This window comes from Paucibacter sp. DJ2R-2 (genome assembly GCF_025717675.1).
In the GTDB taxonomy this organism is placed as follows: domain Bacteria; phylum Pseudomonadota; class Gammaproteobacteria; order Burkholderiales; family Burkholderiaceae_C; genus Paucibacter_A.
The window spans coordinates 797,575-855,245 of sequence record NZ_JAJIRT010000001.1; the positions used below are offsets into that span (position 1 = coordinate 797,575).

Sequence of the window (57,671 nt, forward strand, 5' to 3'; positions counted from 1 at the left end):
ACGCGTGTACGCCAACGACAAGCCAAGTGAGGTTTTGGAATTTTCGGAACTGGCGCTCGTCAAACTGGGCCTGGGCCAGTACGACGCATCGGTTGCGCTTTATCAGGATGGCCTCAAACTCATACCCAAGAATTGCCAGCTCTGGCAGGAGCTGGGCAAAGCCCACGCCGCGCGCGGACGGCCCGAAGACATCGCGACCGCTTTGACTACCTTCGACAAAGGCATTGCCGCCGTGCCCAAATGCGGCCTTACATATAACGCCGCCGCGCGCTTGCTGATCCAGCAAGGCCGCCCGGCAGAGGCGCGGCAAAAGCTGGAGGCGTTGATCAAGATTTCGCCGAAGTCGGATGGGGCAGTGATTGCGAAAGAGATTCTGGCGGGGATTAGCACTAAGTCCTGATGAATGGGAAGCTATTCAACCGTATGGGAGAGCGTCATGCCGGTTTGAACGACCGGTATGAATCAGCCTAATCGCAAACTGCTCCTGCCGCTCAGGGCCTATTGCTCTAGCAGGACGAACTTCAGCTTTGGGCACTTTGCTGCCATCTAGTCTGTACTGAAGGGCCTTGCCTTGTGGCCGGGACCAGGTCCTGCCGCGGCCACGGGACGCTGCCTTCAGTCGCAACCGCACCCGACGGACCTTACTTGTTGCCGAGGGTTCACGGTGGTCGATTCGGTGGTTTCCGACGGACTTTGCTCCGCATCGGACACCCAACAAAATCAAGCTCTTGGAAGCGCCGACTCCGACCGACCTCATGACTTGAAGTCACAGCCATGGCCTTTGGCTGGCCGGCAGGCGACGCCGATACTGCCGCCCATGCGCCTCTCCCTGCTTTCTTCCATGCCCAGCCTGCCCTCCAAGCCCTTCGTACCTGCCGCCCTGAGCCTGCTGCTGCTGTTCGGCAGCGGCAGCAATCAGGCCGCCGCCGCAGAGCCGATGCAGCCTGCCGCCGCCGCGATCGAGCCCTTCATCGCCCGCTACGGCCAGGTCCATCGCGAGCTGGGCCTGGGCGGAGAGATGGAGCTGTTCTTCCTCAAAAGCATCAGCAAGATCGACAAGGAGACGGATCTGCCCGCGCAGCGCCAGCAACTGCTGGCCTTGAACCAGGCGCAGCACGCCCTGGACCGGCCCGCCGCCACCGCCTGCCAGCGCCTGCAGTTGGAGCAGATCGACTTTGAGTTGGACCTGCATTTGCACAAGCTCCAGGTGCTGGAGCGTTTCCGGGCGCTGGGCAGCGGCGCACAGCTGTCGGAGCAAGGACTGGCGCAGAGTGCGCTGGGCAAGGACTGGTACCGCTGGTTGCGCAAGGCCTGGTTGACGCAAGAGCGCAGCGCCTCGGACCTGATGGCCATGGGTCACGCCGAGCTGGCGCGGGCACAGGGCCGCTACCGCGCGCTGCAGGCGCGCATGGGCTATGCCGGGCGAGATGCGGATTTCGCTGCCTACCTGGCCGGCCCGGACTTCCGCTACCCCGAGGGCGCCACGCCGCAGGCCGATTACGAGGCACGCCAGGCCATCGTCGAGCGCCATATGGCCCGGCTCTTCCCCGCCACCGGCATCACCGGCCCGGCGATCAAGGCCTCCACCTTGGGCGCGGCGCTGCCGGTCGATGGCTACTACGAGCCCGACGAAGCGACCTTCTATTTCAACAAGGCACGCGAAGGCTATGGCCGCCGCAATGTCGACTGGCTGCTGCTGCACGAGAGCACGCCGGGCCACCACTACCAAAGCCGTTATGCCCAAGCGGGGCGCGGTTGCCCGCTGGGCCTGCCCCATGGCTTTTACTCCGCGTACGCCGAAGGCTGGGGCGCTTACGTCGAAGAGTACGGCGCCGAGCTGGGCCTGTTCCAGCAGGACGGCGACGCGCTGGGCGCGGTGGAGTGGGATCTGGTGCGCTCCATCCGCGTGGTGCTCGATGTCGGCCTGAACGAGCTGGGCTGGAGCGAGGCCGAGGCGCAGGCCTATTGGCGCGAACAGCTGCCCATGCTGCCCGCCCTGGCTGAGCGCGAGATCCGGCGCGTGCGCCAGTGGCCAGCCCAGGCCATCACCTACAAGCAGGGCGCGGTGCTGCTGCGCGAGCTGCGCAGCGAAATGCAAGCGCGCGAGGGCGCACGCTTTGACATCCGCGAGTTCCACGACCGCGTGCTCAAGCATGGGCCGCTGCCCCTGTCGCTGCTGCGCGAGCGGGTGCTGGCCACACCCGAGCCCCGAGCCCAGAACCAAGCCGCGGCGCAAAATAGCGCCCCATGAATGACAAGCGACTGCAACAGGATCTGCAACGCCTCTACGGCAGCCACGTCACGGCCCTGAACGCGCCGCCCCGCGCGGCCGTGCTGGAGTTGGCGCGACCGGCCGATTGGAGCGCGCTGGGCGCCGTCTGGCGCGGCGTGCAAAGCGATCTGGGCTTGCCGGCTCCGGCGATTGCGGTCAACGGCCACGACGGCTTCCAGCTCTGGTTTGCACTGGCCGAAGTCGGCATGGCCACGCAGGCCGCCGAGCTCTTGCCTGCGCTGTGCCGCGCCTATCTGCCCGAGCTGCGCCCGACGCGGCTGAGCATGTGGTCGGCCGCCATGGCCACGGCTGCCCCCGCGCTACCGCCTCAGCGGCAAGAACAACAAGTCGCTGGCGAACAGTGGTCGGCCTTTGTGGCCCCCGATCTGGCACCGGTCTTCAGCGACGAGCCCTGGCTGGACACCGAGCCCGGTCCCGAGGCGCAGGCCGAAGTGCTGGGCCGCCTCGCTTGCATCAGCCCTGCCCAACTGGCGGCGGCTTTGGAGCAGTTGGGCGCCAGGACCGGCAGCACGTCGCCCCCACAAGCGCCAAGCGCCCAGCCGGCCAGGCCTATGGCTCCCGTGGGGCTCGTGACAAACGGCGCCGATGAAACCGACCCGCGCCGTTTTCTCCTGCGCGTGATGAATGACGAAGCCGTGGCGATGGCGCTGCGCATCGAAGCGGCCAAAGCGCTGCTGTCAGCGCCCGCGAAGCCCTAGGCTGCTGGTTCGTCTGCGCGCAGCACGGAGCGGTCGTTCGCGAAGATGTTTCAGCACGCAGAGCTCGCTGAGGACCGCAGAGGACGCTGAGAAAGAACCTTGCGCCTCTCTTTGCGAGCTCTGCGGTCCTCCGCGTACTCTGCGTTCGAACTGAAACCTCCGCGAGCGACGGCCCTGTGCCGTCTGCCGCCCACTCATCCCAAAAGAAAAGGGCGCCGTCAAATGACGGGCGCCCTTGTCTCATCGCAGGGTCCGGCCGAAGCCGGATCCTTTTTGTCTTACTTACTTCTTGACGTTCACAGCGTCTTTGAGTGCCTTGCCCGGGGTGAACTTGGGCACGGTGGCAGCGGCGATTTCCAGCGCTTCACCAGTGGCGGGGTTCTTGCCGGTGCGGGCAGCGCGCTCGCTGACCTTGAAGTTGCCAAAGCCGAGGATGGCCACGGCATCGCCGGCCACCAGGGCTTCGGTGATCGAGCCGAGCGCAGCGTCCAGGGCCGAAGCGGCTTGGGCGCGGGTCAGGCTTGCCTTGGTGGCGATGCTTTCGATCAATTCACTTTTGTTCATCAGATATCCAGTGGGTACGGAAAAGAAAATCCCATTGCGGGGAGCGCGATTATCGTTGTGTCCGAGGCTGCGGCCGCCACAAGCCCCGAAAACAGGCGCTTGAGGCCTCGCAAACGCTCTCTTTGCTTGCAATTGCTGACACTTTTCCCGCCTCAAGCGAGCTGCGCGCGGTGGCTGCGCGAGACCCGCAGGCGCACGCCCGAGCGCATCAACAGCTCGGCTTCGCCGCGCGGCAAGGCCGTCAGGCCCAGCACATGAGCCGGGTTGATGGCATGGCTGCGATGCACGCGCAGGAAGCGACCTTGCACGTTGGCATGGGCCAGAAAGTCAGCCAGGGTGCAACGGTCGAGATGGGCAGCCGGCGGGGCGTGCAACTCGATGTAGTTGTCGGCCGCGGCCACCCATTCGACTTCGGCCAGCGGCAGCTTGAACAAGCCCGCGCCGCCCCGCTGCGGCACCAGCCAATGGCCGGGCACCGGTTGAATCTGCTGCAAGGCACTGAGCCAGGCCTGACGCGGAACTTCAGCGGACACCGGCGCCAAGGCCCGGCGTCGCTGCAGCAGGCGCTGCACGCTCTCGGCCAAGCGCTCAGGCGTGAAGGGCTTGAGTAGATAGTCCACCGCATGCAGGTCAAAGGCACGCACGGCATGCTGATCAAAGGCAGTGCAGAAGACGCAGAGCGTGCCCTCGGGCAGATCAAGCGCCAGCTCCAGGCCGCTGCGGCCGGGCATCTGGATGTCGAGAAACACGGCATCGGGGCGCTGGGCCTGCACCACGCTAAGGGCCGCCTCGGCATCGCCCGCCTCCTCGGCCAACAAGCTGATGCCGGGCTGGGCGGTCAGCAGGCGGCGCAGCTTGGCGCGCGCCGGCGGTTCGTCGTCGACGATCAAGACACGCAGCGGCGCCGGCCCGCCTGGCGCTTCAACGCTCACGCCCGCTGCTCCGGCAACTCGATGTCCAACACCGTGCCGCCGGCGCCATCGGCGGCCAAGTTCACGCGCGCGGCCTCGCCGTAGAGCACACGCAGGCGTTCGCGGGTGTTGGCCAGACCGACCGAGCCCTCGCGTTCGAAGGCCGCTGGCGCCCGGCCGCTGTTGTGCACGCGCAAGCACAAGCGGCCCGCGCGCAGCTCGGCGCTGAGCCGCAGCCGCACCGGGCCGGTGCTGTGCGCCACATCATGGGTGATGGCGTTTTCGACCGGAGCGATCAGCAAAAGGCTGGGCAAGAGGCAGGCCCGCGCCGCCTCGCTGGCCTCGATCTCCACCTGCAGGCGTTCGCCAAAGCGCGCCTGCATGATGGCCAGATAAGGCTGGATCAAGTCCAACTCCTGGGCCAGGCTGTGGCGGCCGTTTTCCTGGGCGGTCAGGGCCTGGCGCAGCAGGGCCGCCAGATCGCAGACGATGCGGTCGGCACGCGCCACGTCCTCATACATCACCGAGGAAATCAGGTTCAGGGTGTTGAACAGAAAGTGTGGCTGGATCTGCTCGGCCAGGCGCGTCAGCCGGGCCTCGGCCAGCTCGGTCTGCAGGCGCAGCAGGTCTTGCTCGCGCTGGCGGCTGGCCTCGTGCAGCTGCAGGCCATGGCAGAGGCCGACGATGAAGCCATAGCTGACGACATCCTTGCCGGCCTCGTAGATCACGATATCGCCCGGGCTGCCGGGCTCATAGGCCACGCCCGTCAGCGCGTACACGGCAAAGCGCAGGCCGAACATGCCGCCCACATGCAGGGCGGTGTAGCCGAGTGCGCCGCCCAGATGCAGCGCCAGCGCCGGCGGCCACCCGGGCAATCGCAGGCTGCGCGCATGCAGACGATAGATCAGCGGCGCCAGCAAGGCCGTGCACAGGGTCGAGCTCAGCTCCCAGAGAAATGGCTCCCAGGGGTGCTGCCCGCCATGGGCCCGGTACTGCTGCAGCTCGGACAGGCTGTGCAGCAGGCCCACGGCCAACATCACGGCGGCAAAGCCCAGGCTGAAACGGCGCTGGGCGGCGGCGGGCGAGAAGGAAAAAGAAGGAGAGGGAGAGGAGCTCAAGGGCATGGCGACACCTTAGCGCAGCCGGCCTCCGCCCAGCACCTTCCCTGCGCCATTTCGCCCCAGCGCAGACTCAGCTCAGCCCAAAGCCGGCGCGACGCCCTCACCTTGCACGCCGAGCACGCCCTCGGCGACCAGGGCCTCGATGGCCGCGTCCTCATAGCCCAAGCCGCGCAAAAGCTCGCGGCTGTGCTGGCCCAGCCGCGGCGGGTCGCGGCGCAGGCCCAGGCGCTCACCGTCCAGGCTCAGGGGCAGCAAGGGCACGCGGGTGGCGCGGCCATCGGGCAGGGTCATGGGCGCCAGGCCGCCGGTGGCGAGCAGATGCGGGTCGTCCATCAGCTGCTCGGGCCGGGTGATGGGCGCAAAGGGCAGGCCGGCCGCCTCGAACACGGCCGCGATCTCGGCCGCGGCGCGCGGCTGCAGACGGCGGCGCAGCTCGGGGATCAACCAGGCACGCTCCAGCACGCGCAGATTGTTCGTCAGCAGGCGCGGGTCGGCCTGCAGATCGGCAAAGTCAAAAGCCTGGCAAAAAGTGGCCCACTGCGTGTCGCCAACCACAGCCAGAAAGATCTGCTCGCCATCGGCCACGGCGAACACGTCGTAAATGCCCCAGGGCGAGATGCGTTCGGGCATGGGCGCGGCCGGCTTGCCGGTGACGGCAAACTGCATCATGTGCTGGGCGACCAGGAAGATGTTGTTCTCGAACAGGCTGGCCTGCACCTGCTGGCCACGCCCGGTCTGCTGACGCTGCTGCAGGGCCGCCAGCACGCCGATGGCGCCGAACATGCCGCCCATGATGTCGTTGACGCTGCTGCCGGCGCGCAGCGGGTCGCCCGGGCGGCCGGTCATATAGGCCAGGCCACCCATCATCTGCACCACCTCGTCGAGCGCCGTGCGGTGCTCGTAAGGGCCGGGCAGAAAGCCTTTGTGCGAGACATAGATCAGGCGCGGGTTGAGGCGGCTCAGGGCCTCATAGCCCAGGCCCAGGCGTTCCATGGTGCCGCTGCGGAAGTTCTCGCTGAAGGCATCGGCGCCGGCCACCAGCTTGAGTACGATTTCCAGGCCGCGCGGGTCCTTGACGTCGAGGCTGAGGCTGAGCTTGTTGCGGTTGAACAGGGGGTAGAAGCCGGCGCCCGAGCCGAGCAGCTGGCGCGTGCTGTCGCCATCCAGGGGTTCGATCTTGATCACCTCGGCGCCCAGATCGGCCAGCACCATGCCGCAGGTCGGGCCCATGACCATATGGGTGAACTCGATCACGCGCAGGCCGGCCAGCGGCAGGCCCGGGGCATCGGACACAGAGGACGTATTGATCATCATCGGCAGGCCCGGCAGAGGCGGCTGAGCAAGGGAGGCAAGAAGGAAGCAGTGGCGCGCATTGTCGCAAGCGGCCCCCTCTTCATCGCCCAGTCTGGCTTCGCGTCGCGGCAGCTGTCGATTCGTCGAATCAGGGCCAGACGCCACGGCCGCGGCCGGCACCATGGCGGCACCTCGGTTTCTTCATCTCCCACCGCCATCTAGGAGCCCCGCCATGACCCCGCAACAAGACCTCAGCGCCGGACGCCGCAGCCTGGAAGTTCAGCGCGAAGAATTCAGCCGCCGCCGCGGCCTGGCCATGCCCCTGGCCGGCACCCTGGCCTGGGCGGTGATCGGCCTGGTCGGCTGGCTGGGCACGCCCTTCCAGGCGGTGATGACGCTTTACTTCGCCACCGGCTCAATCTTCTACCTGGGCATGGGCTTGTCGCGCCTGACCGGCGAGAACTTCTTCGCCAAGGGCCGGCCCAAGAACGAGTTCGACCGCCTCTTCATGTCCGGCATGCTGATGAGCTTGCTGGTCTTCACCATCGCCCTGCCCTGGGCGGCGCAGAACCATGAATCGCTGCCGCTGACACTCGGCGTACTGGCCGGCCTGATGTGGCTGCCCTACAGCTGGATCATCCAGCACTGGATCGGCGCCTTCCATGCCATCGCCCGCAGCCTCCTCTGCGTCGCCGCCTGGTACGCCTTCCCGGCCCAACGCTTTGTGCTGATCCCGGCGCTGATCGTGGCGGTCTATGTGATCACCATCGTGGTGCAGGAACGCCGCTGGCGGCAAGGCCAGAACGCGGCGGCCCCGTCGGACATGGGCCAGGCCTTGGCGGCCTGAGCGGCCGGAGCGGCGCCTCCCCCCGCGCAGGAATCCGGCGCCGGCGCTGTGCGAGACTGCCTCGTTCTCGGCTCGGCTTCTCCGGGCCTTCCTCGGGCCTTCTCCGGGCCTTCCTCGAGTTTCCTCATGACCAAGAAAATTTGCATCGTCGGCGCCGGCGCCATCGGCGGCTGGTTCGCCGGCCATGTCGGCCATCAGCTGGGCGCCGACGTCGAACTCAGCGCTCTGGCCCGCGGCACCACCCTGGCCGCCCTGCGCCAATATGGCCTGCGCATGGACCTGATCGGCGGCGAGCGCATCACCGTGCCCATTCACGCCAGCGACAAGCCCGAGGAACTGGGCCAGCCCGACCTGATCGTGCTGGCCGTCAAAGGCCCGGCTCTGGCCAGCGTGGCGCCGGCGGTGAAAGCCTTGCTGGGCCCACAGACGCGTGTGCTGGTGGCCATGAACGGCGTGCCCTGGTGGTTCTTCCAGGGCTTGACCGGCGAGGCTGAGGGATTGCAGCTGGAATCGGTGGACCCGGGCGGTGTGGTGGCCGGCCTGATTCCGGCGGAGCGGGTGATCGGCTGCGTGGTGCACGCCAGCTGCACGACGCCCGAGCCGGGCCTGGTCCGGCATGTGATGGGCATGGGGCTCATCCTCGGCGACCCGGCCGGCGGTCAGCCGGCGCACATCAACGAGCTGGCCGCGCTGCTGGGCCGCGCGGGCTTCAACGCCACCGTGTCCGAGTGCATCCAGCGCGACATCTGGTTCAAGCTCTGGGGCAATATGACCATGAACCCGATCTCGGCCCTGACCGGCGCCACCTGCGACCGCATCCTCGACGACGAACTGGTGCGCGGCTTCGTCACGAACGTGATGCTGGAGGCCGCGGCCATCGGCGCGCGCATCGGTTGTGCCGTCGAACAGACGCCCGAGCAGCGCCACGCCGTCACACGCAAGCTCGGCGCCTTCAAGACCTCGATGCTGCAGGACGCAGAAGCCGGCCGGCCGCTGGAGCTGGACGCCCTGGTCGGCGCCGTCAGCGAGATCGGCCGCCACCTGACGCTGCCCACGCCCTTCACCGACGGCATGCTGGGCCTGACGCGCTTGATGGCGCAGACGCGCGGCTTGCTTTGAGCGTGCCTGTCAGCGCGCCGCCGGGCGACCGTAGCGCGCGCTGAAACTGGCCGTGGCCAGCGTATTGGCGCGGATCATGTAGCCCGCCAAGGCGGCCGTGGCATCGGCCGGCAGATCCAGCTTCGCGACCTTGAGCGCATGCACGGTGAAGATGTAGCGGTGCGGGCGATCGCCCGGTGGCGGGCACATGCCGCCCCATCCGGCCACGCCGTAATCGATGCGCACCTGGCGCGCACCCGCCGGCAAGAGCGCGTCGCCCACAGCGCCGGCACCGGCCGGCAGGGATTGCGTATCGGTGGGCAGATTGACCACCGACCAATGCCACCAGCCCGAGCCGGTGGGCGCGTCGGGGTCGTAGACGGTGATGGCATAACTCTGAGTGCCGGCGGGCGCGCCCTGCCAGCTCAGGGCCGGAGACTGGTTCTCGCCCGAGCAGCCAAAGCCCTGGAACTCGAAGCGCGGGGCGATGTGGCTGTTGGCCGGGATATCGGGGCTGCGCAGCTGGAAGCTGCCGGCCTGGCTCAGGCCGGTGATGGCCAAGAGCGCAGCGGCGATCAGGAGGCGAAAGCGGGGCTGGGAATGCATGAGTGAAGGCCTTTCTTCTGAGAGAAGGAATGGTGAAAAGGGCAAGGCCTCATGGTCGCGCGCGCCCGAGCGGCGCGTCAGCCCGCCGGCGTCAATCACTGTGCGCGGCACTTCAATCGCGGCTCGCTCGCCGCCAGCCCGCTCACGTCGGCCGCAGATGCGAGGGCGCGAATCCGTAGCGCTTACGGAATGCGGCGCTGAAACGGCTGTGGGACTGATAGCCGCAGCGCGCCGCGATCTCCGAGACGGGCAGCTCATTGCCCTGCAGCAAGGCCATGGCCAGCTCCATGCGCAGCTCGCGCAGGCAGGCACTGACCGAGCTGCCTTCCTCGGCCAGGCGCCGCTGCAAGGTGCTGGCGCTGACGTGGAAGGCGCTGGCCAACTCGGCCAAGGTCCAATCGGCCTGAGGGCGCTGGCCGACCAGGCGCTGCACGCGCTCACTCCAGCTCAGCTCACTTGCGAGCGCAAAGACCAGACCTCGCTCGGCCAGCAAGAGCAAAACCTCCAGGGCCCGGTGTTCGCGCAGCGCCTCCGAGGCCTGCTCGTCCTGCAGCGCCGCCACCGCCTGCCGAAAGCTGGCAGCCAGGGCCTCGTCTGCCCGCGTGCCGGCACAGCCCGCCAGCGCGGCCTGACCGCCAAACTGCGGGAAGCGCTGGTGGAAACGCTCGACCAGCTGCGGTGTGAACAAGAGCATGTGCGCCTGGTAGGCCGCACCGGGCGGGGCTTGGTTGACCATGTCCCACTGGGTGCCGCGTGCGATGCAGAACAGCTCGCCGGCACGGAACGGCGTCTCGCTCTGCGGCCCGACCAGACGCTTGTGGCCCGCGAGCAGCCAGCCCACCATATCGTCGCGCACGGTCACGGTTCGCACGCGGTGCGACACCGGGGTGTGGATCAATTGCAGGCTGGCGTTTGGCATGAGTTGCATGGTCTTGGGATCTGAGCGGATAACAAGAAGGTAGCCGCGCCGATGAGGGCGCCGGGGCAGCGAAACGAAAGCCTCCACCGCGCGCTGCTGTCGATTGTCGACGGAGCTTGTCGCAGAGCGCCCCGGCGGCACTGCGAACGCTCAAGTTAGCCGGCGCCGCAGCCGATCACAGGGGTCTGACAGTGCGCCGAGCGCTGGGCATTCCCGTCCTCAGGCGCTAGAGTGTTCGCAGGGAGCGAGCAAAACACACACCCAAAAATCCGCAGTTAGAACTGCGAAGGAGACACACCCCATGCTTGCTCTCGTGCAATCAATGCGCCTGAAGGCCCGCGTCCTGACGGGCTTTGCCCTGGTGATGAGCTTGTTGCTGGCCGGCTCGGCCCTAGGCATCTGGCGCATCCAGCAACTCAATGACCGGATTGAGCGCCTCGTCAATGTCGATATGGAAGCCCTGGATCTGGCGCGCAGCTGGGCCGGTTTGACCGAATCGAACATCCAACGCCGCATCATCACCATCTGGTCTGACGATGCGGACTTCGTCAAGGCCTTCACCGCCAAATCCAAGGAAGTCAGCGCCCGGGTCGACAAGATCCAGGACGCCCTGGGTGATTTGCCCAAGTCCGCGGAGAGCGAGCGCATCAAGGACAAGATCGACCAGGCCCGCAAGCGCTACCAGGAGCTGCGCGACGACATCGGCAAGCAAAAGGCCGCCGGCAGCGATGTGCGCGCCCGCGTGGTGGCGGAGCTGATCCCGGCGATGGAGGCGTACTTGGAGCCCATCCACGGCTACGCCGAGCAAAGCCGCAAGGAGCTGCAGCAGGCGCGCGATGTGGCCGAGGAACAGGCGCGCTCAGCCTTCCGCCTGATCAGCGGCTTGCTGATTGGCGCAGCCGCCTGCGGCATCTGGATCGCCCTGTCCATCACCCGCAGCATCACCACGCCGCTGGACCAGGCCCGAGAGATGGCCGCCCGCATCGCCGAAGGCGATCTGAGCCAGGCGGTCGTGGTGCAAGGCCGCGATGAGCTGGCCGAGTTGGCCGAGTCGCTGGACCAGATGCGCGCCCAGCTCGGCGCCACGATTGCCGATGTGCGCCATGTGGCCGAGCAGGTGGAAATGGCCTCCAGCGAGATCGCCAGCGGCAATATGGACCTGTCCAACCGCACCGAACAGGCCGCCAGCAGCCTGGAGCAGACCGGCGCGGCCATGATGCAGCTGCGCGAAGGCGTGCAGGCCAATGCCTTGGCCGCCCGTCAAGCCGACGAGCTGGCCAAATCGGCTGCGGCCGTGGCCGACCGTGGCGGCGCCATGGTGCAGCAGGTGGTGGACACGATGACGGACATCCAGCAGTCCTCGGCCCGCATTGCCGACATCACCAGTGTCATCGACAGCATCGCCTTCCAGACCAACATCCTGGCTCTGAATGCGGCCGTCGAAGCGGCCCGTGCCGGCGAGCAGGGGCGCGGCTTCGCCGTGGTGGCCAGCGAGGTGCGGGCCCTGGCTCAGCGCTGTGCTCAGGCGGCGCGTGAGATCAAGAGCCTGATCGGCGCCTCGGCCGAGAAGGTCGAGGCCGGTGGCAAGCTGGTCAGCGCCACCGGCGCCACCATTGCCGACGCGGTGCAGAGCGTGCAGCGCGTCACCCACATCGTGGCCGAGATCTCCAGCGCCACCAGCGCACAAGCCAACACCCTGGGCGAGATCGGCCAGGCGGTCGGCCAGCTGGACCAGATGACGCAGCAAAACGCTTCCCTGGTCGAGGAATCGGCGGCTGCCGCCGAAGGCCTGAAGCAGCAGGCGCAGAGCCTGGTCAGCCATATGGCCAAGTTCCGCCTCGCGACCACACGGCGACGGGACTGATCCCCATGGTCGCAGGACGTCGGGCCACTGCGCAGCGACCCAGGCCGACCAGGCCCCGCGGCATGAGCCTGGGCCTGGCTTGGCTGGCCGCCCTCCTGATGCTGGGCGGCCAAGCCGACTCGGCACATGCGGGCTCGGGCACAGCCCACACCCTCACCCTTCGCACGGCCGCCGAGCAAGGCGGCGCCCCGAAGTGGCTGCAGCATGGCCCGCGCACGCAGAGCGGCTTTTGCGCCGATGTGATCGCGGCGCTGAATCGCCTGGACCTGGGCCTGCGCATCGAGCTGCTTGCGGAGGCCTTGCCGCAGAAGCGGCTCATGCAACAGGTCAAATCGGGCGAGCTGGATCTGCTGTGCGCCCTCACCCGCACCGAGGAACGCAAACAGGACTTCGTCTTTGTGCAGCCCGAGCTCTACAACATGCCCTATGTGCTGCTGGCGCGTGCCGAGGACCCGGTCGAGGTTGGCAGCTGGGATGCGCTGAGAGCCTTGGGCGAGCAAGGCCTGGTGCTGCTCAACCACGACAGTTCGCGCCTGCCCCTGCTGCAGGCCATGGGCGGCCTGCATCTGCATGCGCGTGGCCTGAACACCGAGGCCAATCTACGCATGCTGCTGGCCGGCCGCGGCCGCTTTTTCTATTTCCCGCTCAGCAATGCCTGGTACACGATGCAAAGCATGGGCGTGCAGGACCGCATTCGCGTGCTGCTGCCGCCCCTGCAGGTCGAGCCCTACCACCTGCTGGCCCGCCGCAATCTTCCCCCAGCAGTACAAGAACAGCTGAGCCAGGGCTTGCAACAGCTGCGCCAGCAAGGCCAGCTGGGGCGCTTGACGATGAAATGGTTTGGCGCCGAGCTCCCGGCCGAACTGCGTCAGGCTTTGCCTCAGCCCTGAGGCCCAGAGCGCTTTTTGATTCAGAGCTCGCCGGTCTGCAGCCGCCAGAGCGCCGCATAGGCACCGCCCTGCGCCAGCAGCTGCTCATGCGTGCCGCTCTCGACAATGCGGCCGTGTTCCAGCAAATGGATGCAATGAGCTTGCCTCACGGTGGACAGACGGTGAGCGATGACCAGGGTGGTGCGGCCCTGGCTGACCACGTTCAGCGAGCGCTGGATGGCCGCCTCGGTCTCGTTGTCGACCGCGCTGGTCGCTTCGTCCAGGATCAGCAGCGGCGGGTTCTTGAGGATGGCACGGGCCAGGGCCAGGCGCTGGCGTTGGCCGCCGCTGAGCTTCTGGCCACGTTCGCCCACGCGGGTGGCAAAGCCCAGGGGCAGGCGCTCGATGAATTCCAGGCTTTCGGACAGGCGCGCGGCCTCATGGATCTGCGCGTCGCTGGCCTCCGCCATGCCGTAGGCGATGTTCTCGGCAATCGTGCCGTCGGTCAGGAAACTGTCTTGCGCGACGTAGCCGATGCAGCGGCGCAGGTCTTGCAAGTTCAGCTCTGAAATCGGCCGGCCATCAAACAGGATGCGGCCTTGCTGCGGTTCGTAGAAGCGCAAGAGCAGCTTGACCAGGGTGGACTTGCCCGAGCCGGTGCTGCCGACAAAGGCCACGGTCTGGCCGGCCGGCACCTCCAGGTTCAAGCCCTGCAGCGTGGGCTGCTCGGCGTAGGCGAAACCCACGCCTTCGAAGCGCAGGGCGGCGCGCGCCTGCGCCACCGGGAAATGCTCGCCCTCGTAGGCGATGCGGATGGGCGTGTCCAGCAGGCCCAGGGCGCGCTGGGTGGCGGCCATGGAGCGCTGGTACATATCGGCCACCTCGGCCAGGCGGGTCATGGGCCAGAGCAGGCGCTGGGTCAGAAAGACCAACACCGAGTAGGCGCCGACGGCCAGGTCGCCGTGAATCGTCAGCCAGCCGCCGTAGACCAGGGTGGCGGTAAAGCCGGCCAGGATGCCCATGCGGATCACCGGGGTGATGGCCGAGCTCAGGCGGATGGCGCGGGCGTTCGACTCCAGATAGCCCCGGCTGGCCTGGGCGATGTGATCGGCCTCCAGGTTCTCGGTGGCAAAGGCCTTGATGGTGGCCAGACCCAGCAGATTGTTGTTGAGCCGGGCCGAGACATCACCGGCCGCCTCGCGCACCTCGGCATAGCGCGGCGCCAGGCGCTTCTGAAACCAGAAGGTGCCGAACAGAATGGCCGGCACCGGCAGCAGGGCCACCACGGCCAGACCCGGTTGCAGGGCAAAGAAGACCGCGCTGACCATCAGCGAGGAACAGACCACCTGGATGATCTGGTTGGCGCCACCGTTGAGGAAGCGCTCGAGCTGGTTGATGTCGTCGTTGAGGATGGACATCAGCGAACCGGTACGCTGATTCTCGAAGTAAGCCAGCTCCAGCTTCTGCACATGGCCGTAGGTATCCAGGCGCAGCTCATGCTGGATGTTCTGGGCCAGGCCGCGCCACTTCAGCTCGAGCAGGAACTCGAACCAGGACTCGCCCATCCAAACCACCATATTCAGCGCACCGAGGAAGAGCAGCTGCTGCCAGGTGTCGGTGATGCCAACGCCGACCAGGATGTTCTTGGCCAGAAAGCTCTGCTCCCCACGCACCACCACATCGACCGCGGCGCCGATCAGCACCTCGGGCAGGATGTCGAAGAATTTGTTGAGGATGGAGTAGAGCGTGGCCGCGCGGATCTCGCGGCGGTGGCCCTGGGCGTAGGCCAGCAGGCGTTTCAGTGGATGCATGGGCCGCACTCTAACAAGCCTCGCGCGGGCATGAGCCGTTCGGTCCATGGGCACTCACGCCCGCGTCATTGCCCGCTTGCATGCTGCCGGCTTTCCCCATCAATGTCCGGAGTTCCCCCATGAAGATCTCGACTCTGAGCCTGGCTGCCTTGCTGAGCCTCGGCACCACCCTGCCCGCACAGGCCTGGAATACCTTGAGCGGCGAAGCCCCCATCGTCATCGGCCACCGCGGCGCTTCGGGCTACCGCCCCGAGCACACGCTGGAGTCCTACAGCCTAGCCATCGCCCAGGGCGCCAACTTCATCGAGCCCGATCTGGTCATGACCAAGGACGGCGAGCTGCTGGCCCGCCACGAGCCCCTGCTCGGCCGTGTCGACCTGAACGCCGATGGCTCGATCAAGCTGGTCAACGGCAATCCCGTGCTGAATCGCACCGACACCAGCACCAATGTCTGGGAACTGTCCAAGTACTCGGACCGTCTCAAGGTCAAGACCGTGGACGGCGTCAAGATGGCCGGCTGGTTCGCCGAGGACTTCACGGCCGCCGAGATCCGCAGCGACATCCGCGCCCAGGAGCGCCTGCGCGACCTGCGCCTGGGCAACAACAGCTACAACAACCAGTTCGTGATCCCGACGCTGCAAGAGGTCATCAACCTGGCCAAGGCGAAGTCCATCGAGACCGGCCGCACCATCGGCATCTATCCCGAGACCAAGCACCCGAGCTACTTCAAGAACTTCACCGATGCCAACGGCCTGAAGCGCATGGAAGACAAGCTGGTCGAGACCCTGCACGCCAATTACGGCAATGACCGCAATGCGCCGGTGTTCATCCAGTCCTTCGAAGTGCACAACCTCGAGTACGTGAACGGCAAGACCGACATTCGCATCGTCCAGCTGCTCAATGGCAGCGGCAATCCCTTTGACGACAGCCGCAGCTATGCCGAGCTGGCCTCAGCCGCCGGCCTCGATTTCATCAAGGGCTATGCTGACGGCGTCGGCTCCAACACCAATCTGATGATCCCTCTGGTCGGCGGCAAGCTCGGAACGCCGACTCAGTTGATCTCGAACGCTCATCAGCGTGGCCTCGTGGTGCATGGCTGGACTTTCCGTGCCGAGAACGTCTTCCTGCCCAATGAATTCGACAGCAGCGCCGACCCGGCCGCTTTCGGCGATATGGCCGGGCAGGTCCAGGCCTTTGTGAATCTGGGCCTGGACGGCGTCTTCTCCGACCAGCCCGATCTGGCCGTCGCCGCCATCGCCGCCATCCCCGAGCCGCAAACCTATGCACTGATGCTGACCGGCCTGGCTGGCCTGGGCGCCTGGGTGCGCCGTCGCAAGCAGCAGTCCGCTTGAACAGGCTGTCTTCCAAGCCGTGAACACAAGGGGCCGTGAGGCCCCTTTTTCATGGGCGTGTTCCGCGCCATGTCCAGGCGGCTTTCGGCACAGAGCTGTCGCTCAGATTGGGCTGTTGCCAAGGGTCGCCGGGCGAGTGCTTCCGCTCATGTCCCCCGGCCCGCGCTGCGCGCGGACCTCCTCCTTGACTTCGCTTCAGCACTCACCCGACACCCCTTGGCAGATCCACCGTTGGCGTTTTCGTCGAAGGGGCAAGGTCGTGCTGGATCGGGCCGGCTGGGTGCTCTGCGAAGTGAAGTAAAGGAGGAGGCGCCCGACGCAGTCGGGCGACGGGGGACATGAACGGAGCAGAGTACCCAGTCGGTTCGATCACCACCAAACCCAAAGGCTGCTATGTGCCGAAGTCAGCCTCTCACCCCAAAGGTCGCACGCCAATCCAGGCCGCATGGGCCCAGAACGCGAAGCCGGCCCAGGCTGCGGTACCGATCAGCACGGTCAGTGCCGTGCCTGCAGCTGAGCTGGCCAGGGCCGCCGGCGGATGGGCCCGGTCGCGCTGGCGTGCGGCGCGGAAGCACAGCACGGCCCAGATCAGGAAGCCGCCGAACAAGAGCAGTTCGGCCACGGTGTTGTTGGCCAGCAAATGGGCCAGGGCCCAGAGCTTGACGCTCAGGATCATGGGGTGGCGCAGCCGTGCCTTGAGCGCATTGCGCGGCACATAGGCAGCCGCCAGCAGGATGAAGGCCAACAAGGTCAGCAAGGCGGCCAGGTGATTCATGCCCTTGGGCACGGCCCACAGCAGCTGCGGCGCCAGACGCGCCTGGCCAAAGCCCCAGACGATCAGGCCGAAACCGAGCAGGGACAGCACGGTGTAGATCAGCTTCCAGCGCGCCTCGCCCAGGCGAGCACGCTGCGCGCTGCGCCAGTCCTCGGCCAGGATGCGCACCGAATGCACACCCAGAAAAATCAACAGGCCCAGAATCAATTCAAGCATCAAAGAAACTCCTCGTCGTTAGGGAAGCTCTGCATAAATCGGGGCGAGACCATGCAGTGCGGATCGGGATGGGTTGCAAGGCGCAGTTTGAAGCCAATAGCCGTAGCTATTGGCGAGAAGTGCAAGGCCGCAGACCGCCCGAGGCCGCGCTAGCAGGGGCCGGACTGATTTATGCAGATCTTCCTTAGGCTTGACGCTGGCATGCGATGGGCCGCGTCCTTGGCCCGCTTTGTACGCGATAGACCCAAACCGCCACGGCTTATCGGGCTTTGCGGTTAAAGTATTCTTTAAATATATTTATTGACTGACTTGCAACGGAGTTCAACGATGACACGAGGCGTGGGCGGCAGCACCGCATCCGAAGCCCTGGCCCAACTGGCCCGGCAATTCCAAGGCCTGGAGCCGGTGACACCGATCGGCCTGGACGAGTACCGCCAACGCGTGGGCGCCGCGCAGGCCCTGCTTCGCCAGCAAGGCCTGGCCGCTCTGTACGCCCATGCCGGCACGAATATGCGTTACTTCAGCGGCACGGTCTGGCATCCGAGCGAACGCCTGGTCGGCCTGATCATCCCGGCCGAAGGCGAACCGCAGTACATCGCCCCGGCGTTTGAGGAAGGCACGTTGCGCGAGTACATGGTGCTGCCCGGCCCCTTGCATGTCTGGCAGGAGCACGAGAGCCCCTACGCCCTGTGCCGCCGCGTGCTGGCCGGCTTGGGCCTGGGCGCCAGCGCCAGCCGCCTGGCCATCAGCGAGGACACGCCGCTGTTTGTGGTCGACGGTCTGCAGCGCGAGGGCCTGGCCTGGGTCAATGCCAAAGCGGTGACGGCAGCACTGCGCATGCGCAAATCGAGCGCCGAGCTGGCCTTGATGCAGCGCGCGCACGACCTGACCCTGGCCGTGCATCAGGCCGCCGCCAGCATGTTGCACGAAGGCATCAGCACGACCGAGGTCGAGGCTTTCATCGCCGCGGGCCATCGTGCCGTCGGTGCGCGCGGCTCTTACTTCTGTATCGTGCTCTTCGGCGCCGCCACAGCCTTTCCCCATGGGGTCAAGGAGGCGCAGCGCCTGCGCGAGGGCGATATGGTCTTGATCGATACCGGTTGCCTGGTCGAGGGCTATATGTCCGACATCACGCGCAGCTATGTCTTCGGCACGCCGAATGCGCGCCAACGCGAGATCTGGAATCTGGAGCAAGCGGCGCAGGCCGCGGCCTTTGCGGCCGCGCAGATCGGCACGCCCTGCTGCGAGGTGGACCGCGCCGCACGCCGCGTGATCGCAGCCGCCGGCCTGGGGCCGCGCTATGAACTGCCCGGCCTGCCCCACCGCACCGGCCACGGCTGCGGCCTGGACATCCACGAGTGGCCCTATCTGGTCGACAACGACGACACCCCCTTGGCGGCCGGCATGTGCTTCAGCAATGAACCCATGATCTGCGTGCCCGGCGAATTCGGCGTGCGCCACGAAGACCATGTCTACATGACCGAGGCCGGCCCGCGCTGGTTCAGCCAGCCCGCTCACTCGATCGACGACCCCTTCGGCATCGGCTGAGCTCGGAGCGCAGGATCAATTCAAATCCGACCACAGAGCACCCAAGGCTCCTATCGGCGCCCGGCGCAAATGATGAAACACGTGCGCAGAGGCCGCAAAGAGACGCGGAGCACGCAGAAAGAGCTGAGGCTTCAGCAGTGACCTCTGCGCGCTCTGCGCCCCTCGGCTGTTGGCTCTGCGTCCGTACTGTGGCTTCTGTTTCTTGAGAGACACAGAGGCAATACGGAGCAGCAACAAAGGCGATCACAGAACGCAGCGGCGCTTGCGGCAATTTGTCAGCTCAAACGCTCACTCCGGCCATTTCAATTCGAGCAACTCACGCAGCAAGGTATTCAAATTGCTGCGTATCGCGGCCTCGCTGGCCATGCGCATGCGCTCATTGGGGTCCAGCATGGCGGAGCTGAATTCGGTGGTGTGCAGGGTGCGCAGCTTGCGCTCATAGACCGTGCGGCCGCCGCGCGATTCGACCACGGTGTAGCTCAGCGTCACCGCCACCTTGGCATCGAGCACGGCCACCATCGGTTGATCGAGCTGCACCAGGTTGACGCGCAGTTCATAGCGCGCCTCGGGCGGGCGCGGCGCATACAGACCGGTGTCGCGCAGCGATTCCTCCAGCGCTTCCTGCAAGGAGTTGTTGCTGATCTTGGCGCCCCAGAAACGCCCGGTCGGCTGGCCGCCGGTCACCGGCATCAGCTGCATCTGCGCGCGCAGGCCGTTCGGCACCCAGCTGCGCAGCTGCAGACTCTCCGCCTGGCCCAGGCGCATGGCCGGCGCGTCGGCCGGCGTGCCGCAGGCCGCCAGCAAGGCAGCCAGGCCGCAAGCCAGAACGCAGCGTCGCGTCAGATGCAGGGACGGAATCGAAAGCATGGCGGTGGAGACGACAAAAGGTCAGAGCCGGCGGTGCTGCAGCGCCGGCAGCTGCGCGCGCACGGCCGCCAGGCGGCTCGTGTCGACATCGGCCAGCACCAGGCCCTCGCCTTCCGGCAGGCAGCCCAGCACCTCGCCCCAGGGGTCGACGATCATCGAGTGGCCCCAGGTCCTGCGGCCATTCTCATGCCGGCCACCCTGGGCCGGTGCCACGATATAGGCCTGGTTTTCGACCGCACGGGCACGCAAGAGCAGCTCCCAATGGGCTTGACCGGTGGTGTAGGTGAAGGCCGCCGGCACGCAAAACAGATCACAAGCTGCCCGCCCAGGCTGAAAGCTCATGGCGCGATAGAGCTCCGGGAAGCGCAGGTCGTAGCAGACGCTCAACCCCACGTGCAAATCGCCCGCTTGCACGGTCACCGGCTCGCTGCCTGCCTCCAGCACCCGTCCTTCGTCATAGGCCTCGCGGCCGTTGTCGTAGCGGAACAAATGAATCTTGTCGTAACGCGCGGCGCGTCGGCCATCGGGCGCGTAGACACAGCAGGCGTTGCGCACCCGGGCCGGGTCGGCGGTGCGCAGCGGCAAGGTGCCGCCGACCAGCCACAGGCCCAGCTCGGCCGCGGCCTCGCTGAGCGCCCGCTGGATCGGTGCCTGCACATCGCCGTCACTCTCGGCCAAGGCCAGCTTGTCGCCGTCCTGCCGGCCCATCAGGCAAAAATACTCGGGCAAGGCCGCCAGCTGCGCGCCTTGTGCCGCCGCCTCGGCCAGCCAGTGGCGGGCCCGGGCCAGGTTGGCGCCCACATCGGGCCCCGACACCATCTGAATCGCAGCAATCTTCATGGCTTCACCTTCGTTCTACGTGTGTTCGGCGGCAGGCTGCTGGCGGCACAGAGCCGTCGTTCGCTGAGGCTTCAATTCGAACGCAGAGTGCGCGAAGGACCGCAGAGGTCGCAGAGAGAGGAACAAGATTTTGGTCTCTGCGTCCTCTGCGGTCCTCAGCGAGCTCTGCGTGCTGAAACTTCTTCGCAAACAAGCGCTCTGAGCCGATCACAGAAGCTCACGGCTGGCGCGCTCCGCCGCTGGCCGGGACGGCGGCTTCATCGGGCTTGTGCTCGACCTTCTCCACCTTGGGCTCCACCCAGGTGCCGGTGATGTGGAACTCGCGCGTGCTGGCTGCGGCCAAGGGCCGGCTCAGCAGCAGCTGGGCGAGGAAGGTGCCCAGGCCGATGGCCGGGTTGATCGCTGCATAAGCCAAGGAGGCGCCGCCGGCGTTCAGGTCGGGCACCACCAGCACACGCAGGTTCTGGGTTTCCGCGGCCAGGTCGGCCCGGCCTTCAAGCAGCACCGAAGCCTGCACGCCCTGGGTGCGCAGATTGCTGCTGCTGGCCACGCCCTGCTCGATCTTGACGTCGCCCTGGATGCCATCGAAGGTGAATCCTTCGGCAAAGACATCACGGAAGTCAAACAGGAAACGCCGCGGCAAGGACTGCAAGCTGAGCACGCCGAGCAGGCGGCCAACCCCCGGCTCCACCGTCAGGAACTGGCCCGACTGCAAGGCCACATGGAGCTGGCCACTCATGCTGGCGTAATCGGGCGACAGGGGCGAGCCGGCCCAGCCGATCTGGCCGGTCAACTCACCGCGGCCGCCACGCAAGACCCGACCCTGGCCCATGCGCTCGAGCAAGCTGCCGGCGTCCAGCAGCTCCAGCTTCCAGTCCAGCTCGGTGCGGCGCTGCGGTCGCCCGGCTTCGTTGTTGACCCAGCGGCCGCTGCCATTGAGCACGGCGTCGGCCGACTTGAGCTGCAGCTTGTTGAGATGCCAGTCGCGCTGCGGCCCACTGGCCCGCGCCTGCACCTCAAGCCGGCCCAGCTGCTTGCCGCGCAGCTCAAAGTCGTCCACCACGATGTCGAGATCAGGCACGCTGGCGTTGGCCGGACCGGGCTCCACCACGGAGCTCTTGCCCGCCAGCAACTGGCTGACCGAGTCGGCCTCTTGGCGCGGCAAGGAAAGGCGGCTCAGGCGCGCATGGACCAGGCCACCGGCGCCTCCGCGCAACTCAATCTGACCGCTCATCTGCTCGGCATCGAGATTGAAACGCCAGTGCTGGGCATCGGCACCGGGCACGCGGCTGGCACCCAGCAGCAAGCGATTCAAGGTGCGACCGGACAGCTGCAGCGCGGTGGCGCGCATGGCGATCTGATTGGGCAGATAGGGCGAATCCAATGCCACCGCATCGCCGGCCGCCGCAGTGGCGGCGCCGGCTTGGCGATCCAGAGCCTGGCGCCAGGCATCGAGGTTGAGGCTGTCAAAGTTGGCGCTCAGCTGCACACCGCTGGCCGGCAAGGGCGGCAGGTTGTCCTGCACAGCCAGGGCGCCGCGCAGCACGCGGGCCGGCTCCACCGTCAGGTCGCGCTGGTAATGGGCCAAGACGGTATTGCCCAGCTCCAGACGCAGCTCATCGCGGGCAGACTGGGTGGCTGCGCCGGCCAGGGGCGCCAGCACGGTCTGCACGCGCAGGGCCAGCATGCTGTCGGCGTCCTTGCGCAGCGGCGCCGGTAGGTTGAGCGCCAGTCCTTGCAGATTGCTGCTCAGATTGAACTCGGGCTGACCATGGCTGATGCCCAGCTGCAGGCGATAGGCCGCCTGGCCGCTGGCCGCCTGCAAAACCGGCGCCAGCGCATTGAACTCGGGCAGGCGACGCAGCGCCTCGGCCGTGGCCACCCCTTGCGCGCTGAAGCGCAGGCTGCCGTCACTCTGAGTGCCGCCCTCGATGGCCGCGTCACCGCCAGCCACGCGGGCCTGGGCGCCGACCACCTTGACACCGACCTGGTCGAATTCGACCCGCCCGCGGGCGTTGCCCAGCAGCGGAATGGACGGCCGGATGCGCAGCTCATTGCCCCCGAGCTGCACGACACCGCGCACCTTGCTGTGGGCCAGGTCGTGCAGAGGCAGGCTCAGGCTCAGCTTGAGCGCGGCCGGGCCGGTGGCCGTGGTCTGGGCCAACATGCCGCCGGTCCAGCCATGGACCGGTGAACTGCGCACATAACGCAGCAGCTCCTGTGCCGGGCCGCTGCCGCTGCCCTCGATCTCGAGCACCTGCTTGTGCAACAGATCCTTGATGCCACCGCTGATGCCGCTGAGCTCGTAGCCCAGCACACGGGCCTGGCCGCGACGGATGGCCATGCCGCCGCGCTCGAACACCAGCTCGGCGCTGACATGCTCGAGCGCCGGCCAGCTCAGCGCCTGGCCGGGTTCGGCCGGGGGCACATAGGCGAGGTCAATGTCGCGCGCCTGGGTGCTGATGCGGAACTGGCCGCTGCGCTCGTTCTCGAAGGGGAACTCATGCAGCGGGCCGCGAACCTTGAAGTTGATGGCCCTGGCCTCGCCGCCGCGGATGGCGTCGCGTACATAGTGCAGCGCATGGTCGCCGACGGCCAGGGGCAGGTAGGCGACCACACGGCGAGCGTCCACACGATCGATCTTGCCGCTCAGGTCCAGCCAGCCCGGGGACTGCGCCTCGCTGCCGGCGCGCCAGGTGGCGGCGAACTCGCCGCGCAGGTCGGCATTGGCCAGGGCCAGGTCCTTGACCTGCAGTTCGAAGCGGCGGCCCGGCTTGGCGGCCGGGTCGATCAGCCAGCTGAGCTGCGCGCTCAGCTGTTTGAAGGGTGGCAGCGGGGCTTGGAAGATGCCGGGGAAGTCCAGGCGCCCGCCTTCCGCCAGCTTGAGCGTCGCCCTGCCGCCCCGCTCATGGGCTTCCAGCTTCAGGCTGAGGCCGTCGAAACCGGGCCGGCCCGGGTGAACCACAGAAGGGGCAGTGGGCAGGGCCTGCCCGGGCTGCGAGGCCGCAGCCGCGGGCGCGGGGCTGTCCGGCGCGGGCCGGGCGGCCATGCGCAGGCCGTCCAGCTGCGCCTTGATCTGGTAGCTGCGCGGCGCCTCCAGCGGACCGTCCCAGCGCGCCGACAGATCGCTGAGCACGCCCTGAGGTGCCAGGTCGGCCAGGCGGGCGCGTGCCGCCTCACCGACCGGCAGGCGCTGCAGCAGCTGGGCCAGCAAAGCCATGTCCAGGCGCTGCACCTGCAACTCGCCGCCCACGGGCGCTGCCAGCGCGGCACTGGCGGCCGCGGTGCTGCTGGCTGCGGCCAGCTGCGGCTTGGCCAGACGCAGGCGCAAACCCCAATCGGAACGCGGCCAGACCGTGCCGTCGCCGCTGACAAAGCCGAGCTGGCGCGCCTGCAGCGAGAGCAGCTGCGCTTCATCGAGCAGCTGCAAACGGCCCTCGATGCGGGTCAGATCGAGCAGTTCGGCCGCGGGTTCCAGGCGCAGCTTGACCGAGCGCAGGGCCAGGTCCACGGTCACGCCCTGGGACTCGCCCTTTTTGTAATCGAGCCAGGCGCGCAAGGCACCGTCGCCCTCGCTGAGCTCAAAGGGCAGGTCGACATGGCGGCGCAGTTGGTGCAGGTCCGCGCGCGGCAGGTCGGCATAAAGCTGGCCGGTCCAGCTGCGCAGCTCGGACGGGCGCTTGAGCAGCTGCTGGCGGAACTGGCCCTGCAAGCTGAAGCGCCGGCCCCAATCGGCAGGCGGCGTCGCGTCGAGGCGGAAGTTGTGCTCGCGCAAGCCATTGCGCAGCACCAGGTTCAGGTCGGCCAGCTCCAGCGGCGGCGCGGCGCGGCGCTCGTCCACCCAGCGGATGCGGCCCTTGAGGATGACGAACTCGTGCTGGCTGAGCAGCCAGTCGGCCCAGGCCTCGGCCATATCGGCGGTCTGCACCTGGGGGGCGGCGTCCATGCTGAGGCCGGCGACAAAGATGCGGCCCTGGCGGTCGCGGCGAATCTCCAGCTGCGGCGCGTCGATCAGCAATTGCTCGAAACGCAGCTGCAGGGCCAGCACCGAACGCGCCGACAAAGCCGCCGCCACCTTGGGCAGACGCAAGGCCTCGCGGCCTTGCGGGTCGAGCAGGCGCACATCGCGCAACTCCAGGGCCGGCACCCAGCCGCCCGAGGTGACGGTGATGCTGCCAATGCGCAGCGGCACTCCCAGGGCGGCCGAGGCGCGCTGCTCCAGCTGCGGGCGCCAGTCGTCAATATGAGGCAGCACCAGCCAATGGAGGGCCAGCCAGGCCAGCAGCACCAGACCCCAGGCCAGCAGGAGCAGGCCCGCCGACCAACGCGCGGCCCGCAGCAGCCAGCGCGCCGGGCGACGCCACCCGAAGTGGCCAGTAGGACGGACTCGGCTGAGCTCGGGCATGAACGGTTATCGGGTCCGGCTCACCGGCGCAGGGCTTGGAAAAGACGAAGAAAACGACGACACAGGGCCGGCGAGACAGGGCTGGCAAGGCCGGAAAGGCCGGCAAACGGGCAAGTTTTGACGCTTGCATTGCCAGGGCTTTTCTCGGACTTTTCTCGGGCATTGAAGTTTCTGCATACTTCAGCCCTTCTCGCCCGCAAAGCAGCCCTGCCGAGCCCCGCCGAATCTAGCACAGCCATCTGTCCCATCCGCCCATGACCGAGCCTCAATCCGACCGCGTGGCCACTGCCGCTGCTCCGGCCAGCCCTGGCGCTCTTGCCGAGCACAGCCGCTTTGTCCAGCGCGTGCGGCGACGCTATGAGCGGGAACTGCCCCTGCTGCCGGCCGGACTTCCCTCGCGCGCGGCCATGCAGGCCCTGGTCGAGGCGCTGCAGGCCCAGGGCCGCAGCCTGCCCAGCGCCCTGCGCGTGGCGCGACACCTGGTGCTGGAACGCCTGGCCGTGCTGGACATCGAAGCCGGCGCGGCCATGCACGAGATCACCGAGGCCATGACCCACCTGGCCGAGGTCAGCCTCTGCCTGGCCCTCACGGCCGCGCGTGCCGAACAAGACCTGGTGGCCGGCGCTCCGCGCAACGAGGCGGGTGAGGTGATCGACTTTTGGGTGCTGGGCATGGGCAAGCTGGGCGCCCGCGAGCTCAATGTCTCCTCGGACATCGACCTGATTTACGTCTACGAAGACGAAGGCCAGACCGACGGCCCGCGCCCGGTCTCGGCCCACGAGTACTTTGCCGGCGTGGCCAAGAAGCTCTACGCCCTGATCGGCGAGGTGACAGACGACGGCCAGGTCTTCCGCGTCGACCTGGCCCTGCGACCCAATGGCAACTCGGGCCCGGCCGCCGTCAGCATGGCCATGCTGGAGGAGTATTTCCTGGTGCAAGGGCGCGAGTGGGAACGCTTCGCCTGGCTCAAGAGCCGCGTCGTGGCGCCGCTGGAATCGGTGCAAAACGGCCGCGCCCTGGCCCTGCGTTCGCTGGTGACGCCTTTTGTTTACCGCCGCTACCTGGATTACGGCGTGTTCGAAGGCCTGCGGCAACTGCACCGCAAAATCCGCGACGAGGCCCAGCGCCGCGCCGTCGGCCGGCCCGAGCGGGCCAACGATGTGAAGCTTTCGCGCGGCGGCATTCGCGAGATCGAGTTCATCGTCCAGCTCTTGCAGGTGGTGCGTGGCGGGCATTTCCCCGAGATCCGCACCCGCTCCACGGTCAAGGCCCTGAGCCGCCTGGCCAGCCTGGGCCTGATGAAGCCGGACACGGCCGAGAAGCTCAGCGAGTGCTACGAGTTCCTGCGCCGCGTCGAGCACCGCATCCAGTTCCTGGACGACCAGCAGACCCACTGCCTGCCCTCGGCCGACGCGGACCTGCTCTGGATCGCCAACAGCTTGGGCATGGTCTGCCGGCCTGAGGGTTGCGAGCTGCTCGAACGCCTGTGCGAAGTTCGCGAGACCGTCGCCAATGAGTTCGATGCCTTGCTGCACGACAGCCAGGCCCCCGGCCCGGCTGGCGGCCCCAAGGGCTGCCGCAGCTGCAATGGCCCGGCCTTGCCGGTCGATGCCGAGGAGTTCCTGGCCAAGCTGCAGCCCGAACTGGCCGTGGCCGTGCGCCGCTGGGCCAGCCAGGCGCGGGTGCAAAACCTGCGCGAGGACTCGCGCCTGCGCCTGGCCAAGCTGGTCGGCCGCGCCGCCATGGCGGTGCGCGACGAAGGCTGCAGCCTCGACGCCGCCCTGCGCTTTGTCGACTGGATGGAGCCGCTGCTGCGGCGCGAAAGCTATTTGGCCCTGCTGGTCGAGCGCCCTTCGGTGCAGACCCGGCTGCTGCGCCTGCTGGGCCTGGCGCGCTGGCCCATGCGCTATCTGATGCAACACCCGGGCGTGATCGACGAGCTGGCCGACAACCGCCTACTCAGCGAACGCTTCGACGGCCCCAGCTTCCTCAGCGATCTACAGGCCCGCCACGAAGCCTGGGAGCGCAGCGGCGAGGCCCATGAAGAAGCCCTGCTGGACACCTTGCGCCGCGCCCACCATGCCGAGGTCTTCCGCACCCTGGTGCGTGACATTGAAGGCCAGATCACGGTTGAGCAGGCCGCCGACGAGCTCTCGGCCCTGGCCGACGCGGTGCTGCAATGCACGATTGACTGGACCTGGGCCCGCCTCAAGCAGGCACACCGGCCGCAGCCGCGTTTCGCCGTCATCGCCTACGGCAAGCTGGGCGGCAAGGAGCTGGGCTATGGCGGCGACCTGGACGTGGTCTTCCTCTTCGACGACGAAGACGAGGCCGACAAAGACCTGGTGCCCGAGGTCTACGGCGCCTTTGTGCGCAAGCTCATCACCTGGCTGACCGTGCGCACGGCGGCCGGCGAGCTCTTCGACATCGACACCGCCCTGCGGCCCAATGGCAACTCCGGCATGTTGGTCACCTCCCTGGCCTCGTTCGAGAAGTACCAGACCGGCCGCGGCAGCAACACCGCCTGGACCTGGGAACACCAGGCCATCACCCGCGCCCGCTTCTGCGCCGGCGATGCCAGCCTGGCGGCCCGCTTCGAGGCGGTGCGCAGCCATGTGCTGACCGCGCCGCGCGACCATGCCGCACTGCGTGAGGAAGTGAAGGCCATGCGCGAGAAGGTGCGCGCGGCCAAGCCGGTGCGCGCCGGTTGGTTCGATCTCAAGCACAGCGCCGGCGGCATGATGGATGCGGAGTTCGCGCTGCAGTATCTGGTGCTGGCCCATTCGGGTGCTCACCCCGAGCTGATCCCCAACCTCGGCGTCATCGCCCTGCTGCAGCGGGCCGAGGCCGCCGGCCTGCTGCCGGCCGGTGTGGGCCGCGCTGCCGCCGACGCCTACCGCGAGCTGCGCCGCGCCCAGCACCGCGCCCGCCTCGACGAGCAAGCCACCACGTTTGACGAGGCCCACCTGGACGAGCTGGGCTTACGCGCCCAGCGCGATGCCATGCTGGCGCTTTGGCGCGCCGTGTTCGAGGCCGCTTGAACTCGGCGTTCGCAGCGGCCCGCCTCTGGTGGGGCCTGTGCGCCTTGCTGGCGGCCGGCGCCCTGCTGGCCGGCGCTGTTCCCAGCGCCAGGCTCGACTGGCAGCCCGGCTTGGCCGCGAGCGAACCTTGGCGCGCCTGGAGCGCGGCCTGGGTGCACTGGAGTCATCTGCATTTGGCCGCCAATCTGGCTGGCTGCGCCGTGCTCGGCGCCCTGGGCCTGAGCGCCCGCCTCGGCACGCCCTGGGCCCTGGCCTGGTTCGCCGCTTGGCCAATGACGCAATGGGGGCTGCTGCTGCAGCAAGAAGAGCTGCTGCACTTTGGCGGTCTCTCTGGCGTGCTGCATGCCGGCGTGGCCGTGGCTGTGCTCGCCCTGCTGCAGCGCCCCGGCCGCGAGCGCCGCATCGGCCTGGCCATCGCCGCCGGCCTGATCACCAAGCTCTGGCTCGAACAAGCCTGGACTGGCCCGGCCCTGCGCCAGATGCCGGGCTGGGACATCGCCGTGGCACCGTTTTCACATTTCAGTGGGGCCGTGGCGGGCGTTGCCTGCGGGCTGGTGGCAGGGTGGTGGAGGAGCAAGTGGATGGCGGATCGTGAATCGTGAATCGCGGGCGGCGGCGCCCACTCACCACTCACCACTCACCACTCACCACTCACCACTCACCACTCACCACTCACCACTCACCACTCACCATTCACCATTCACCATTCACCATTCACGATTCACACTTCTCGCCCCATGCCCAGCCGCCACACCCACCTCGACCGCCGCGCCATCATCCTGCTGCTGATCTGCTGCGTCATGTGGGGCCTGAACCAGGTGGCGGTGAAGGCGGCGATGAGTGAGATGGGGCCGCTCTGGCAGGCCGGGCTGCGCTCCTTGGTGGCGACGGTGCTGGTGGCGCTGTGGGCGAAGTGGCGCGGCATTGCCCTGTTCCAGCGTGACGGCAGCTTGCGCGGCGGCTTGCTGGCCGGCGCCTTGTTCGGGCTGGAGTTCGCCTGCATCTTCATCGGCCTGCAGTACACCAGCGCCTCGCGCATGGTGGTGTTCATCTATCTGAGCCCCTTTGTCGTAGCCCTGGGCATGCCCTTCATCTCGGCCAGCGAGCGCCTGGCGCCGCGCCAGATCGCCGGCCTGGTGCTGGCCTTCGCGGCGGTGGCCTGGGCCTTCTCGGAAGGGTTCCACAGCCATGAGGAGAGCCGCCCCCTGCAATGGCTGGGCGACAGCCTGGGCGTGCTGGCGGCCCTGCTCTGGGGCGGCACCACCCTGGCCATCCGCGGCAGCCGCCTGTCCAGCGCCAGCGCCGAGAAGACCCTGCTCTACCAGTTGGGCATCTCCGGCCTGGGTCTGAGCCTGGCCGCGCTCTGGGTCGGCGAGCCGCTGCCGGCCGAATGGACGCTGCGCCTGAGCGGCCTGTTCTTCTTCCAGGCGGTGATCGTCAGCTTTGCCAGCTACCTGCTCTGGTTCTGGATGATCCGCCACTACCCGGCCACCCGCTTGGCCAGCTTCACCCTGGCCACGCCGCTGTTCGGCCTGCTGGCCGGCGCCTGGCTGCTGGGCGAAACCATCAGCCCGCGCCTGGGCCTGGCCTTGCTGGCCCTGGCGGCGGGCGTGGCCTTGGTCAATCGAAGAGCGCCGCCAGCTGAGGCCAGCCAGAACTGATTCTGGCCTTCTGGCGCACGCCAATTGAGGCATCGTCCGCGGCCGAATGTCGGCGCCGTCGGGCAAGGTCGATCTGTCTCAAGCCCTTCAACGGCGAATGGAGGACCCGGTGGGCGCGTCGCACCCGAGCAACAGGAAGGCGATCGAGCGCAAGGCCCCGAAAGCCAGAGCGCCCATAGTTCTCGGTCCGGCGCTCAAGTTCAGTGCACGGCCTGCCGATAGACCTTTTTTGCAATCCATTGCAATACCATTTCACGCCAGTGCTTTTGAGCCCTGCGTTTCCTGAGCGCCCGCAAGCTTCGCCACCACCACCCCTCATCCAGCCACGCTCATGCGCCCACAAACTTCATCGCAGACTGACTCGGTCCCCAGCACCCCCGCCTGGGCCCGCCCCGGCGTGAATTGGTTCCGCAAGATGATGTTCCCGGCCAAGGCCGCGGTGATCTTGCTGCTGCTGGTACTGCCCTTGTTGCTGACCCTGGCCGCGCTGATCTCTGACCGGCAGTCCGCCAGGGAGAGCACCGCGGCCGAGCGCACGGGCCTGGCTGCGATCCAGGCCATTCTGCCGGCCATGGAGGCGACCCAGCTGCTGCGCCGTGGCTTGGTCGACCGCGCCAATGGGGTGGAACGCAGCGATCTGCCGGCTCTGCAAGACAAATTCAAGCAGGCCATCGAGCTGCTGCACAAGGAAACCAAACCGCGGCTGGACGGCTTCGCTGACCATGGCGATGAACATTGGAAGCCCTTGATGGCCGTCGTGGACAGCGTCACGCGCCAGAGCAGCCAAGGCTTGAGCGCCGCCGAGGTGCGCAAGCCCTATGTCGAGATCAGCGGCCATCTGGGCGACCTGGTCAAGCATGTGGTGGACGCCAGCGGCCTGGCACTGGACCCCGAAGGCGACAGCTACTACATGATGATGGCGGCCACCATCCACCTGCCCCAGCTGATGGAAAACCTGGGGCTGACCCGCGGCGCCCTGGCTTCGTATGTACAGGACCCGAAGTCGCAGCGCCTGGCCACGGCCGCCGCCAGCCTGGCCGTCGACAAGGCGGAGCTCGCCAATCTGAGCGAGGGCCTCGCCCACGCCATGGAGTTCAACCCCGCCCTGGCCAAGCTCAAGCTGGAAGAAAAGATGGCCGGAGCGCAGGCCTTCGTCACGCGCTACGAGGCCATGCTGCAGCAGGACGAGGTCAGCGATCGCAAGCCCGGCGACATCGTCCAGGAAGCCACCGCGGTTCTGGTTGAACTGAGTGCCATGCAGAAGACCATTGCCAAACAATTGGACCAGCTGCTGGAAGCACGCCAGCAACGCTTGTTCCATGCCATCGTCTATGGTGCCAGCAGTGCCCTGGCCCTGCTGCTGGCCGGGCTCTACTTCTTCTACTGCTTCTACCGCGTCATGAACTCGGGCATCCGCACCCTGATTCTGCGCATGCGCGCCATGGCCGGCGGCGATCTGACCGACACCCTCACCCCCAAGGGCAGCGACGAAACCGCCATGCTGATGGGCGCGCTGGCAGAGATGCAGCAATCACTGCGGGCCACGGTCCGCGAGGTGCGCGAAGCGGCCGATGTGATCAAGCTCTCGGCCGATGAGGTGGCCACTGGCAGCATGGACCTGTCGCAGCGCACCGAGCAGGCCGCCGCCAATCTGGAGGAAACCGCCTCGGCCATGGAGGAGATCAGCTCCACCGTCAGCAACACCACCGACGGCGCCGCACAAGCCGCCGGCGTCGCCGCGCAGAACGTCAAGCTGGCCGACCAAGGCGGGCAGGTGATCGAGCAGGTGGTCACCACCATGTCCGAGATCCAGGACTCCAGCCGCCGCATCGGCGAAATCATCGGCGTGATCGACAGCATCGCTTTCCAGACCAATATCCTGGCCCTCAATGCCGCGGTCGAAGCCGCCCGGGCCGGTGAGCAAGGCCGCGGCTTTGCTGTGGTGGCCAGCGAGGTGCGGGCCCTGGCCCAGCGCAGCGCCGAGGCCGCGCGCGAGATCAAACAACTGATCGTGGCCAGCGGTGAACGGGTCGAGGTGGGCAACCGCATCGTCAGCGAGGCCGGCACCACCATGCGCGCCATCGTCGAGAGCACCAGCAAGGTCGGCAGCCTGCTGCAAGGCATCTCCAGCGGCGCGCGCGAGCAGGCCCAGGGCATCGACCAGGTCGGCAAGGCCATCCACGAACTCGACCAGATGACGCAGCAAAACGCCGCCCTGGTCGAAGAAACTGCCGCCGCCTCCAGCGGCATGCGCCAGCAGGCCGATCAGCTGGCCCGCGCGGTCAATACCTTCAAGCTGCCCTGATCGACCTAGGGCGCCGTAGCGGATGCCGGCGCCGAGGTGCTTGCGGACGGCGGTGGTGTCAAGCGCGCCGCATGCATCAGCCGGATCACCTGCACCAAATCCCGCGCCGAGAAGCGGCTGCCCGCCTCGGTGTCAACCCGGTGCACCATCACCAGGCGCTGCAGCGGATAGACCCCCAGCATGTGCACATCCACGCCGGTGTGGAAAAACGCCGGCGGGTCCTCGGGCCGGGCCGGCAGCAGCACATCCCAGAGCCAGCCATAGGCCAGACCCCACTGCGGCTGCACCAGGGACACGGGCTGGGTGCTTTGCCGAATCCAATCGCGAGGCAGCAGCTGCCGGCCACGCCAGGCGCCGCCCTGCAGATAGAGCTGGCCGTACAAGGCCAGATCGTGGGCACTCAGGCGGAAGTGCTGGGCGGGGTAGCGCGAACGCGAGGGCTCGTGCTGCGTGAAGCCGTCCAGCTTTGCCAACCAAGCCAGCCCGGGCTCAGCGTCGCCTTCGGTCCATTGGCCGATGCGCCCCTGCCAATCCAGCATGCCCAGCGGCTTGGCAATGTCGCGATCGAAGGCCTCGAACACCGACCCGCAGGCGCGCTCCAGCACCGCCGCCGCGACATTGAAATCCCAGTTGTTGTAGTGCCAGTGCGTGCCCGGCGCATGGCTGCCGCGCGGCGGCTTGGCCGCCTGCATGCCCTCGCTCTCGGCTGCGGCCGGGTGGTAGATGCCTGAGCGCGACTGCAGCAGCTGCAGCACGGTAGCGCGGCGCTCCTCGGCCGAGAGCGCGGGCGGGACATCGTCAACACCCAGCTCGGCCAGCGTGGCATCGAGCCGCAAGCGCCCACGCGCCACACATTGCCCGACCAGAGAATTCAAGACGGCCTTGCGCATGGAATGCAGCAACAAGGGCTTGCGCACATCGCCCCACTCGAAGAACACCCGTCCCTGGTGCAGCAAGAGCATGGACTGCGAGCCCGCCTGCGCCAGAAAGGCCGCCAGCGCCTGCAGGCGCTGGGCGTCATAGCCAGCGTCCGCGGGGCTGATGCGCTCGAATCGATCGGGCGCGGTGGCCGCGGAAACAGGGCCCAAACCCAGGCCCAGGCCCAGGCCCAGGCCCAGGCCCAGGCCCAAGCTCAGGCACAGGCCCAAGACCACGCGGACCGGGCTTGGCCTCATCAAGGCACGGGGTAGACGTAGCTGGCGCCAACACCCAGGGGGAAGCCCAGGGCCCAGAAGCCCAACAGGAAGGCCGTCCAGCCGACCAGCAGGGCCAGCGAATAGGGCAGCATCAAGGCCATCAGCGTGCCGATGCCGGCGCCCTTCACATACTTCTGGCAGAACACCACGATCAAGGGGAAGTAAGGCATCAGGGGCGTGATGATGTTGGTGGAGCTGTCACCGACGCGGTAAGCCGCCTGGGTCAGGTCGGGAGAGATGCCCAACTGCATCAGCATCGGCACCATGATGGCGCCGATCAGCGCCCACTTGGCCGAGGCGGAGCCGATCAGCAGATTGACCACGCTGGTCAGCAACACCATGCCGATCAAGGTGATGCCCGTGGGGAAGGCCATGTCCTTGAGCCAGCTGGCGCCCTTGATGGCCAACAAGGCACCCAGGTTCGACTGACCAAAGGCGTAGATGAACTGCGCGCAGAAAAAGGCCATGACGATGTAATAGCCCATGCCGCTCATGGCCTTGCTCATGCCCTTGACGATGTCGGCATGGCTCTGAATGCTGCCCGAGGCATAGCCGTAGACCACGCCCGGGAGCAGGAAGAACACAAAGATCAGCGCGACGATGGACTTCATCAGCGGGGCCGCGGCCGCCGCCAGCTCGCCCGCCGGGCTGCGCCAGGCCGAATCGGCCGGCAGCACCGCCGCCACGAACAGACCCACGGCCACCAGGGTGGCCAAGCCGGCCATCAGCAGGCCGCGTTTTTCCTTGGCGCTCAGGGGCTCGATCTTGGGCAGCTCGGCCGGGTCACCGTCCACCGCCGTGCTCTTGCGCAGGCGCGGTTCGATCAGCAGATCGGTCACCGCCCAGCCCAGTAGCACGATCATCAGGGCCGAGGCGGAGGTGAAGTAGAAGTTGTTGAGCGGGTTGATGACGATGGCCGCCGCGGCCGGGTCGGCCGACAAACGGGCCGCCACCTGGGTCAGGCCGGCGAGCAAGGGGTCCAGGCTGGACGGGATGAAGAAGGTGGCCGAGAAACCGCCCGACACTCCGGCAAAAGCCGCCGAAATACCGGCCAAGGGATGGCGCCCTGCGGCATAGAACATCACCGCGCCGAGCGGGATGACCAACACATAACCCGCATCCACCGCGACATGGCTGAGGATGCCCACCGCGATCAGCACCGGCGTCAGCAAGGCGCGTGCAGTGACGGCCAGAATGGCCCGCAAGCCGGCGTTGATGAAGCCGGTGTGCTCCGCCACACCCAGGCCCAGCATGGCCACCAGCACCACACCCAGCGGTGCGAAGCCGGTGAAGTTGGTGACCAGGCCCGAAGCAAACGCGGCCAGGGCCGCACCCGAGAGCAGGTTCTTGATGGCGATGGGCTGCTGGCTGCGCGGGTCGATGTCTGTGAACTGCATGTCCGACATCCACCAGGACAGCAGCCAGACCAGCACCATCAGCAAGGCAAACAGAATGGCCGGATCGGGCAGCTTGTTGCCCAGACGCTCCACGGCGTTGAGGCAGCGTGCGGCCCAGGGCAAGGCGGCCTGGTCCTTGTGCTTGTCGTTGCTGCTGCTGTTGTTGTTGCGAGCGGTGTTCATGGGATCAGGGTTCGCTTTCGTGTCGAGGTTCTTTTTCTCAGGCCAGCGCATCCGCCCACAGCGGCGCGAGTTTTTTCCAGCCGCGGGCATTGGGGTGGATCTCATTTTTCCAGTCGCCGCTGCTGCCGGTGCTGCCTTCCGCAGCGGGCTGCAGTTGGCCCGAGGTGGGCACGGCCTGTACGCCGGCATGCGCCTGGGCCCAGCCCTGGACCACCGCCTGGATTTCTTTGAACAGACCGCGGGTGAGCGTAGGCCAAAGCACGGGGTGGATCTGGTTCTTCACATAGGCCCGGTAGAGCCAAGGCCCGATCGCGCCGTCCAGTGCCGGCGCATTGCGCGCCGTGGGCGTGTCGTAGCCATTCAGAAACATGGGCGTGTCGGCATTGAGCGGGCTGTCGCGCAAGGCCTGGACCATGGCGCTGAAATTGACGTCCAGGTAATGCCGCAGCAGGCTCAAGGCCTCGGGCCGAACGCAGGCATAGCCATCGCTCGGCAAGGGCTGGCCGGCCATCTCGCGCAGCAAGCCCTCGCCCGGCTTGGGGTCGCGTGCCGCGTCGATGAAATCATTGCCTCCGGCGCTGAAAAGCACGCCGTCAAAACGCTGCTGGCGCAACCACCAGACGTAGTCGCCTTGCATGGTCTGCTCGATGCGCTGCAGGGTCTGGCCCGAGGTGGAGATGTTGATGATCAGGCAGCTCTGGCCGCGCCGATTGAACTCTTGCACCAGGTAATAGGGCAGCGAGCCCTGGGCCAGGGCGCTGGCGTCCATCCAGGAATCGCCCTCTGCCAAGTAGGTGCGCTCGAAGGGGCCTTTGCGATCGACTCGCTCGGGGTGGGCGAGGTATTGCGCGCCGCTGATGAGAACTGAGCTCATGAACACTCCTCCTCCTCGTCGGGCCGCACAGGCCCTGCTTGTTCGGAGCGCACAGCCTCCGGCAAGCGCCATGGCGGCGCCAGACGGGCTTTCCCCAGGTCGGGGCGGAGGCTGACTCAGCCGCCGCTGAGCGCCAGCACCACGGCCACAAAGTCGTCCGCCGCAAGCCCTTGCTGCAGATCGCGCACGCCCTGGCCGTTGACGAAGATCCGCATATTGGCGCGCAGCTGCCCCTGCTCATCGACCACCCGGAAACGCAGGCCCGGGTAGCGCCGGTCGAGGTCGGTGAACAAGGCGTCCAGCGTCTCGCCCTCGGCCTCGACCTGCAGCTCGCGCGTGTAAGAGCGCAGCGCGGCCGGCACCATGACCTTCATGCCAGCTCGGCCACTTCGACCGCGTAGATCTCCGGCAGATGGCGGGCGATGTTCTGCCACTTCGCGCCCTCTTCGCGGCCGATCCAGAGCTCGCCGCTGGTGGTGCCAAGGTAGAGCGCCGGTTTGGCCTGCGCATCCACCGTCATGGCCTGACGCTTGATCGTCCACCAGGCCTGGCTCTCGGGCAGGCCCTGGTCCAGGCGCTGCCAGGTCTTGCCGGCATTGCGGGTGATGTAGGCCGCAGGCTGGCCGCCCGGCGCGGTGCGCGGCCAGACGTCTTGCCCGTCCATGGGGAAGACCCAGGCCGTGTCCGGGTCGCGCGGGTGCACCACCATGGGAAAGCCGATGTCGCCCACGCGCTTGGGCATCTTGCGGCCGATGCGCTGCCAGACATCGTCCTTGGCCCGGCCCGTGCGGTCCAGGCGGTAGATGCCGCAGTGGTTCTGCTGGTAAAGCCGATCCGGTTGCGTGGGGCAGATGCGCAGGCAATGCGGGTCATGGAAGGTGATGGTGTTGGGGTCAAAACCGCCGACCACCTCCATGCCCTGGACCAGGGTGCTCCAGCTGGCGCCCCCGTCACGCGATTCATGCACGCCGCCGCCCGACATGCCGAAGTAGAGATGCTGGGGGTCGCGCGGGTCGACGATCACCGAATGCAGCTTGGGGCCGTCCGGCGTGCCGTCCTGGGCCGAGCCCATCCATTCGCGGAACTGCGTACTGTCGTTGACCGAGGCCAGCGGCGCCCAGCGCTCACCGCCGTCGTCGGAACGGAACAGGCCTTGCGGCGAGGTGCCCACATACCAAGTGCCCGGCTCGCTGGCATGGCCCGGCGTCAGCCAGAAGCTGTGGTCGACCGAGCGACCCGGTAGTCCACTCGCCGCTGTTGGAGCGGCAAAGGCGGGCGGCTGCGCAGCCTCCTTCCAGCTGCGGCCCAGGTTGGTGGAGCGAAAGATCGTCGGGCCGAGGTGGCCGGTCTTGGCGGCCGCCAGCAAGCTGCGGCCATCTCGTGGGTCCAGCATCAGGTGACTGATGGTGTGGCCCAGGAAGTGTGGTCCGTCGACCGTCCAGGTCTTGCGCTTGGCATCGCTGTGAAAGAACCAGGCGCCTTTCCGGGTGGAGACCATGAGGAGCAAGCGGGTGGCCGGAGGCGCGGCGGATCGGGCGCGGGCCGACCCTGGTTTCTTGGCGGTGGCTGCGGCAGACGTTCGGCTCATGGCGGGGCTCCTCGAAGTGGGGGATCAAAAGGCATGACTCCAGCACGACGATCGAGGACGACCCGTTTCGACAGTGCGCACCAGGAAATTTTCACCGCCAGCAGCTCCCGGCTGCGCCCAAGGAAACCCCGAGCCAAGATCTCAGTGCTGCCCCCAGCAGCGGGCAGCCGAAAGTCAGCAAGTTGAAGTAGAGCCGCAGTACGCGCCGTGACCGGTTTGAGCCCCACCGCTGCCGCTAGGGGCTTCCCCGAGGTGAAAATGTCTTTTCCAGACAGTAGAGTTGTGAAACTTGATATTCACTCACTCAACTCGCGAGCCGAAGGGCTGGCGCTGAAAGGGCTCATCGCCATGCTGAACGGACACCCCGTCTTTTCTTTCAATGCGGGAGGCACTCTGCGGGCACTGATCGCATGCATTGCCGTTCTCACCGGCGCCGCAGCCCAAGCTCAGGCCAGCCTCGCGCAGCATTGGGATTTCGATGACGTGCAGGGCACGGCTCTGCCGGCCACTCTCAATTCCGCGCCCAGCGGACTCCTGGGCCAGTGGGGCAGCGCGGTGTTCGGCACTGAGACCAGCGGCACAGGTGCGCTGCGCATCGGCTACATGGGCACGGCCGTGGCTTACAGCTCAGCGGCCGTCAACATCCCGTCGGCAGACGTCTATGCCCTGACGCTGTCGATGCGCGCGTGGGACATCAAGAACGGCGGCACAGCCTATGCCGCCAGCACGAGGCCGATCTTCAACTTCGGCTTTCGCACCGGCGCCGGCACCGCCACGTCCGGCGCCTCGCTGGTTGCGGACCTGCAGTTCAGCGCTACGGCAGCCGGCATCGCCCTCGTGGTGCGCGACTCGCTCAGCAACTTCGCGGTGGGCACCCTTCCGGCCAAGCTCAGCGGCCCACTCAACATCACGCTCAAGATCGACAAGCGGGTGCTGCCCAACATCTACACGGTGAGCTACAACATCGCGGGCGCCGCCCCGATCGTCACCAGCTTCACCGCGGCAGCCAATTCAGCGAGCAACACGCGCACGGTCTCGCATGCCGTGCTGGCCGTCAGCGGCAACTTCCCCGGCAGCACCAACACGGCATCAGCAGGCCCCAACGTAGCGCCCGAGATCGACAGCCTCTCAGTCAGCTACAACGAGCTCCCAGTCGCGGACGTGCCCGCCGCAAACGGCCGGCCCAGCCGCAAATCCAATCTGTTGACTTTCCTCGACGGCAACCCGCTGCAAGCTGACAAGCCCACGGTGGGGGGCCCGGCCCTGCTGCTGATGGGAGGTGGCGCAGAGGTCAACAGTGCCTTCGCCGCCAAGGCCTTTCCCATCATCAATGGCGGCGACATCGTCGTGCTGCGCATCAGCGGCAGCAATGGCTACCAGCCGTACTTCTACAACACCATCGTCAATGAGATGCCTGCCGCCTTGCAGGCCTCGCTCAAGCCCAACTCGGTCGAGACCTTGTTCGTCGACACGCGAGAGAAGGCCAACAGTGCCTATGTCGTCAACTCGGTGGCGCGGGCCAATATGATCTGGATCGCCGGGGGCGACCAATCGGCCTACATCGAAAACTGGCGCGACACCGGCTTGGCCGCCGCGGTCAAGCAGGCGTATTCACGGGGTGCCGTGGTGGGCGGCACCTCGGCGGGCATGGTGGTCTCATCCGAGTGGATGTACGACCCGGGCGCGCTGCTGGCCGTGACCAGCGCGGAAGCCGTGGCCAACCCGTACCGTCCCAGCATGATCCTGTCAACGAGCAAGCTCTTCGATCTGCCGCTGGGCTTCAACATTCTGGCCGAGCCGCATTTCCAGAACCGTGATCGCATGGGCCGCACGATGGCATTCATGGCACGGCTGCGCAAGGACGCGCGTACTTCGACCATCTACGGTGTGGCCCTCGATGAACGCACCTCGCTGTTCATCGACCGCAACAACATCGGCACCTTCCAGCGCGCACCTATCGTCGACGGTAAGGCGGCCGGTGACGGCTACATCCTGCGCGAGGACCGCCGCAAGACCACGCTGACACAGGTGAGCGCAGGCCTGCCGCTGATCTACCGCAATGTGCAGCGCGTCAAGCTCGCACCGGGCCAGACCTTCGACTTCGCCCGCGGCTTGTCGGCCCAGCCTGCGCTGAACCTGAGCGTTGAGGGCGCCGTGCCCGCCAACCCCTATTGAATCGACGTGCACAAACCATGAAGAACACTCTCCTCGCATTCCTTGCCACGACCCTCTGCGCTGCGGCCACGGCCGCTCCGGTCATCGCCGACTGGCGTTTTGCCGAGGTCGCAGGCAGCACCCTCAACCAGACCGTCAACGAGGGCAGCGGCCTCAACGGGCCTGGCAGTACCTGGGGCCTGGCCCTGACCGGTTCGGCCACCAACGGCGCCGGTCAACTCAGCATCGGCAACGACGGCAAGGGCGGCAGTGGCACGCGCTCGGCCTATGCCGACTTCGGCCCCAACTTCGACAGCATCAGCACCGGCACGCTGAGCCTGTACGCCAGCATCGCCAATTGGAGCTCCGCTAGTCCCGGCAGCCGGTTCAGCCTGGGCTTCATCGAGGGCAATGACTTCAACACCGCGGCGTTCAGCCTGTCGGCAACAGCAGGGGGCTTCAACTTGGGCGGCGGCGTCGACGCCTTCGGCGACGGCAGCGTGCTGGCCAGCACGGCCAACCTGGCCGCCGTCAGCGCACTGACGCTGAGGCTGGACCTGGACCTCGACGCGCTGATGTACTCGGTAGCCTATGACCTGGGCAGTGGCTTCACCAGCCTGGGCAGCGCCTCGGTCGACTCGCTGACACAGGGCGTCAATTCCCTGTGGCTGGGCGTGGAAGGAGACTTCTCCTCGGCCCCTCTGCTGCTGGACCGCATCTGGGTGACGCCGGGCAAGACCGTCGCCGCCGTGCCTGAGCCCGGCAGTGCATGGCTGGTGCTGAGCACACTGCTGCTGCTGGCCGTCATGCGTCGACGGGCGAGCTGAGGTCATGCATTGCAGGACTTGGACGCTGGCGGCCGCACTGCTGGGCACGGCCACCGGGGCCGCCGCCGAGCGCGTGGCCAACATCATCATCGGCGGCGGCATGCAGAACTGCACCAGCAGCAACGCACCGCACCCCGGCAGCGTGCTCAGCCTCAACTGCGCCCTGCCCTGGTTGGAGATCCTTGCGAAGGATCCGGCGCTGGCCGAACTGAAGCCGGAGCAGGTGCGGTTCGAACCGCTCACCAACAGCGCCGCACCGAGCTACCGCATCGACGCGAACGCACTGGGCAAGCTTGCAGCGCTACCCGAAAGCATCCTGCCAAGTGCAAGAAAGCAGGCTGTGCTCGCAGCGCTGAAGGAGCGCCAGGAGTCGCTGGCAGCAGGCGAGTTGCAAGCCCTGTTGCCGGGCTTGAACCCTAGCGAATGGGCGGCGGTGCTGCACAGCTGCCTGGAACCACAGCCGCGCCCGCCGCGCCGGATACAGGCGCGCAGCGTCGCATACGTGAGCAATGCGGCGACCGCGGACATCTATCGCAGCCTGGTGTCGGCCGCACGAGAGGTGGCGGGAGGGCGGCAACCGCTGATAGGTTTCGTCACGGCGGCGAGTGCCAACCCCTTTGCCGAACACGACATCAATTTCTACGCCCTGCGCTCAGCAGGAGCTGAAGTGGTGTGGTTGCCGCTGAGCGGCGCGCTGCGGCGAGCCCTGAATCAAGGCCAGTGCGAACAGTTGCCGTTGCTGTTCGACGGCTATGCCAACACCGGATCGGCCCTGCGCTCGCAGTTCCATCTGCATCTGGACTACCCGGACCTGGCCGCCCAGCAGCGCCGCGCCTGCGAGGACCCCGAGGCTGGCCTCAACGCCGTGCTGCGACGGCTGGACGGCATCTTTCTTGCGGGCGGCGATCAGGCTCGCTTGCTGGAGAGCCTCGTCAACCTCGATGCGAACGGCCGCCACACCAGCGCGAGCGAGCAGCTGCGAATCCTGCGTCAGCGTCACGCCGCAGGCAGCCTGGTCGTGGCAGGCAGCAGCGCCGGCAATGCGGCTCAGGCAGGCGGGCATGTGCGCGGCCAGCCGGTGGCCATGATCTCCGGTGGCGAGTCCTGGCAGGCCTTGGCCAAAGGCTTTGTGCGGGGCCGCGGGCCGACCATCGAGGGCGCTGGCAGTACGGGCGTGACGTATCCGGAGGGCGGCCTCGGCCTGTTCAGCCTGGGCGCGCTGGACTCCCACTTCTCGCAGCGCGGGCGCGAGGGCCGATTGCTGCGTTTCGTCGCCGACAGCGGTTTGGACTACGGCTTCGGTGTCGACGAGAACACGGCGCTGCTCGTGGAGCGGCCCAATGCCAAGGGGGCGACGGCCATGCGCGTCATCGGCGCGGGCGGCGTGTTTGTCGTGGACCTGCGCGCTGCGCGGACGATGAGCACGTCAGACGGCTTCGGCCTAGAGGGCGCCACCATCCACTACCTGCGGGCCGAGGACAGAGCAGCCATCGATGCAGCAGGACAGCTGAGCGTGCAGCTCGACCCGACCCGGCCCTTGCTGCCGCGGCTGCCTGACACCCCGGCCGCTCAAATGCTTGATTTGCAGCACCCCGGGGCCATGAACTTCTTCAAACTAATGCAGGCGATGGGCCGAAGCGGCGCCGCTCTGGCATCGGGGCAGACGGCCCAGGCCCCGAAATTCGACTTCCGCATCGCGCGAACGCCCACCAGCGAATTCCGCGCCGCAGGCGACCAGGCGGTCAGCTATGCTCATGTCCGGGTGAGCATAGCCCCCTGCCGTGACGGCTGTCTCACTGCACAATCCGCAACCGTGCAGAACAAGAAAGTACCGTAAGCATGGCAAGGTCCCAGTCCAATCGCTCAGGGAGCGCACCGGTTGCAGCGCATCCCTTCGACCGCATCCGCGAGTGCGCCAAAGATGCTCCGCCTGCACTGGCGCTGGTGGCGCAGTGGATGCTCAGGCACACGGCGCAGGCCGCCACGCTGACCATCAGCGAGATCGCGACCGCCAGCGGGAGCTCGCCGGCCAGTGTGAATCGCCTCGCACGCACCGCCGGCTATCCCGGCTTCGCCGAGCTGAAGGCGGACCTGGCCCTCGTCATGCGCGAGACCATTGACCCAGTGCAAAAGCTACGCGATGAGCAGCAGCGCGGCCGGGTGGACCCCTTCGCGCAGTATGTCGCGATGGGTCGCGCCAATGCCGAGCAGCTGCTCCGCGACAACACCCCCCAGGACATCGCCACCGCCGCCAAGCTGCTGTGCACCAAGGGGCGCATCTACGTGCTGGGCTTCGGTCTGACCGCCCATGTCTGCGGCTGGCTGGCTGATGCGCTGACACCCTACAGCCAAGCCGTGACCGCATTGAGCACCAGTGGCGGCACCGAGCAGAGCGCCAGCCGCATGAGCAACATCGGCAAGGGTGATGTGCTGGTGGCGATCAGCGTGCCGCGTTACTCGCGCGACACCGCCAACCTGGCTCGTTATGCCCGCGAGCGCGGCGCCCAGGTTCTGGCCATCATCGATTCGCACGCAGCACCGCTGGCCAACGAGGCCGACTTGCGCTTGCTGGCGTCGGCGGCGCATCCGATGCTGCCATCCAGCTATGTGGCAGTGCAGCTGCTCTGCGAAGCTCTGGTGGGTGAGGTGATGCGGCGCAACCCGGCGGCGGTCAGCCTGGCCGCCGAACTGACCGAGTCCATCGCATCGCAGCTGCGCGCTTAGAGTGCACGCCCCTCGACCGGCCTTGCCACGCTGAACGCGGGCAAGCCCAATAGGTCCCCCCCGGGGGGGCAGCGATACGAGCGGCATTGAGCAGCCCGCACATCGCCAAGCGGGCCGGCTTGGGGCGGCCCGGCGCTCGACCCGTGTGAACCGCCCTACCGCCTCCTCAGCGCGGCGTCAGGTGGATGCCGGCGAGCATGCAGCGAACCGACCCGCCAGCCAGCTCGATGGTGGGCACCGACAACGGCAGCAGCCGCGTCGTGCGCTCGATGACCTGCCGCTGCTCGGCCGACAAGGCCGCCGCGGCACGGCTCGACAAGGCCAGCACCGGGCCGTCGCGGCCCATCAACTCCAGTGCGTTGCCGGCGAAGTCATTGATCTGAGCCTCGCTCAGCGCGATGACATCGCGGCCCGAATCGCGCAGCCGCGCGGCGATCTCGTCGCGCCGCTGCGGGTCCGGGATCATCTCCAGCGCCACCAGCGCGAAGGCGCCGGCAATGCACATGATGACGTTGGTGTGGTAAACCGCCTGCCCGGCCGAGTCGGTCGCCGTGAAGGCCATGGGCTCGAAGTTGAAGTGCGTGCAAAAGCGCTCCAGTGCCACCGCGTCGGCGCGGTTGGAGCGGGCGGTGTAGGCCACGCGCTCCACATGGTCCAGCACCATGGCGCCGGTGCCTTCCAGAAACAGGCCGTCAGCCTCCAGCCCCGAGTAGTCGATCACGTCCTGAACGCGGTAGCGCGCCTTCAGCATCTCGATCACATCGGCCCGGCGCTCGCGGCGGCGGTTGGACGAGTACATCGGATAAACCGCCACATGCCCGCCGGCATGTGTGGAAAACCAGTTGTTGGGGAAGACCGCGTCGGGTGTGTCGCGCTCGCCGTGGTCTTCGAAGAGATGCACGGTGACACCCACCGCCTGCAGGCTGGCGGCGACAGCCGTGACTTCGTCGCGCGCCTGGGCCGCCAGCAGCTCGGCGTCGGCCTGCGCGGCCTGCGACTGGAAGCTGTTGTCGGCTGCGGTCTGCGGGTTGGGGTGGAAATGGTGCGGGCGCACCATCACCACCGCCGCCGGAGCTTGAAGAGAGCGGGTCACGGCAGGGCTCACTTCAGCGTGTAGGTCGCGCTGACATAGCCAAAACGGCCGGTCGCATCGACGCTTTGGTCAAAACCTCGGAAATAGCCGCTCTGGTTGGAGGTTGGCGGTGCCTTGTTGAACAAATTGGTCACTCCGGCCGTCAGACGCAGGTTCTTGAGACCCGTGTAGCTGCCCTGCAAGTTGTACGTGCTGTGTGAGGCCACGTTCTTGGATGTTGAACCCGCTGTGCCGTGGGCCACGCTGGCGACAAAGCCGTCGGCAGCCGCCGGCATGCTGGCGAAGGCGTCGCGGTAGTGCGACTGAAACTGGTTGACCGCGACGACGTTCCACGCGCCAAGGGACCAGTCGATGGAGATCTGGTGCTTCCAGCGCGGCGTCGGGTAGAGATTGGCGTACTTGCCCAGCACATCGCTCACCTCGCCACCCTTGACGAGCTGCTCCTCGCTCTTGAGCAGCAGCGTGCCGCTGATCGACGAGCGCAAGCGGCCGTACGCGCCCAAGTTACCACGGTGCGTCAGCGCCAGATCCAGCCCGCTGATGCGGCGCACGCCCTGGTTATCCACCGGCAGCAGAATTTCGCTGATCTGCCCGGGCAGGCCGGGGTAGGCTGGGTCGGCGGGGTCACGGGTCACATAGCGACTGATGTAGGCGAAGTTGGAGCCGATCAGGCTCTCGCTCAGCTGCGAGATGACATCGTCCTTCTGGATGCGCCAGTAGTCGACCGTGGCAAGCACGCCCATGCCGGGCTCGAAGGCGGCACCCAGCGAAGCCTGCTTGGAAGTCTCGGGCTTGAGGAAGGGGTTGCCGCCCGAGCGGATCGGGATGGGGCCAGGCTTGCAGCCGGGACCGACGCCGTTGACGCAGCGCAGCGGATCACTGTAGAAATTGGAGCTGGAACTCAGCCCGCCCGACGCGCTCACGTCGGCCAGTGACGGCGCACGGAAGCCCGTGCCGACGGAAGATCGCAGCAGAAACGCCTTGACCGGCTGCCAGCGCAGGCTGAACTTGGGGTTGGTGCTGTTGCCAATGTCACCGCTGTCATAGCGGTCATGGCGCACCGCAAGGTCGGCGTCCAGACCCTTGGCGATGGGCATGTGCACTTCGGCGAACACCGCCTTGACCTTGCGCTCAGCGCGCGTGTCGGGCGAAGACGTGATGTTGTTGAGCAAGCCCGACTTGGCTTCGTCCGACTGGATGTCGGTCAGCTTCTCGCGCCGCAGCTCGAAGCCCGCAGCCAGCGCCAGCGCACCCGCCGGCAGTTGGTAGACCTCCTTGGACGCATGCCCGGAGATGCTGTCCGACACGGCCCGCCCGGTGCGGCCGGCGACATGATTGGCCTGAGTGGCACGCAGCTGTTCCATCACCTCCGGCGTGTTGTCGCCCCAGAGGTTGACGACGCCCGACGTGATCAACGGGCCCAGCTTGTTGCCGTAGACGAAGCCGTTGTTGTACTGCTCGGTTGCCTTGGAGACCGAATGGTTGAACGCGGCGCTGTAGTCCCAACCAGCGATCTCGCCTTCGGCACCGAAGACATAGCGGCTTTGCGTCGTCTCCTGCACGCGCTCACGCTGGCCCAGCGGCAGCAGCCGTACCGAGACGAAGATGTCCTTGGTGTTGGGCGTGGGCAAGACCTGGCCGGTGAGGCTGGTGTAGGTCTTGGGGAAGAAGGGGCCGTTCTTCGGGTAGGTCAGCGAGATGCGCGGGCCCGTGGCGGTCAGGCGGTAGCTGGTGAAGGTGGCCGGCGAAATGCGGTATTCGGCCTCGTTGGTGGAGTGAGCCGCTTCCGCGAACAGGAAGTTGTTCGCGTTCAGTGCCACGACACCACGTGCGAAGCCATTGACCTTGCTTGCCTCCGGCACCAAGTCGGCCGTGGCCTGATAGTCGAAATTGCAGAAGCCACCGCTGAACACGCTGGTCGGTGGCGAGCACTTGCCGCCATTGGTGTCCACGCTGCCGATCAGCGACGAGGCTGCGGATGTGGTGAACAGGTTGGCGGGAAAGTTGGTCGTGGAGGTGCCAACACTGCCCACATCGGGGCGCAGCGCCGTCTTGGCCCATTCACGTTGTGAGGCGCGCAACTGAGCGCTCTTCTGCGCCTGCAAAGCACCGAAGACGTTGTAGCCGTCCCTGACCAGATCGCCGTAGCCTGCCGAGGCGCTGAGCTGCTTGCGCTTGCCGCCGCCTTCGTCATAGCCGCCGAGCCGACCGGAGATCTGGGCGCCCTGGTAGTCCTTGCGGGTGATGAAGTTGATGACGCCGCCCACGGCATCGGCGCCGTAGGTCGCCGATGCGCCGTCCTTGAGCACCTCCACGCGCTCCAGCGCGGCCAAGGGGATGCTGCTGAGATCCACACCCTGGCCGCCGAAGGCGTAGTTCGCCATGCGCCGGCCGTTGAGCAGTACCAGCGTGGAGCTGACACCCAAACCGCGCAGGTTGGCGCCGGAGAAGCCGCTGTTCTTCTGCGTGTCGGTGTTCTGCGCCTTCTCCTCGATGGCACCGACGTTGGCGGCGAGTTGCCCGAGCAACTGCTCGGCCGTGGTCACGCCGCTCTTTTCAATTGCTTCGCGATTGATCACCTGCACCGGCAGCGCGGTTTCGGCATCCAGGCGCTTGATCGAAGTGCCGGTGATCTCGACACGCATCAACTTGGTTCCGTCCTCTTGCGCGAGGGCTTGCTGGCCCAAACCGAGGCAGGTGGCGGCGCCCAGGGCGAGCCTCAGGGCGCGTGCCAGGCAAGTGAGAGCGGGCTGGTGTAGGTGCAGGTGTTGGGGCATGGGGCTTCCTTTAAAGAAGAGAGGGTTCGTGGCCGCAGGTGCATGCGGCAGCACGGGGCAATTGACCAAGCTTCGCGGGACTCGGCGAGGCAGCCCCGGGTCTGTGCTTGATAACAGTATTTCACTTAAGCGCAAATGTGGAAATGTATTTCTAACTAGGGAAAACGAGGATCGGCACTGAAGAATCCAGACTGAAATGCCAGCTTTTCATAGAAGAAAACGCGCCAGACAACAGCCCTCACGACGCAGCGGGGCTGAACTTCCCCGATGGACAGCAAGCCTTCCAGTGTGAAAGAATGAGTTTCATAAATAGTTTTATGTGGAATTGAAATTCCAACACATGACCTCGGAGCCCACCTTGCAGATGAGTGAGACCCTTTCCCACGAAGCGACTGCGACAGCACGTGGCCGCCCCGTGCTGGCCATCCACGGCGGCGCCGGTACCTTGCTGCGCAGCGCCATGAGCCCGGAGGCTGCTGCGCAATACACGAATGCGCTGGAGGGCATCCTGCGGGCGGGCCAGCTGCAGCTTCAGCGCGGAGACAGCGCCCTGGATGTGGTGGTGCAGGCCGTGCGGGCGCTGGAGGAATGCGAGCTGTTCAACGCTGGCCGGGGCGCGGTCTACACCGCCGCCGGCACACACGAGTTGGACGCCTGCGTGATGGCCGGCGACGGCCTGAGAGCCGGTGCTGTCGCGGGCCTGCGCACCACTCGCAATCCGGTGCTGGCCGCCCGTGCTGTGCTGGAACACAGCGAGCATGTGATGTTCGTGGGCCCGGCGGCCGATCTGTTCGCGGCCCGGCAGGGACTGGAGCAGGTGCCCCACGGCTGGTTCGGCACGCCGCAGCGGCTCCAGCAATTGCGGCTGGCGCAGGCCTTGGCCGCCGGGGTGGTGCTCGATCATGACGGGCAGGCCGCCGTGATCAACACCGATAACGCGCCACTGGACGAGGGCCAGAAGTTCGGCACCGTGGGCGCCGTCGCGCTAGACGACGCCGGACACCTGGCCGCCGCCACTTCCACGGGCGGCATGACCAACAAGCAGGCAGGCCGGGTGGGCGACACGCCTCTGATCGGTGCGGGTTGCTATGCCAATGACGCCACGGTGGCGATTTCGTGCACCGGCACGGGCGAGCCGTTCATGCGCGCGCTGGCGGCGCACGATGTCTCTACCCTGATGGCCTATGCCGGCCTGCCGCTGGCCGAGGCCGCAGAGCGAGTCGTCATGCAGACGCTGCCGGCCCTGGGCGGACAGGGCGGGCTGATCGCCATCGCTGCCAGCGGCGAGGTCTGCATGCCCTTCAACACCGAGGGCATGTACCGCGGTTTCGCCCGCGTGGGCGAGGCGCCGGTGGTGGCCATCTACAAGGAAGCCCAGCCATGAAGCCGCCCGTCCTACAGGTCGAGGGCTTGTGCGTCAGTTTTCAGACCGAGGCCGGCCGCTCGCAGGTGGTGCGCGATCTGAGCTTTCAGGTCGGTGCGGGCGAGACCCTCGCCATCGTCGGTGAGTCAGGCTCGGGCAAGTCGGTCACCTCGCTGGCCTTGATGCGCTTGATCGAGCAGGGTGGCGGACGCATCGACGCGGGCGCCATCCACTTCCAGCCACGCCAGGGCGACGCACTCGACCTCGCTCGGGCCGACGCGGCCCGCATGCGTGCCATCCGTGGTGCCGACATCGCGATGATTTTTCAGGAGCCGATGACCTCGCTGAACCCAGTGTTCACCGTCGGCGAGCAGATTGCCGAGGCCTTGCGCATCCATCAGCGGCTGAGCCACACCGCCGCGCTGGCCGAGGCCCTGCGCATGCTGGAGATGGTGCGCATCCCGGCCGCGCGGCAGGTTCTCACGCGCCACCCGCACCAGCTCTCGGGCGGCATGCGCCAGCGCGTCATGATCGCGATGGCGCTGGCCTGCAAGCCCAGCCTCCTGATCGCCGACGAACCCACCACGGCACTGGACGTCACCGTGCAGGCGCAAATCCTGCAACTCATCCGTACCCTCCAGCAGGAGCTGGACATGGGTGTGATGCTGATCACCCACGACATGGGTGTGGTGGCCGAGAGCGCGGATCGCGTTGTCGTCATGTTGCGCGGCGACAAGGTCGAGGAAGGCGAAACGCGCGCCTTGTTCGCCCGGCCGCAGCACAACTACACGCGGGCCCTGCTCGCTGCCGTGCCGACGCTCGGCGCCATGGCTGGCAGCGAAGCGCCGGCCAGCATCGCGCTGATGGACGCGGCCGGCGACATGGCCCCTGTGCAGGTGCAGTCGCGCCCGCCGGGCGAGCTGCTGCTGAAGGTCGAGGGTCTGACCACGCGCTTTGACGTGCGTACGGGCTTTTTCAACCGGGTCAGCAAGCGCGTGCACGCGGTCGAACAGGTCAGCTTCGAGCTGCGTGCCGGCGAGACCTTGGCCCTCGTGGGCGAGTCGGGCTGCGGCAAGTCCACCACCGGGCGCAGTCTGATGCGGCTGGTGGACGCCCAGGCTGGGCAGATCCTGTTCAATGGCCAGGACCTCGCCAAGCTGTCACGCCGGGCGATGCAGCCGCTACGGCGCGACATTCAGATGATCTTCCAGGACCCCTTCGCGTCGCTGGACCCGCGTCTGACCGTGGGCTTCTCGATTGCCGAGCCGCTGTACATCCACAAGCTCGCCACGGCCGAGCAGGCCCAAGCACGGGTGCAGTGGCTGCTGCAGCGTGTAGGTCTGCCGGCCGAAGCCGCCGACCGCTACCCACATGAGTTCTCCGGCGGCCAGCGCCAGCGCCTCGCCATCGCGCGGGCACTGGCGCTGAACCCAAAGTTGATCGTCGCGGACGAGGCCGTCTCGGCGCTTGATGTTTCGATACGGGCGCAGATCGTCAATCTGATGCTGGACCTACAGGCCGAACTGGGGCTGTCCTACCTGTTCATTTCGCACGACATGGCCGTGGTGGAGCGGGTGGCCCACCGGGTGGCGGTGATGTACCTGGGACAGATCGTCGAGATCGGCCCGCGCCGCGCAGTGTTCGAGAACCCGCAGCATCCCTACACACGCCGACTGATGGCCGCCGTACCTGTGGCTGACCCAAGCCGGCGTCGCACCCGGGGCGAGCTGGCCGCAGGCGACTTGCCCAGCCCCCTGCGCGACCTCAACGATCCACCCGTCGTCGCCCCCTTGGTGGTCGTCGGCTACCAGCACTTCGTCGCCCGCCACGCCGTCGGGCTGACGGCCTGAACATTCACGGAGCTCCCTGATGAACTTTGCATTCGCCCGCCGCACGCTAGTGGTACTGGCACTCACCGGTGCCGTCGCATCCGCACTTGCGCAAGGCAAGACCGCCGTTTTTGCCATCGAGAACACCCTGGCGTCGCTGGACCCCTACGACACCAACATCACCCTCGACCTTTCGGTCTGCAAGTCCTTCTACCAGGGGCTCTACACCTTCGACAAGGACCTCAAGGTCGTGCCCGAACTCGCGCTCAGCCACGAGGTGTCCAAGGCGGGTCTGGTCTACACCTTCAAGCTCAGGCGTGGCGTCAAGTTCCACGACGGCAGCGACTTCAACGCGGCCGCCGTCAAGGTCGTGTTCGACCGAGTCACCAACCCAGAGAACAAACTCAAGCGTTTCAACCTCTTCAGCAACATCGAGAGCACAACCGTGGTGGACGAGAGCACGGTGCGCGTCACACTGAAACGCCCGTTCTCGGCCTTCATCAACCAGCTGGCACACCCGTCGGCCGTGATGATCTCGCCGGCAGCGCTGACCAAGCACGGCAAGCAGATCGGCCTGAACCCGGTGGGCACCGGTCCGTTCAAGTTCGTCGAGTGGAAGCAGCCCGACTACGTGCGTGTGGCCAAGAACACCAGCTACTGGAAGCCAGGTCTGCCCAAGATCGACGCCATCGTCTGGCGCCCGGTCACCGACAGCAACACCCGCACTGCCATGCTGCAGGCCGGCGAGGCCCACTTCACCGCGCCCGTGCCCTTCGAGCAAGCCGAGAACCTGGCGAAGAATCCCAAGCTCGACATGATCAGCGGGCCGGGCATCTTTGCTCAGTACCTGTCGATGAATACGCGGGTCAAACCCTTCGACGATGTGCGCGTGCGCCACGCCATCAACTACGCGATCAACAAGCCCGCGCTGGCCAAGGTCGTCTACTCGGGCTTTGCTACCGCGGCTGAAGGCCCGGTGCCGATCGGCGTAGACTTCGCAGCCCAGGTGGGTCGCTACGATCACAACCCGGCCAAAGCGCGCGAACTGCTCAAGGCGGCGGGCTACCCGGGCGGCTTCACGACCGAGCTCTGGGCCAGCAACAACAGCACCGCGCAGAAGGCCACGCAATTCCTGCAGCAGCAGCTGGCCCAGGTGGGCATCAAGGTGCGCATCACGTTGCTGGAGACCGGCCAACGTGTGCAGCAACTGGAAAACGTGCAGAACCCAGCCGAGGCGGGTGTGCGGCTGTACTTCGCGGGCTGGTCATCGTCCACAGGCGAGGCCGATTGGGGGCTGCGGCCGCTGTTCGCCACCGAGGCGCAGCCGCCTCGGCTGCAGAACTTCGCTTACTACAGCAACCCGGCGCTCGATGACCTGCTCCAACAGGCCTTGAACACCTCGGAACGCGAAGCCAAGGCCAGCGCCTACCGCAGCGCGCAGGAACTGGTGCACAAGGACGCACCCTGGGCTTTCCTCGTAACGCGCAAAGTGGCCTACGCCAAAGCCAAGGGCTTGAGTGGCATCTTCCAGATGCCTGACAACTCTTTCCACTTCGAAAACGTCGAGCTGCAACCGTGACCGCCTACATCCTCAAGCGACTGCTGGGCGTGCTGCCCACCTTGCTGATCGTCGCGGTCTTGGTGTTCTTCTTCGTGCATCTGCTGCCGGGCGACCCGGCGCGGCTGGCGGCCGGCGCTGAGGCTGACGAGCAGACCGTCGAGCTGGTGCGCCGGGACCTGGGGCTGGACCAGCCCATGCACAAGCAGTTCATGCGCTTCATTGGCGGCGTGCTGCAGGGAGATTTCGGCCACTCCATCCGCACCAAGCGGCCCGTCATCGACGAACTGGCCGACCGCTTTCCTTACACCTTCTGGCTCACCCTCGCAGCGATGGGCTGGTCGGTTGTAATCGGCTTGGGCATAGGCATCGTGGCGGCCGTCAATCGCAATCGCTGGCCCGACCGCCTGGGCATGGCGCTGGCGGTCTCGGGCATCTCCTTCCCCTCGTTTGCGCTGGGCCTGCTGCTGATCACGGTTTTCGCCGTCGGCCTGGGCTGGCTGCCCACGGTAGGTGCAGAGAGCTGGCGGCACTACATCCTGCCCTCGCTGACCCTGGGCGCAGGCGTGGCCGCGGTGATGGCACGCTTCACCCGCGCGTCCTTCGTCGAGGTGCTGCACGAGGACTACATCCGCACCGCCCGCGCCAAAGGCGTGCCCGAGCGACAGGTGGTGCTCAAGCACGCACTGCGCAATGCGCTGATCCCGGTGGTGACCATGATGGGCTTGCAGTTCGGTTTCCTGCTGGGCGGCTCCATCGTGGTCGAGAAAGTCTTCAACTGGCCTGGCCTCGGCCGCCTGCTGGTGGATGCGGTCGAGATGCGCGACTACCCGGTCATCCAGGCCGAGGTGCTGCTGTTCTCAATGCAGTTCATTCTGATCAACCTGGTGGTCGACGTGCTCTACGGCGTCATCAACCCGACGATTCGCTACAAGTGACTACTCTTCAAGTTCGCACCCCCGCCAGCGAGTTCTGGCGCAAGTTCAAGCGCCAGCCAGTGGCCGTCGCAGCGCTCATCTTCGTGCTGCTGCTCGGGCTGATGGCACTCACTGCGCCCTGGCTCGTTCCTTACGACGCCGAAGACTACTTCGACTACGACCGCATCAACGCCACCCCTTCCGCCGAGCATTGGCTGGGCGTGGATGCCCTGGGCCGCGACATCTTCAGCCGTATCCTGATGGGCGCTCGGGTCTCGCTGGTGGCGGGCCTGGTCTCGGTGCTGGTGGGCTCGGTGCTCGGCACCACGCTGGGCCTGCTGGCGGGCTATTACGAGGGCTGGTGGGAGCGCTTGATCATGCGCAGCTGCGATGTGCTGCTGGCCTTCCCGGGCATCCTGCTGGCCATCGGCATCGTCGCCATCCTAGGCGGCGGCATGGGCAATGTGATCCTCGCCGTGGCCATCTACTCGATACCGACCTTCGCGCGGCTGGTGCGCGGCAATACCTTGGCGCTCAAGCACCTCACTTACGTCGAGGCGGCGCGCAGCATCGGCGCATCGGACTGGACCATCATCACCCGCCACATCCTGCCCGGCACCGTGTCGACCGTGGTCGTCTTCATCACGATGCGCATCGGCGTGTCCATCATCACGGCGGCCAGCCTGTCCTTCCTGGGCATGGGCGCCCAGCCGCCCACGCCCGAGTGGGGTGCCATGCTCAACGAAGCACGCTCCGACATGGTCAACGCGCCACACATCGCGCTGATGCCCAGCATCGCCATTTTCCTGACCGTGCTGGCTTTCAACCTCCTGGGCGATGGCCTGCGCGACGCGCTGGACCCCAAGCTGGACAGTTCACGCTGAGAGCTCCTAGCAAGTCGGCAAGCACGAAATCCGGGAGGAGCTTGCCGCCAATTGAATCGAAGCTGGGCTCCAAGGTGTCGCCATCGTAGGAGGCTCAGCAGGGGAAACTCAAGCGCACGGAACCCATTCGGCACCCAAACCAGTTTTCGAGACTGGCGCACGTGCCGTGGCTACGCGGTAGCGAGCCCGTAAACGAAGGTATCTGCGCCGCATGAAGAAAAGTGTTTTGGCTCAAGGACTTGCAGCCACGCCTGAGCACTGACGTAGCCGCAGCCGCAGCCGCAGCCGAGTTTCAAGTGCAGCGCATGCAGTTCTGAACTCAGCGCCAACTGACAGGCGTCACGGCTCCGCTTCATCCCCCCGTTTTTGCAGTCTGTCGCGCCCGGCTTGGGGCGCCCCGGTGGCCTTGTTATGGTGTGCTACATCAGCAACACACCGGCTTCGGCCTTCACCGATATGCAAACCTGGAACGACTCAGCTCCCATCTACCAGCAGTTGGCCGATCGCCTGGCCGTGCAATTGCTGGATGGTTCACCGCCCGAAGGCGAGGCTCTGCCTTCGGTGCGCCACTTGGCCAGCCAGTATGTGATCAACCCCCTGACGGTCACCCGCGCCCTGCAGGCCCTGGTCGACACTGACTTGATCGAGAGCCGCCGCGGCCTGGGCATGTTTGTGCGCAGCGGCGCCCGCGAACGCCTGCTGCAGGCCAAGCGCGAACAGTTCCTGCACACCGAATGGCCGCAGCTGCGGGACAAGCTGCGCCGCTTGGGCTTGAGCGCCCAAGATTTGAACTGGGAGGCGAAATGAACATGAACGCCACAATCGCCAGCCCGACCCCTTCTTCGACCACTTTCACCTCCACGCCGACCATGAGCCACCTCATCGAAGCCCGCGACTTCAGCCTTCGCTATGGCCGCAAGACCGCCGTCGACAACATCAGCTTCAGCATTCCCAAGGGCCGCGTGGTCGGCTTGCTGGGCCACAACGGCGCCGGCAAGACCTCGCTGATGAAGGCCATGGTGGGCCTGATCGGCGGCACGGGCGAGCTGAAGGTGTTGGGCCTGGACCCGCGCAATCAGCGCGGCGAACTGCTGGAGTCGCTGTCCTACATCCCCGATGTGGCGGTGCTGCCGCGCTGGGCACGCGTGCATGAGCTGATCACGCTGATGAGCGGGCTGCAGCCCCGGTTCTCGGCCGAGCGCGCTCGCACCCTGCTCAAGCGCACCAGCGTGGGCACGCAGGACAAGGTCAAGAGTCTGTCCAAGGGCATGGTCACCCAGCTGCACCTGGCGCTGATCGCCGCCATCGACACGAAGCTGATGATCCTGGACGAGCCTACGCTCGGCCTGGACGTGATGTCACGCAAGAGCTTCTACGAGATGCTGATCGACGAGTGGTGCGACGGCGAGCGCAGCGTGATCATCTCGACCCACCAGGTCGAGGAGATCGAGACCCTGCTCAGCGACGTGATGATGCTGGACGAGGGCAAGCTGGTGCTCAACATCAGCCTGGAGGCCATGGACTCGCGTTTCGTCGCCCTGTCGCACGACGCCTCGGCCGCGGACGCGGTGGCCTCGGCCCACCCGCTGCTGCGCTACCGCCAGCAAGGCCGACCGGCCGCGCTCTTCGACGGCGAGCCGCCCGAGCATCTGCAGGCCCTGGGCCAACGCTTCCGACCCAGCCTGGTCGATCTGTTCATGGCCCTGACGCGCAAGCCCGAGCTGCGTGCCCGTCAAGACTGAAAGCAAGCCCAAGGAAATCACCATCATGTCTACACATTTCCAAACTCGCTTCAAGACCCTGCTGCAACGCGAATGGATGCAGCACCACATGGGCTGGCTGATCGCCATGCTGATCCTGCCTGTGATCGCCTTGGTCGCTCTGCCTTTTGGCGGCGTGCAGCTGGGCGAGGCCCGAGATCTGCCGGCCACCGAGTTGGCCGGCGCCGTGATCGCACTGACCATGCTGGCGGTCTGGGGCATCACTCTGCTGATGACCGGCTTCTCGCTGCCCGGCCTGGCCCGACGTGACCACCAGGACCGCTCGATCGAGTTCTGGCTGTCCCTGCCGGCCAGCCACAGCGAGAGCCTCGTCGCCACCTTGTTCATGCACACCTTGTTCGTGCTCGGCCTGGCCCTGTGCGTGGGCATGTTGTCGGGCTTGGTGATGGCCTTGGCCATCACGCTCAAGCTGGGCGGCTTCGGCATCTGGCTGCAGGTGTCCTGGTTCCAGCTGGTGCTGCCGGCCCTGGCCGTGCTGGCCCGCCTGGCCCTGGGCACGGTGCTGTTCACGCTCTGGATGGCGCCGATCTTCATGATCTTCATGGTGGCCGCGGCCTGGCTCAAGCGCTGGGGCGTGCCTGCCGTCATCACGGCCGTGGTGGCCACCGGCATCACTCTGAAAGAGGTGTACGGCAACCCCATCGTCTGGAAGCTCCTGGGCGAACAAGTGACGGGCGCCGGTTCGGCCTTCTTTGATTCCATGCACCTGATCGGCGACAAGAACCCCTCGGTGCAGATCGAACTGAAGGGCGTCGGCGATGTGCTGGGCTGGGCTTCTCGCGATGCCGCAGAAGCTTTGGCGCAGACCGCCTCGCCTCACTTCATCGGCGGCCTGGTGGTGGCAGCGATCTGCTTCGCCCTGCTGATCCTGCATCGCCGCAACTCTCACTGAGCCGGCTGCCGAAAGCTCGGCGCCCCAAGACAAAGCCCGCCAATTGGCGGGCTTTTTTATGGCGGCCGTTCAGGCCAAGGCGGGGTCTCAGGTCGCAGCCTGGGCGCCGCCAAGACCACCCGCAGCGGCGGCAGCCGCAGAGGCGGCGGACGCCACAGCACCAGCCATCTCCTTGCGGTAGCGATTCAGTTCCTGCACGCTGGCGAAGCTGCGCTCCATCAGCAAGCTCATGTTGTGAAGGATGCGCTCGACCACTTTGTTTTCCCAGACCGAATCAAACTGGATCTGCTTGTCCAGCCAATGCTCCAGCCACTCGGGGTCGGGCAGGCGACTCTGGATGGTATCGCGCGGGAACAGCTGCACGTTCACATGAAGATTGGTGGGATGCAGGGCTTGGGCGGTGCGGCGCGCACTGGCCATCAGGACGCCGACCTTGGCAAAGGCGGCGCGTGCCTCATCGCCAAACTTGACCATGGCACGCTTCATATAGCGCAGATAGGCGCCGCCATGGCGAGCCTCGTCGCGGGCCAGGGTTTCGTAGATGGCACGGATGACCGGCTCGGTGTGCCACTCGGCGGCGCGGCGGTACCAGTGGTTGAGCCGGATCTCGCCGCAAAAATGCAGCATCAAGGTTTCCAGCGGCGGGGCCGGGTCGAAGTCGAAGCGCACCTCATGCAGCTCCGCTTCGGTGGGGACCATGTCCGGGCGGAAACGGCGCAGGTATTCCATCAGCACCAGGGAATGCTTCTGCTCCTCGAAGAACCAGACGCTCATGAAGGCCGAGAAGTCGCTGTCGTCCTTGTTGTCGCGCAGGAACATCTCGGTGGCCGGCAGCGCCGCCCACTCGGTGATGGCGTTCATCTTGATGGTGCGGGCTTGGTCATCGCTGAGCAGGCCGGGGTCGAAGGCATCCCAGGGGATGTCCTTGTCCATATTCCAGCGCACCGCTTCCAGCTGCTTGAAAAGTTCCGGGTAAAGCATCATCGATCCTCGTTTGCTCTGGCGAGCTTATGCACTGAGTATGACAAGCCATAGACCGTTTGGCAGGCATGGCCCGCAGCGGCCCCTGGTCTTCACGCGCTTGTCGCAGGGCTTCAGGTGTTTTCTGGCTTCGGCAGCTGATGCGTCCGGCGCCAATCGGCCACCGCTGGGGCCAGTTGTTCCAGCTCGGTCAGATGCTGCAGACCCGCCAGAGGAGCGCGCTTTTGCAAGGCCGCCGCGCGGCCGCCCGCCCAGAGCGCAAGGCCCTCGGGCAACTCGGCGCGGAGCTCACGCAGCTGGCGCTGCACCTGACCGGCACTGAGCAGGCCGCTGAAGCTCAAGGCCAGCACATCGCTGCCATGGGCTCTGGCCGCCTTGACCAGCTCGCTGGCGGGCGTCTGCACGCCCAGGGACAGGCATTGGCAACCCTCCAAGACCAGCAAGGCCTCGACCATGAGCAGGCCCAGGCCGTGCGGCTCGCCCGGCAAGGTGCTGAGCAGGACCCGCGGCCGCTCGCCCAGGGCCAGCGGCGGAATCGCCTGAATGGCCTGGCGCAGCACCTGCTGCAAGGACTCGCTGTAGCAATGCTCCTCGAACACCTCGAGCTCGCCGCGCATCCAGGCCTCGCCGATCATGACGGTCAGCGGCGCCGCGACTTCACGCACAAAGGCGCCCAGACCCAGGCGCAGCAGGCCCTGAGCCAGCTGGCGGCGCATGTCCTGGACCTCATGGCGGCGCAACAAGCGCAA

45 protein-coding genes (2 of these 45 only partly in view) are annotated in these 57,671 nt (G+C 66.8%); 25 read left to right on the top strand and 20 right to left on the bottom strand.

Going from position 1 to position 57,671, the window contains the following annotated elements; translation table 11 throughout:
* From LNV28_RS03485 to LNV28_RS03495, 3 genes are all read left to right on the top strand, one after another.
* A protein-coding gene (locus LNV28_RS03485; protein ID WP_263516482.1) for a tetratricopeptide repeat protein crosses the window boundary here: on the top strand, positions 1–400 show its end. The gene continues 1,574 nt to the left of window position 1, outside the view; the window shows 400 of its 1,974 coding nt (coding positions 1,575–1,974); its start codon lies off the left edge, out of view; it ends in the stop codon at positions 398–400.
* Between the two features lie 417 nt (positions 401–817).
* The gene (locus LNV28_RS03490; RefSeq protein WP_263516481.1) at positions 818–2,251 is read left to right on the top strand and encodes a DUF885 domain-containing protein; all 1,434 of its coding nucleotides are present in this window, start codon (positions 818–820) and stop codon (positions 2,249–2,251) included.
* The gene (locus LNV28_RS03495; protein ID WP_263516480.1) at positions 2,248–2,991 is read left to right on the top strand and encodes a hypothetical protein; all 744 of its coding nucleotides are present in this window, start codon (positions 2,248–2,250) and stop codon (positions 2,989–2,991) included. The genes LNV28_RS03490 and LNV28_RS03495 overlap by 4 nt, the downstream gene beginning before the upstream one ends.
* 282 nt (positions 2,992–3,273) lie before the next feature.
* On the opposite strand, the gene LNV28_RS03500 is transcribed toward LNV28_RS03495, so the two are convergent.
* From LNV28_RS03500 to LNV28_RS03515, 4 genes are all read right to left on the bottom strand, one after another.
* Complete coding sequence (locus LNV28_RS03500) at positions 3,274–3,555, bottom strand: HU family DNA-binding protein (RefSeq protein WP_263516479.1); 282 nt, start codon at positions 3,553–3,555, stop codon at positions 3,274–3,276.
* A 152-nt stretch (positions 3,556–3,707) separates the two neighbouring features.
* On the bottom strand, positions 3,708–4,487 hold the full coding sequence (locus LNV28_RS03505; RefSeq protein WP_263516478.1) for a LytR/AlgR family response regulator transcription factor: 780 nt from the start codon (positions 4,485–4,487) through the stop codon (positions 3,708–3,710).
* A complete protein-coding gene (locus LNV28_RS03510; RefSeq protein ID WP_263516477.1) occupies positions 4,484–5,590 on the bottom strand; it encodes a sensor histidine kinase in 1,107 nt (368 codons plus the stop codon). Before LNV28_RS03510 ends, LNV28_RS03505 begins: the two co-directional genes overlap by 4 nt.
* Positions 5,591–5,662: 72 nt before the next feature.
* Positions 5,663–6,898 (bottom strand): CaiB/BaiF CoA transferase family protein, encoded by a 1,236-nt coding sequence (locus tag LNV28_RS03515; RefSeq protein ID WP_411969919.1) that lies wholly within the window; start codon positions 6,896–6,898, stop codon positions 5,663–5,665.
* Positions 6,899–7,112: 214 nt separating this feature from the next.
* Between LNV28_RS03515 and LNV28_RS03520 the strand changes: the two genes are divergently transcribed.
* Both LNV28_RS03520 and LNV28_RS03525 read left to right on the top strand, forming a co-directional pair.
* A complete protein-coding gene (locus LNV28_RS03520) occupies positions 7,113–7,727 on the top strand; it encodes a DUF7010 family protein (RefSeq protein ID WP_263516475.1) in 615 nt (204 codons plus the stop codon).
* A 126-nt stretch (positions 7,728–7,853) separates the two neighbouring features.
* Positions 7,854–8,846 (top strand): 2-dehydropantoate 2-reductase, encoded by a 993-nt coding sequence (locus LNV28_RS03525; protein ID WP_263516474.1) that lies wholly within the window; start codon positions 7,854–7,856, stop codon positions 8,844–8,846.
* 9 nt (positions 8,847–8,855) lie between these two features.
* On the opposite strand, the gene LNV28_RS03530 is transcribed toward LNV28_RS03525, so the two are convergent.
* Both LNV28_RS03530 and LNV28_RS03535 read right to left on the bottom strand, forming a co-directional pair.
* Complete coding sequence (locus LNV28_RS03530) at positions 8,856–9,431, bottom strand: YbhB/YbcL family Raf kinase inhibitor-like protein (RefSeq protein ID WP_263516473.1); 576 nt, start codon at positions 9,429–9,431, stop codon at positions 8,856–8,858.
* A gap of 142 nt (positions 9,432–9,573) precedes the next feature.
* Positions 9,574–10,359, bottom strand: a complete 786-nt coding sequence (locus tag LNV28_RS03535; protein WP_263516472.1) for a helix-turn-helix transcriptional regulator — start codon at positions 10,357–10,359, stop codon at positions 9,574–9,576.
* A 292-nt stretch (positions 10,360–10,651) separates the two neighbouring features.
* Between LNV28_RS03535 and LNV28_RS03540 the strand changes: the two genes are divergently transcribed.
* Positions 10,652–12,214: a methyl-accepting chemotaxis protein gene (locus LNV28_RS03540; RefSeq protein WP_263516471.1), complete on the top strand. Its 1,563-nt coding sequence runs from the start codon at positions 10,652–10,654 to the stop codon at positions 12,212–12,214.
* Positions 12,215–12,276: 62 nt separating this feature from the next.
* Positions 12,277–13,104 carry a substrate-binding periplasmic protein gene (locus LNV28_RS03545; protein ID WP_263516470.1) on the top strand — a complete coding sequence of 276 codons (828 nt, stop codon included), beginning with the start codon at positions 12,277–12,279 and terminating at the stop codon, positions 13,102–13,104.
* 20 nt (positions 13,105–13,124) lie between these two features.
* On the opposite strand, the gene LNV28_RS03550 is transcribed toward LNV28_RS03545, so the two are convergent.
* Positions 13,125–14,894 (bottom strand): ABC transporter ATP-binding protein, encoded by a 1,770-nt coding sequence (locus LNV28_RS03550; protein ID WP_263568735.1) that lies wholly within the window; start codon positions 14,892–14,894, stop codon positions 13,125–13,127.
* A gap of 119 nt (positions 14,895–15,013) precedes the next feature.
* Here LNV28_RS03550 and LNV28_RS03555 point away from each other — a divergent pair, with 119 nt between their 5' ends.
* Positions 15,014–16,246, top strand: coding sequence for a glycerophosphodiester phosphodiesterase family protein (locus LNV28_RS03555; protein WP_263516468.1), 1,233 nt, complete (start codon positions 15,014–15,016; stop codon positions 16,244–16,246).
* A gap of 412 nt (positions 16,247–16,658) precedes the next feature.
* Here LNV28_RS03555 and LNV28_RS03560 read toward each other — a convergent pair whose 3' ends face one another.
* Positions 16,659–17,237 carry an NnrU family protein gene (locus tag LNV28_RS03560; protein ID WP_263516467.1) on the bottom strand — a complete coding sequence of 193 codons (579 nt, stop codon included), beginning with the start codon at positions 17,235–17,237 and terminating at the stop codon, positions 16,659–16,661.
* Between the two features lie 327 nt (positions 17,238–17,564).
* Between LNV28_RS03560 and LNV28_RS03565 the strand changes: the two genes are divergently transcribed.
* On the top strand, positions 17,565–18,785 hold the full coding sequence (locus LNV28_RS03565; protein WP_263516466.1) for a M24 family metallopeptidase: 1,221 nt from the start codon (positions 17,565–17,567) through the stop codon (positions 18,783–18,785).
* 288 nt (positions 18,786–19,073) lie between these two features.
* Here the strand turns inward: LNV28_RS03565 and LNV28_RS03570 are convergent, their stop codons facing one another.
* From LNV28_RS03570 to LNV28_RS03580, 3 genes are all read right to left on the bottom strand, one after another.
* Positions 19,074–19,652: a hypothetical protein gene (locus LNV28_RS03570; RefSeq protein ID WP_263516465.1), complete on the bottom strand. Its 579-nt coding sequence runs from the start codon at positions 19,650–19,652 to the stop codon at positions 19,074–19,076.
* A gap of 21 nt (positions 19,653–19,673) precedes the next feature.
* Positions 19,674–20,492 (bottom strand): carbon-nitrogen hydrolase family protein, encoded by an 819-nt coding sequence (locus LNV28_RS03575; RefSeq protein WP_263516464.1) that lies wholly within the window; start codon positions 20,490–20,492, stop codon positions 19,674–19,676.
* A 217-nt stretch (positions 20,493–20,709) separates the two neighbouring features.
* Positions 20,710–24,897, bottom strand: coding sequence for a YhdP family protein (locus LNV28_RS03580; protein ID WP_263516463.1), 4,188 nt, complete (start codon positions 24,895–24,897; stop codon positions 20,710–20,712).
* A gap of 254 nt (positions 24,898–25,151) precedes the next feature.
* Between LNV28_RS03580 and glnE the strand changes: the two genes are divergently transcribed.
* The 4 genes from glnE (at position 25,152) to LNV28_RS03600 (ending at position 31,904) form a co-directional block, all read left to right on the top strand.
* Entirely contained in the window at positions 25,152–27,938 is a 2,787-nt protein-coding gene (gene glnE, locus LNV28_RS03585; RefSeq protein WP_263516462.1) for a bifunctional [glutamate--ammonia ligase]-adenylyl-L-tyrosine phosphorylase/[glutamate--ammonia-ligase] adenylyltransferase, read from the top strand.
* Complete coding sequence (gene rrtA / locus LNV28_RS03590; RefSeq protein ID WP_263516461.1) at positions 27,935–28,540, top strand: rhombosortase; 606 nt, start codon at positions 27,935–27,937, stop codon at positions 28,538–28,540. Before glnE ends, rrtA begins: the two co-directional genes overlap by 4 nt.
* Positions 28,541–28,675: 135 nt before the next feature.
* On the top strand, positions 28,676–29,599 hold the full coding sequence (locus tag LNV28_RS03595) for a DMT family transporter (protein ID WP_263516460.1): 924 nt from the start codon (positions 28,676–28,678) through the stop codon (positions 29,597–29,599).
* Positions 29,600–29,996: 397 nt separating this feature from the next.
* Positions 29,997–31,904, top strand: a complete 1,908-nt coding sequence (locus tag LNV28_RS03600; protein ID WP_263516459.1) for a methyl-accepting chemotaxis protein — start codon at positions 29,997–29,999, stop codon at positions 31,902–31,904.
* A gap of 5 nt (positions 31,905–31,909) precedes the next feature.
* On the opposite strand, the gene LNV28_RS03605 is transcribed toward LNV28_RS03600, so the two are convergent.
* The 5 genes from LNV28_RS03605 to LNV28_RS03625 all read right to left on the bottom strand — a co-directional run bounded on the left by LNV28_RS03605 (position 31,910) and on the right by LNV28_RS03625 (position 37,142).
* Positions 31,910–33,079 (bottom strand): serine hydrolase domain-containing protein, encoded by a 1,170-nt coding sequence (locus LNV28_RS03605; protein ID WP_263516458.1) that lies wholly within the window; start codon positions 33,077–33,079, stop codon positions 31,910–31,912.
* Positions 33,079–34,680 carry an AbgT family transporter gene (locus LNV28_RS03610; protein ID WP_263516457.1) on the bottom strand — a complete coding sequence of 534 codons (1,602 nt, stop codon included), beginning with the start codon at positions 34,678–34,680 and terminating at the stop codon, positions 33,079–33,081. Before LNV28_RS03610 ends, LNV28_RS03605 begins: the two co-directional genes overlap by 1 nt.
* 37 nt (positions 34,681–34,717) lie before the next feature.
* Positions 34,718–35,554, bottom strand: a complete 837-nt coding sequence (locus LNV28_RS03615) for a GDSL-type esterase/lipase family protein (protein WP_263516456.1) — start codon at positions 35,552–35,554, stop codon at positions 34,718–34,720.
* Positions 35,555–35,670: 116 nt separating this feature from the next.
* The gene (locus tag LNV28_RS03620; protein ID WP_263516455.1) at positions 35,671–35,928 is read right to left on the bottom strand and encodes a MoaD/ThiS family protein; all 258 of its coding nucleotides are present in this window, start codon (positions 35,926–35,928) and stop codon (positions 35,671–35,673) included.
* A complete protein-coding gene (locus LNV28_RS03625) occupies positions 35,925–37,142 on the bottom strand; it encodes a beta propeller repeat protein (protein WP_263516454.1) in 1,218 nt (405 codons plus the stop codon). The genes LNV28_RS03620 and LNV28_RS03625 overlap by 4 nt, the downstream gene beginning before the upstream one ends.
* A gap of 348 nt (positions 37,143–37,490) precedes the next feature.
* On the opposite strand from LNV28_RS03625, the gene LNV28_RS03630 reads away from it, so the two are divergent.
* Genes LNV28_RS03630 through LNV28_RS03645 form a run of 4 tightly spaced genes read left to right on the top strand, consistent with a single transcriptional unit; the run spans position 37,491 to position 42,847 of the window.
* Positions 37,491–39,317 carry a cyanophycinase gene (locus LNV28_RS03630; RefSeq protein ID WP_263516453.1) on the top strand — a complete coding sequence of 609 codons (1,827 nt, stop codon included), beginning with the start codon at positions 37,491–37,493 and terminating at the stop codon, positions 39,315–39,317.
* A gap of 17 nt (positions 39,318–39,334) precedes the next feature.
* Positions 39,335–40,123 (top strand): hypothetical protein, encoded by a 789-nt coding sequence (locus LNV28_RS03635; protein WP_263516452.1) that lies wholly within the window; start codon positions 39,335–39,337, stop codon positions 40,121–40,123.
* 4 nt (positions 40,124–40,127) lie between these two features.
* Positions 40,128–41,960: a cyanophycinase gene (locus LNV28_RS03640; RefSeq protein WP_263516451.1), complete on the top strand. Its 1,833-nt coding sequence runs from the start codon at positions 40,128–40,130 to the stop codon at positions 41,958–41,960.
* 2 nt (positions 41,961–41,962) lie between these two features.
* Positions 41,963–42,847 carry a MurR/RpiR family transcriptional regulator gene (locus tag LNV28_RS03645; RefSeq protein ID WP_263516450.1) on the top strand — a complete coding sequence of 295 codons (885 nt, stop codon included), beginning with the start codon at positions 41,963–41,965 and terminating at the stop codon, positions 42,845–42,847.
* A gap of 166 nt (positions 42,848–43,013) precedes the next feature.
* Here the strand turns inward: LNV28_RS03645 and ctlX are convergent, their stop codons facing one another.
* Both ctlX and LNV28_RS03655 read right to left on the bottom strand, forming a co-directional pair.
* On the bottom strand, positions 43,014–43,904 hold the full coding sequence (gene ctlX, locus LNV28_RS03650; RefSeq protein ID WP_263517141.1) for a citrulline utilization hydrolase CtlX: 891 nt from the start codon (positions 43,902–43,904) through the stop codon (positions 43,014–43,016).
* A gap of 44 nt (positions 43,905–43,948) precedes the next feature.
* Entirely contained in the window at positions 43,949–46,717 is a 2,769-nt protein-coding gene (locus LNV28_RS03655; protein WP_263516449.1) for a TonB-dependent receptor plug domain-containing protein, read from the bottom strand.
* A gap of 364 nt (positions 46,718–47,081) precedes the next feature.
* On the opposite strand from LNV28_RS03655, the gene LNV28_RS03660 reads away from it, so the two are divergent.
* The 8 genes from LNV28_RS03660 (at position 47,082) to LNV28_RS03695 (ending at position 55,941) form a co-directional block, all read left to right on the top strand.
* On the top strand, positions 47,082–48,101 hold the full coding sequence (locus LNV28_RS03660) for an isoaspartyl peptidase/L-asparaginase family protein (protein ID WP_263516448.1): 1,020 nt from the start codon (positions 47,082–47,084) through the stop codon (positions 48,099–48,101).
* The gene (locus tag LNV28_RS03665; protein WP_263516447.1) at positions 48,098–49,930 is read left to right on the top strand and encodes an ABC transporter ATP-binding protein; all 1,833 of its coding nucleotides are present in this window, start codon (positions 48,098–48,100) and stop codon (positions 49,928–49,930) included. The genes LNV28_RS03660 and LNV28_RS03665 overlap by 4 nt, the downstream gene beginning before the upstream one ends.
* 19 nt (positions 49,931–49,949) lie before the next feature.
* On the top strand, positions 49,950–51,488 hold the full coding sequence (gene gsiB / locus LNV28_RS03670) for a glutathione ABC transporter substrate-binding protein GsiB (RefSeq protein WP_263516446.1): 1,539 nt from the start codon (positions 49,950–49,952) through the stop codon (positions 51,486–51,488).
* Positions 51,485–52,405 (top strand): glutathione ABC transporter permease GsiC, encoded by a 921-nt coding sequence (gsiC, locus tag LNV28_RS03675; protein WP_263516445.1) that lies wholly within the window; start codon positions 51,485–51,487, stop codon positions 52,403–52,405. The genes gsiB and gsiC overlap by 4 nt, the downstream gene beginning before the upstream one ends.
* Entirely contained in the window at positions 52,402–53,268 is an 867-nt protein-coding gene (gene gsiD / locus LNV28_RS03680; RefSeq protein WP_263516444.1) for a glutathione ABC transporter permease GsiD, read from the top strand. Before gsiC ends, gsiD begins: the two co-directional genes overlap by 4 nt.
* Positions 53,269–53,679: 411 nt before the next feature.
* Entirely contained in the window at positions 53,680–54,075 is a 396-nt protein-coding gene (locus tag LNV28_RS03685; protein WP_263516443.1) for a GntR family transcriptional regulator, read from the top strand.
* A gap of 2 nt (positions 54,076–54,077) precedes the next feature.
* Entirely contained in the window at positions 54,078–55,010 is a 933-nt protein-coding gene (locus LNV28_RS03690) for an ABC transporter ATP-binding protein (protein WP_263516442.1), read from the top strand.
* Positions 55,011–55,035: 25 nt separating this feature from the next.
* On the top strand, positions 55,036–55,941 hold the full coding sequence (locus LNV28_RS03695) for a hypothetical protein (protein WP_263516441.1): 906 nt from the start codon (positions 55,036–55,038) through the stop codon (positions 55,939–55,941).
* Positions 55,942–56,028: 87 nt separating this feature from the next.
* Here the strand turns inward: LNV28_RS03695 and LNV28_RS03700 are convergent, their stop codons facing one another.
* Positions 56,029–56,922: an acyl-ACP desaturase gene (locus tag LNV28_RS03700; RefSeq protein WP_263517140.1), complete on the bottom strand. Its 894-nt coding sequence runs from the start codon at positions 56,920–56,922 to the stop codon at positions 56,029–56,031.
* 113 nt (positions 56,923–57,035) lie between these two features.
* Positions 57,036–57,671, bottom strand: the 3' portion of a protein-coding gene (locus LNV28_RS03705) for a MerR family transcriptional regulator (RefSeq protein WP_263516440.1). 384 nt of this gene lie beyond the right edge of the window; only the last 636 of its 1,020 coding nucleotides appear in the window; the start codon falls outside the window, past its right edge; its stop codon occupies positions 57,036–57,038.

Bases quoted from the DNA above. Each gene is read 5' to 3' on its own strand.
- LNV28_RS03490 (WP_263516481.1), top strand. From the start codon at position 818: ATGCGCCTCTCCCTGCTTTCTTCCATGCCCAGCCTGCCCTCCAAGCCC.
- LNV28_RS03495 (WP_263516480.1), top strand. From the start codon at position 2,248: ATGAATGACAAGCGACTGCAACAGGATCTGCAACGCCTCTACGGCAGC.
- LNV28_RS03500 (WP_263516479.1), bottom strand. From the start codon at position 3,555: ATGAACAAAAGTGAATTGATCGAAAGCATCGCCACCAAGGCAAGCCTG.
- LNV28_RS03510 (WP_263516477.1), bottom strand. From the start codon at position 5,590: ATGCCCTTGAGCTCCTCTCCCTCTCCTTCTTTTTCCTTCTCGCCCGCC.
- LNV28_RS03515 (WP_411969919.1), bottom strand. From the start codon at position 6,898: ATGATCAATACGTCCTCTGTGTCCGATGCCCCGGGCCTGCCGCTGGCC.
- LNV28_RS03520 (WP_263516475.1), top strand. From the start codon at position 7,113: ATGACCCCGCAACAAGACCTCAGCGCCGGACGCCGCAGCCTGGAAGTT.
- LNV28_RS03525 (WP_263516474.1), top strand. From the start codon at position 7,854: ATGACCAAGAAAATTTGCATCGTCGGCGCCGGCGCCATCGGCGGCTGG.
- LNV28_RS03530 (WP_263516473.1), bottom strand. From the start codon at position 9,431: ATGCATTCCCAGCCCCGCTTTCGCCTCCTGATCGCCGCTGCGCTCTTG.
- LNV28_RS03535 (WP_263516472.1), bottom strand. From the start codon at position 10,359: ATGCAACTCATGCCAAACGCCAGCCTGCAATTGATCCACACCCCGGTG.
- LNV28_RS03540 (WP_263516471.1), top strand. From the start codon at position 10,652: ATGCTTGCTCTCGTGCAATCAATGCGCCTGAAGGCCCGCGTCCTGACG.
- LNV28_RS03545 (WP_263516470.1), top strand. From the start codon at position 12,277: ATGAGCCTGGGCCTGGCTTGGCTGGCCGCCCTCCTGATGCTGGGCGGC.
- LNV28_RS03550 (WP_263568735.1), bottom strand. From the start codon at position 14,894: ATGCATCCACTGAAACGCCTGCTGGCCTACGCCCAGGGCCACCGCCGC.
- LNV28_RS03555 (WP_263516468.1), top strand. From the start codon at position 15,014: ATGAAGATCTCGACTCTGAGCCTGGCTGCCTTGCTGAGCCTCGGCACC.
- LNV28_RS03560 (WP_263516467.1), bottom strand. From the start codon at position 17,237: ATGCTTGAATTGATTCTGGGCCTGTTGATTTTTCTGGGTGTGCATTCG.
- LNV28_RS03565 (WP_263516466.1), top strand. From the start codon at position 17,565: ATGACACGAGGCGTGGGCGGCAGCACCGCATCCGAAGCCCTGGCCCAA.
- LNV28_RS03570 (WP_263516465.1), bottom strand. From the start codon at position 19,652: ATGCTTTCGATTCCGTCCCTGCATCTGACGCGACGCTGCGTTCTGGCT.
- LNV28_RS03575 (WP_263516464.1), bottom strand. From the start codon at position 20,492: ATGAAGATTGCTGCGATTCAGATGGTGTCGGGGCCCGATGTGGGCGCC.
- LNV28_RS03580 (WP_263516463.1), bottom strand. From the start codon at position 24,897: ATGCCCGAGCTCAGCCGAGTCCGTCCTACTGGCCACTTCGGGTGGCGT.
- glnE (WP_263516462.1), top strand. From the start codon at position 25,152: ATGACCGAGCCTCAATCCGACCGCGTGGCCACTGCCGCTGCTCCGGCC.
- LNV28_RS03595 (WP_263516460.1), top strand. From the start codon at position 28,676: ATGCCCAGCCGCCACACCCACCTCGACCGCCGCGCCATCATCCTGCTG.
- LNV28_RS03605 (WP_263516458.1), bottom strand. From the start codon at position 33,079: ATGAGGCCAAGCCCGGTCCGCGTGGTCTTGGGCCTGTGCCTGAGCTTG.
- LNV28_RS03610 (WP_263516457.1), bottom strand. From the start codon at position 34,680: ATGAACACCGCTCGCAACAACAACAGCAGCAGCAACGACAAGCACAAG.
- LNV28_RS03615 (WP_263516456.1), bottom strand. From the start codon at position 35,554: ATGAGCTCAGTTCTCATCAGCGGCGCGCAATACCTCGCCCACCCCGAG.
- LNV28_RS03620 (WP_263516455.1), bottom strand. From the start codon at position 35,928: ATGAAGGTCATGGTGCCGGCCGCGCTGCGCTCTTACACGCGCGAGCTG.
- LNV28_RS03625 (WP_263516454.1), bottom strand. From the start codon at position 37,142: ATGAGCCGAACGTCTGCCGCAGCCACCGCCAAGAAACCAGGGTCGGCC.
- LNV28_RS03630 (WP_263516453.1), top strand. From the start codon at position 37,491: ATGCTGAACGGACACCCCGTCTTTTCTTTCAATGCGGGAGGCACTCTG.
- LNV28_RS03635 (WP_263516452.1), top strand. From the start codon at position 39,335: ATGAAGAACACTCTCCTCGCATTCCTTGCCACGACCCTCTGCGCTGCG.
- LNV28_RS03640 (WP_263516451.1), top strand. From the start codon at position 40,128: ATGCATTGCAGGACTTGGACGCTGGCGGCCGCACTGCTGGGCACGGCC.
- LNV28_RS03645 (WP_263516450.1), top strand. From the start codon at position 41,963: ATGGCAAGGTCCCAGTCCAATCGCTCAGGGAGCGCACCGGTTGCAGCG.
- ctlX (WP_263517141.1), bottom strand. From the start codon at position 43,904: ATGGTGCGCCCGCACCATTTCCACCCCAACCCGCAGACCGCAGCCGAC.
- LNV28_RS03655 (WP_263516449.1), bottom strand. From the start codon at position 46,717: ATGCCCCAACACCTGCACCTACACCAGCCCGCTCTCACTTGCCTGGCA.
- LNV28_RS03660 (WP_263516448.1), top strand. From the start codon at position 47,082: ATGAGTGAGACCCTTTCCCACGAAGCGACTGCGACAGCACGTGGCCGC.
- LNV28_RS03665 (WP_263516447.1), top strand. From the start codon at position 48,098: ATGAAGCCGCCCGTCCTACAGGTCGAGGGCTTGTGCGTCAGTTTTCAG.
- gsiB (WP_263516446.1), top strand. From the start codon at position 49,950: ATGAACTTTGCATTCGCCCGCCGCACGCTAGTGGTACTGGCACTCACC.
- LNV28_RS03685 (WP_263516443.1), top strand. From the start codon at position 53,680: ATGGTGTGCTACATCAGCAACACACCGGCTTCGGCCTTCACCGATATG.
- LNV28_RS03690 (WP_263516442.1), top strand. From the start codon at position 54,078: ATGAACGCCACAATCGCCAGCCCGACCCCTTCTTCGACCACTTTCACC.
- LNV28_RS03695 (WP_263516441.1), top strand. From the start codon at position 55,036: ATGTCTACACATTTCCAAACTCGCTTCAAGACCCTGCTGCAACGCGAA.
- LNV28_RS03700 (WP_263517140.1), bottom strand. From the start codon at position 56,922: ATGCTTTACCCGGAACTTTTCAAGCAGCTGGAAGCGGTGCGCTGGAAT.